51 protein-coding genes and 3 pseudogenes (1 of these 54 only partly in view) are annotated in these 56,583 nt (G+C 66.4%); 20 read left to right on the top strand and 34 right to left on the bottom strand.

All coding sequences use genetic code 11. From position 1 onward, the window contains the following. Window positions 1-465, bottom strand: the 5' portion of a protein-coding gene (locus tag ABFP37_RS16920) for a glycosyltransferase family 2 protein (RefSeq protein ID WP_260680999.1). Its footprint begins 330 nt before the window's first position; the window shows 465 of its 795 coding nt (coding positions 1-465); it begins with the start codon at window positions 463-465; its stop codon lies beyond the left edge, outside the window. 292 nt (window positions 466-757) lie between these two features. On the opposite strand from ABFP37_RS16920, the gene ABFP37_RS16915 reads away from it, so the two are divergent. Further along, on the top strand, window positions 758-1,822 hold the full coding sequence (locus ABFP37_RS16915) for a glycoside hydrolase family 16 protein (RefSeq protein ID WP_347034257.1): 1,065 nt from the start codon (window positions 758-760) through the stop codon (window positions 1,820-1,822). Window positions 1,823-1,861: 39 nt separating this feature from the next. Here the strand turns inward: ABFP37_RS16915 and ABFP37_RS16910 are convergent, their stop codons facing one another. Further along, window positions 1,862-2,749: a metallophosphoesterase gene (locus ABFP37_RS16910; RefSeq protein ID WP_347034256.1), complete on the bottom strand. Its 888-nt coding sequence runs from the start codon at window positions 2,747-2,749 to the stop codon at window positions 1,862-1,864. Window positions 2,750-3,220: 471 nt separating this feature from the next. Between ABFP37_RS16910 and ABFP37_RS16905 the strand changes: the two genes are divergently transcribed. Beyond that, window positions 3,221-3,973 carry a trypsin-like serine protease gene (locus ABFP37_RS16905; protein ID WP_347034255.1) on the top strand — a complete coding sequence of 251 codons (753 nt, stop codon included), beginning with the start codon at window positions 3,221-3,223 and terminating at the stop codon, window positions 3,971-3,973. An 85-nt stretch (window positions 3,974-4,058) separates the two neighbouring features. Here ABFP37_RS16905 and ABFP37_RS16900 read toward each other — a convergent pair whose 3' ends face one another. Then, on the bottom strand, window positions 4,059-4,394 hold the full coding sequence (locus ABFP37_RS16900) for a YciI family protein (protein WP_185982380.1): 336 nt from the start codon (window positions 4,392-4,394) through the stop codon (window positions 4,059-4,061). Between the two features lie 232 nt (window positions 4,395-4,626). Here ABFP37_RS16900 and clpB point away from each other — a divergent pair. Further along, window positions 4,627-7,218 (top strand): annotated as a pseudogene (gene clpB / locus ABFP37_RS16895) (ATP-dependent chaperone ClpB); the annotation flags it as partial. A 78-nt stretch (window positions 7,219-7,296) separates the two neighbouring features. Here clpB and ABFP37_RS16890 read toward each other — a convergent pair. Further along, window positions 7,297-7,914, bottom strand: coding sequence for a septum formation family protein (locus ABFP37_RS16890; RefSeq protein ID WP_347034254.1), 618 nt, complete (start codon window positions 7,912-7,914; stop codon window positions 7,297-7,299). Window positions 7,915-8,185: 271 nt separating this feature from the next. Between ABFP37_RS16890 and ABFP37_RS16885 the strand changes: the two genes are divergently transcribed. Next, window positions 8,186-8,419 (top strand): DUF3073 domain-containing protein, encoded by a 234-nt coding sequence (locus ABFP37_RS16885; RefSeq protein ID WP_056624544.1) that lies wholly within the window; start codon window positions 8,186-8,188, stop codon window positions 8,417-8,419. A gap of 297 nt (window positions 8,420-8,716) precedes the next feature. Beyond that, window positions 8,717-9,544, top strand: coding sequence for a VOC family protein (locus ABFP37_RS16880; protein WP_347034253.1), 828 nt, complete (start codon window positions 8,717-8,719; stop codon window positions 9,542-9,544). 23 nt (window positions 9,545-9,567) lie between these two features. On the opposite strand, the gene purM is transcribed toward ABFP37_RS16880, so the two are convergent. From purM to ABFP37_RS16845, 7 genes are all read right to left on the bottom strand, one after another. Further along, window positions 9,568-10,731 (bottom strand): phosphoribosylformylglycinamidine cyclo-ligase, encoded by a 1,164-nt coding sequence (purM, locus tag ABFP37_RS16875; protein WP_347034252.1) that lies wholly within the window; start codon window positions 10,729-10,731, stop codon window positions 9,568-9,570. After that, on the bottom strand, window positions 10,728-12,473 hold the full coding sequence (gene purF / locus ABFP37_RS16870) for an amidophosphoribosyltransferase (RefSeq protein WP_078027056.1): 1,746 nt from the start codon (window positions 12,471-12,473) through the stop codon (window positions 10,728-10,730). Before purF ends, purM begins: the two co-directional genes overlap by 4 nt. 47 nt (window positions 12,474-12,520) lie before the next feature. Further along, a complete protein-coding gene (locus ABFP37_RS16865) occupies window positions 12,521-12,895 on the bottom strand; it encodes a hypothetical protein (RefSeq protein ID WP_078027057.1) in 375 nt (124 codons plus the stop codon). Window positions 12,896-12,911: 16 nt separating this feature from the next. Next, window positions 12,912-13,760, bottom strand: a complete 849-nt coding sequence (locus ABFP37_RS16860; protein WP_078027058.1) for a fumarylacetoacetate hydrolase family protein — start codon at window positions 13,758-13,760, stop codon at window positions 12,912-12,914. Between the two features lie 11 nt (window positions 13,761-13,771). Next, a complete protein-coding gene (gene uraH / locus ABFP37_RS16855; protein ID WP_078027059.1) occupies window positions 13,772-14,110 on the bottom strand; it encodes a hydroxyisourate hydrolase in 339 nt (112 codons plus the stop codon). Continuing rightward, window positions 14,107-14,604 (bottom strand): 2-oxo-4-hydroxy-4-carboxy-5-ureidoimidazoline decarboxylase, encoded by a 498-nt coding sequence (uraD, locus tag ABFP37_RS16850; RefSeq protein ID WP_078027106.1) that lies wholly within the window; start codon window positions 14,602-14,604, stop codon window positions 14,107-14,109. Before uraD ends, uraH begins: the two co-directional genes overlap by 4 nt. Window positions 14,605-14,959: 355 nt before the next feature. Beyond that, complete coding sequence (locus ABFP37_RS16845) at window positions 14,960-15,394, bottom strand: hypothetical protein (protein WP_347034251.1); 435 nt, start codon at window positions 15,392-15,394, stop codon at window positions 14,960-14,962. 132 nt (window positions 15,395-15,526) lie between these two features. On the opposite strand from ABFP37_RS16845, the gene ABFP37_RS16840 reads away from it, so the two are divergent. Both ABFP37_RS16840 and ABFP37_RS16835 read left to right on the top strand, forming a co-directional pair. Then, on the top strand, window positions 15,527-16,210 hold the full coding sequence (locus ABFP37_RS16840) for a response regulator transcription factor (RefSeq protein ID WP_078027061.1): 684 nt from the start codon (window positions 15,527-15,529) through the stop codon (window positions 16,208-16,210). Beyond that, the gene (locus tag ABFP37_RS16835) at window positions 16,207-17,658 is read left to right on the top strand and encodes an ATP-binding protein (RefSeq protein ID WP_347034250.1); all 1,452 of its coding nucleotides are present in this window, start codon (window positions 16,207-16,209) and stop codon (window positions 17,656-17,658) included. Before ABFP37_RS16840 ends, ABFP37_RS16835 begins: the two co-directional genes overlap by 4 nt. A gap of 15 nt (window positions 17,659-17,673) precedes the next feature. Here ABFP37_RS16835 and ABFP37_RS16830 read toward each other — a convergent pair whose 3' ends face one another. The 3 genes from ABFP37_RS16830 to ABFP37_RS16820 form a co-directional block, all read right to left on the bottom strand. Beyond that, entirely contained in the window at window positions 17,674-18,474 is an 801-nt protein-coding gene (locus tag ABFP37_RS16830; protein WP_347034249.1) for an IclR family transcriptional regulator, read from the bottom strand. Window positions 18,475-18,563: 89 nt separating this feature from the next. Next, window positions 18,564-19,820: an aminopeptidase P family protein gene (locus ABFP37_RS16825; RefSeq protein WP_347034248.1), complete on the bottom strand. Its 1,257-nt coding sequence runs from the start codon at window positions 19,818-19,820 to the stop codon at window positions 18,564-18,566. 93 nt (window positions 19,821-19,913) lie between these two features. Then, complete coding sequence (locus ABFP37_RS16820) at window positions 19,914-21,257, bottom strand: MFS transporter (protein WP_347034247.1); 1,344 nt, start codon at window positions 21,255-21,257, stop codon at window positions 19,914-19,916. A gap of 513 nt (window positions 21,258-21,770) precedes the next feature. Between ABFP37_RS16820 and ABFP37_RS16815 the strand changes: the two genes are divergently transcribed. The 3 genes from ABFP37_RS16815 to ABFP37_RS16805 are packed head-to-tail and all read left to right on the top strand — an operon-like array spanning window position 21,771 to window position 23,810. Next, complete coding sequence (locus ABFP37_RS16815; RefSeq protein WP_347034246.1) at window positions 21,771-22,046, top strand: hypothetical protein; 276 nt, start codon at window positions 21,771-21,773, stop codon at window positions 22,044-22,046. 58 nt (window positions 22,047-22,104) lie between these two features. Further along, window positions 22,105-23,193, top strand: a complete 1,089-nt coding sequence (locus tag ABFP37_RS16810; RefSeq protein WP_078027065.1) for an S-(hydroxymethyl)mycothiol dehydrogenase — start codon at window positions 22,105-22,107, stop codon at window positions 23,191-23,193. Further along, window positions 23,190-23,810 (top strand): MBL fold metallo-hydrolase, encoded by a 621-nt coding sequence (locus ABFP37_RS16805; RefSeq protein ID WP_347034245.1) that lies wholly within the window; start codon window positions 23,190-23,192, stop codon window positions 23,808-23,810. The genes ABFP37_RS16810 and ABFP37_RS16805 overlap by 4 nt, the downstream gene beginning before the upstream one ends. A 293-nt stretch (window positions 23,811-24,103) precedes the next feature. Here ABFP37_RS16805 and ABFP37_RS16800 read toward each other — a convergent pair whose 3' ends face one another. The 12 genes from ABFP37_RS16800 to ABFP37_RS16745 form a co-directional block, all read right to left on the bottom strand. Next, window positions 24,104-25,594: an aldehyde dehydrogenase family protein gene (locus ABFP37_RS16800; protein ID WP_347034244.1), complete on the bottom strand. Its 1,491-nt coding sequence runs from the start codon at window positions 25,592-25,594 to the stop codon at window positions 24,104-24,106. Between the two features lie 39 nt (window positions 25,595-25,633). After that, complete coding sequence (locus tag ABFP37_RS16795) at window positions 25,634-27,085, bottom strand: FAD-dependent oxidoreductase (RefSeq protein WP_347034243.1); 1,452 nt, start codon at window positions 27,083-27,085, stop codon at window positions 25,634-25,636. Beyond that, window positions 27,082-27,393, bottom strand: coding sequence for a (2Fe-2S)-binding protein (locus ABFP37_RS16790; RefSeq protein WP_347034242.1), 312 nt, complete (start codon window positions 27,391-27,393; stop codon window positions 27,082-27,084). The genes ABFP37_RS16795 and ABFP37_RS16790 overlap by 4 nt, the downstream gene beginning before the upstream one ends. Then, the gene (locus tag ABFP37_RS16785) at window positions 27,390-28,574 is read right to left on the bottom strand and encodes an FAD-dependent oxidoreductase (RefSeq protein WP_347034241.1); all 1,185 of its coding nucleotides are present in this window, start codon (window positions 28,572-28,574) and stop codon (window positions 27,390-27,392) included. The genes ABFP37_RS16790 and ABFP37_RS16785 overlap by 4 nt, the downstream gene beginning before the upstream one ends. Beyond that, window positions 28,571-29,296, bottom strand: a complete 726-nt coding sequence (locus ABFP37_RS16780) for a GntR family transcriptional regulator (RefSeq protein WP_078027069.1) — start codon at window positions 29,294-29,296, stop codon at window positions 28,571-28,573. Before ABFP37_RS16780 ends, ABFP37_RS16785 begins: the two co-directional genes overlap by 4 nt. After that, window positions 29,293-30,255, bottom strand: coding sequence for a hypothetical protein (locus ABFP37_RS16775; protein ID WP_347034240.1), 963 nt, complete (start codon window positions 30,253-30,255; stop codon window positions 29,293-29,295). Before ABFP37_RS16775 ends, ABFP37_RS16780 begins: the two co-directional genes overlap by 4 nt. Beyond that, window positions 30,252-31,253 (bottom strand): proline racemase family protein, encoded by a 1,002-nt coding sequence (locus ABFP37_RS16770; protein ID WP_347034239.1) that lies wholly within the window; start codon window positions 31,251-31,253, stop codon window positions 30,252-30,254. Before ABFP37_RS16770 ends, ABFP37_RS16775 begins: the two co-directional genes overlap by 4 nt. A gap of 290 nt (window positions 31,254-31,543) precedes the next feature. Then, window positions 31,544-32,449, bottom strand: a complete 906-nt coding sequence (locus ABFP37_RS16765; RefSeq protein ID WP_078027072.1) for a dihydrodipicolinate synthase family protein — start codon at window positions 32,447-32,449, stop codon at window positions 31,544-31,546. A gap of 167 nt (window positions 32,450-32,616) precedes the next feature. Then, on the bottom strand, window positions 32,617-33,489 hold the full coding sequence (locus ABFP37_RS16760) for an ABC transporter substrate-binding protein (RefSeq protein ID WP_347034238.1): 873 nt from the start codon (window positions 33,487-33,489) through the stop codon (window positions 32,617-32,619). A 46-nt stretch (window positions 33,490-33,535) separates the two neighbouring features. After that, window positions 33,536-34,189 (bottom strand): amino acid ABC transporter permease, encoded by a 654-nt coding sequence (locus tag ABFP37_RS16755; RefSeq protein WP_078027074.1) that lies wholly within the window; start codon window positions 34,187-34,189, stop codon window positions 33,536-33,538. Beyond that, on the bottom strand, window positions 34,186-34,830 hold the full coding sequence (locus ABFP37_RS16750) for an amino acid ABC transporter permease (protein ID WP_078027075.1): 645 nt from the start codon (window positions 34,828-34,830) through the stop codon (window positions 34,186-34,188). The genes ABFP37_RS16755 and ABFP37_RS16750 overlap by 4 nt, the downstream gene beginning before the upstream one ends. A gap of 1 nt (window position 34,831) precedes the next feature. Further along, a complete protein-coding gene (locus ABFP37_RS16745) occupies window positions 34,832-35,617 on the bottom strand; it encodes an amino acid ABC transporter ATP-binding protein (RefSeq protein WP_347034237.1) in 786 nt (261 codons plus the stop codon). A gap of 313 nt (window positions 35,618-35,930) precedes the next feature. Here ABFP37_RS16745 and ABFP37_RS16740 point away from each other — a divergent pair, with 313 nt between their 5' ends. After that, window positions 35,931-36,251: a hypothetical protein gene (locus ABFP37_RS16740; RefSeq protein WP_347034236.1), complete on the top strand. Its 321-nt coding sequence runs from the start codon at window positions 35,931-35,933 to the stop codon at window positions 36,249-36,251. Between the two features lie 93 nt (window positions 36,252-36,344). Here ABFP37_RS16740 and ABFP37_RS16735 read toward each other — a convergent pair whose 3' ends face one another. From ABFP37_RS16735 to ABFP37_RS16720, 4 genes are all read right to left on the bottom strand, one after another. Beyond that, window positions 36,345-38,852 (bottom strand): FAD-dependent oxidoreductase, encoded by a 2,508-nt coding sequence (locus ABFP37_RS16735; protein WP_347034235.1) that lies wholly within the window; start codon window positions 38,850-38,852, stop codon window positions 36,345-36,347. Window positions 38,853-38,873: 21 nt separating this feature from the next. Next, window positions 38,874-39,770, bottom strand: a complete 897-nt coding sequence (gene purU / locus ABFP37_RS16730) for a formyltetrahydrofolate deformylase (RefSeq protein ID WP_347034294.1) — start codon at window positions 39,768-39,770, stop codon at window positions 38,874-38,876. Between the two features lie 116 nt (window positions 39,771-39,886). Then, window positions 39,887-41,833 (bottom strand): BCCT family transporter, encoded by a 1,947-nt coding sequence (locus ABFP37_RS16725; protein WP_347034234.1) that lies wholly within the window; start codon window positions 41,831-41,833, stop codon window positions 39,887-39,889. A 34-nt stretch (window positions 41,834-41,867) separates the two neighbouring features. Further along, on the bottom strand, window positions 41,868-42,218 hold the full coding sequence (locus ABFP37_RS16720) for a bifunctional 3-phenylpropionate/cinnamic acid dioxygenase ferredoxin subunit (protein ID WP_347034233.1): 351 nt from the start codon (window positions 42,216-42,218) through the stop codon (window positions 41,868-41,870). Window positions 42,219-42,460: 242 nt separating this feature from the next. Between ABFP37_RS16720 and ABFP37_RS16715 the strand changes: the two genes are divergently transcribed. From ABFP37_RS16715 to ABFP37_RS16690, 6 genes and pseudogenes are all read left to right on the top strand, one after another. Then, entirely contained in the window at window positions 42,461-43,696 is a 1,236-nt protein-coding gene (locus ABFP37_RS16715; RefSeq protein ID WP_347034232.1) for an FAD-dependent oxidoreductase, read from the top strand. 74 nt (window positions 43,697-43,770) lie between these two features. Next, on the top strand, window positions 43,771-44,907 hold the full coding sequence (locus tag ABFP37_RS16710; RefSeq protein ID WP_347034231.1) for an aromatic ring-hydroxylating dioxygenase subunit alpha: 1,137 nt from the start codon (window positions 43,771-43,773) through the stop codon (window positions 44,905-44,907). A gap of 220 nt (window positions 44,908-45,127) precedes the next feature. Next, window positions 45,128-45,598, top strand: a complete 471-nt coding sequence (locus tag ABFP37_RS16705; protein WP_347034230.1) for an MFS transporter — start codon at window positions 45,128-45,130, stop codon at window positions 45,596-45,598. Next, a complete protein-coding gene (locus ABFP37_RS16700) occupies window positions 45,595-46,035 on the top strand; it encodes a hypothetical protein (RefSeq protein WP_347034229.1) in 441 nt (146 codons plus the stop codon). Before ABFP37_RS16705 ends, ABFP37_RS16700 begins: the two co-directional genes overlap by 4 nt. Window positions 46,036-46,174: 139 nt before the next feature. After that, window positions 46,175-47,092: pseudogene (locus ABFP37_RS16695) on the top strand (IS481 family transposase); the annotation flags it as partial. 296 nt (window positions 47,093-47,388) lie between these two features. Next, a pseudogene (locus tag ABFP37_RS16690) lies at window positions 47,389-48,468 on the top strand (IS110 family transposase). A 399-nt stretch (window positions 48,469-48,867) separates the two neighbouring features. On the opposite strand, the gene ABFP37_RS16685 reads toward ABFP37_RS16690, so the two are convergent. The 3 genes from ABFP37_RS16685 to ABFP37_RS16675 all read right to left on the bottom strand — a co-directional run bounded on the left by ABFP37_RS16685 (window position 48,868) and on the right by ABFP37_RS16675 (window position 51,806). Beyond that, the gene (locus ABFP37_RS16685; RefSeq protein WP_347034228.1) at window positions 48,868-49,989 is read right to left on the bottom strand and encodes an IS110 family transposase; all 1,122 of its coding nucleotides are present in this window, start codon (window positions 49,987-49,989) and stop codon (window positions 48,868-48,870) included. 281 nt (window positions 49,990-50,270) lie between these two features. Further along, a complete protein-coding gene (locus ABFP37_RS16680; protein WP_078027081.1) occupies window positions 50,271-51,080 on the bottom strand; it encodes an IclR family transcriptional regulator in 810 nt (269 codons plus the stop codon). A gap of 153 nt (window positions 51,081-51,233) precedes the next feature. Beyond that, the gene (locus tag ABFP37_RS16675) at window positions 51,234-51,806 is read right to left on the bottom strand and encodes a GNAT family N-acetyltransferase (RefSeq protein WP_347034227.1); all 573 of its coding nucleotides are present in this window, start codon (window positions 51,804-51,806) and stop codon (window positions 51,234-51,236) included. A 126-nt stretch (window positions 51,807-51,932) separates the two neighbouring features. Between ABFP37_RS16675 and ABFP37_RS16670 the strand changes: the two genes are divergently transcribed. After that, window positions 51,933-53,726, top strand: a complete 1,794-nt coding sequence (locus ABFP37_RS16670) for a DUF222 domain-containing protein (protein ID WP_347034226.1) — start codon at window positions 51,933-51,935, stop codon at window positions 53,724-53,726. On the opposite strand, the gene ABFP37_RS16665 is transcribed toward ABFP37_RS16670, so the two are convergent. Beyond that, entirely contained in the window at window positions 53,620-55,005 is a 1,386-nt protein-coding gene (locus ABFP37_RS16665; RefSeq protein WP_347034225.1) for a LuxR C-terminal-related transcriptional regulator, read from the bottom strand. The genes ABFP37_RS16670 and ABFP37_RS16665 overlap by 107 nt on opposite strands. A gap of 133 nt (window positions 55,006-55,138) precedes the next feature. Here ABFP37_RS16665 and hxlB point away from each other — a divergent pair, with 133 nt between their 5' ends. Together hxlB and hxlA are read left to right on the top strand one after the other, a co-directional pair. Continuing rightward, window positions 55,139-55,741: a 6-phospho-3-hexuloisomerase gene (hxlB, locus tag ABFP37_RS16660; RefSeq protein WP_078027085.1), complete on the top strand. Its 603-nt coding sequence runs from the start codon at window positions 55,139-55,141 to the stop codon at window positions 55,739-55,741. A 79-nt stretch (window positions 55,742-55,820) separates the two neighbouring features. Further along, entirely contained in the window at window positions 55,821-56,444 is a 624-nt protein-coding gene (gene hxlA / locus ABFP37_RS16655; protein WP_347034224.1) for a 3-hexulose-6-phosphate synthase, read from the top strand. Window positions 56,445-56,583 lie beyond the last annotated feature (139 nt).

Genomic DNA, 56,583 nt, shown 5'->3' with positions numbered 1-56,583 from the left:
GCGCATTGCAATGTAGCCATAGCACAGGTCCGAGTAGTTGCTGTGGAGCACGAGGTTGGCCAGCCCGGTCAGTGCCCTGTTGCCGGCGCTGCGCAGCAGGGTGATGTCGTCCGAGCCTCCGCCCGTGACGTAGCGCGAGCCTTTGACGAAGTCGAACTCGTGCTGGAGCGGCGAGACAAACCAGCCGATCTCCTGGGGGTCCATGCTCCCGTCAGCGTCGAGCATGACGATGATGTCACCGGAAGCGGCTGCGAATCCGGCCCGGACAGCCACGCCCTTGCCGGCGTGGGGCTCCGAAACGACGACCACGTCGAGGCGGAGGGCGCGGGCAACGTCGACGGTGCTGTCAAGGGAACGCCCGTCAACAATGACTACTTCGTCCACATATGAGGGCATGCGGCGAAGGACCCAAGGGAGGTTCATGGCTTCGTTCAGGGTGGGGATCACCACGCTGACGGAGGCCACAGGGGGCGGCACCGAATCCGGTGCGCGCAGATTAGAAACAAGTATAGGGATGGTCACTAGCCTCACCACTCATGGAGTTGTTTGCTTTTGCCACCACAGCAGCCCTCCCGGCTATCAACCCGGAGGTAGACCAAAGCGCTCGCTGCTGCGGTAGTGGCAACTTGCTTGCACTCCCCCTCGTACATGTTCGATTCAGCAACTTGTAAAAAGCTTGTGGTTCCTTGAAGGCGCCCCAGTTTTGGGGGTCGACAGAACCTTGGTGACAGGTAGTCTCTGGTGTCACACTGTCCCCATGGGTTTCTCTGAGCGCGGGAGCCGTCCCGACATTCCCCGCCGCCGCCCGGGCCTCCGGCATATGGCAGTGCTCGCCACGGTGGCGATGCTGGCCGCCTGCGGACCTGTTGCCAAGGAAGCGCAGAGACTGCCGCTCGGAGAGCTGCCGCCCGTGGACCCGCCCACCACGACGGCCCCTTCCTCTGCCCCGCCGGCAACTACGGCGCCTTCTGCCAACCCGCTCCGCGCCCCTGCGGCCCCAGCGGAACCGGCCGCCAGCGCGGCGCCTCCCGCCGCCGCTCCTGCCGCCCCGCCCGCCCGCACTGTGCCCCCGATCAATCCGCTCACGGCCAAGCTGCCGGTGGGCGACCTGCCCGGATGGAAACAGGTCTTCCGGGAGGATTTCAACGCCGGCGATGTTCCCATCGGTGCTTTTCCCGGCCCGGCGTACGAGGCCAATTGGAGCGCGGGGTACAAGGACGGGATTCCGGACACGGCCGGTCAAACGGGGAAGAACTCCCGCTATTACCCGACCAAAGTGCTCAGCGTCAAAAACGGAATGCTGGACTGGTTCCTCCATACGGAGAAGGGCATCTCCATGGGCGCCGCGCCCACGCCCAAGATTCCGAACAACAGCTCCAATCCGCACCGTGCCAACAGCCTGCTCTACGGCAGGATCTCAGTCCGGTTCAAGGGGGATGCCCTTCCGGGTTTCAAAACGGCGTGGCTGTTGTGGCCGGACAGCGGCGTGTGGCCGAGGGACGGGGAGATCGACTACCCCGAGGGTGACCTCGCCACATCTTTCTACGGAGCCGTGCACCACCGCAGCAATAACCCGCATGAGTCCGACCTGATCAGGTCCTACGCCCTGTTCACCACGTGGCACGTCGCCACCATGGAGTGGAGCCCCGGGAAGGTCGAATTCTTCCTGGACGGTGTTTCGCTGGGAGCCGGATCCAGCAAGGTTCCGAACACGCCCATGCACTACATCCTGCAGACCGAATCGTGCCTGCCGGTCTGCCCGGCGCCGACGACGGCCGGGCACGTCTACCTCGACTGGATCGCCATCTGGACGAAGGGCTGACCCGTCCGGACCAGGCGGACCTACCTGCCGCTGACGGGGCTACTTCCGTTCGATGCTGAAGGCGTCGGTGAACGTGTAACCCTCTGCGGGGACAAATCTGGCCGAAAGCCGGTCTGCGGTGGCCTTCACGTCCAGGGTGCCCAGGGCAGGGTCACGGTTCCGGCCGGACCAGGCGGCGAAGTATCTGGCTTCGGAATCGTCATCACGCACGTCGTAGAGCCCCACTCCGCCTGTTCCCGCGGTCGCAAAAACGGTTCCCGCGCCCTGGACCATGCTGGCGTCGGAATCGGTGATGCAGCCACTGGAGAAGGTGTCGGGCACCAGGGCGGGACACCCGACGCCGCCGCCCAGCTGGTGGCTGCGCTGGTACATGTGGTCATGACCCGTCAGCACCAGGTCCGCCTTCTTCTCCATCAGCATGTTGGTAAAGTCCTGCCCGGCCTGGCAGTCGTATTTGCCCACGCTGAGGCAGGGGGTGTGCATTCCCACCACCGTCCAGGGAATGTTCCGCGACTTCGCACCGTCGAGGGCGTCAGCGGTCCATTTCCAGCGCTCGCTGTTCCGCGAGTAATCCAAAGGGTTTCCGTCATGGAAGTCGATGCCAGGAGACACCATGATGAACCGCACCAAGGGTTTTTGCTCCGGATAATCCAGGTACCACTGCGTTCCATACTCGCCCTGGAGGCCGGGCAGCCTGTTCGGCAGGCACCTGGCGATGTTGGCGATGTCGCCGTCGTGGCCGTCGCTTTCATGGTTTCCGGTGACCACCTGATAGGGGAAATCGGTGCCCAGTTTGCCGGTGACCATGTCGCAGAATTCCTGCTCGATCCCGGCCTCGTAGGAGTAGTCCCCGAGCCCCAGGTTCAGCTGCGGCCGGAGTCCGGCGATGGTGTCCAGGACTTTCCTGGCGCCGGTGCTGACTCCCACGTCGCCCTGTGCCGTGAAGTGGGCCGTGGCTGCCGCCGGGTCGGAGGACGTGGCCGTTGCCGAAGGACTGGAGGTTGCCGGGGGACTGGACGTGCCGGGCGAAGCGGACGACACCGGCGGGCTCGACGGCGGCGGCTGAGGCGGTCCGGGTTGGCAACCGGCCAGCAGCAGAGCCGCGGCCACAAGGGCTGCCGGAACAACGCCGGACCACCTCCGGGGTCTCGACGGTCCAGTCATGATCCCTCACATCACAGAACGGAACCTGATGCCGCGGGCCAGGCGCCGGGCAAGGCAGGCTTACTCCTAGGCCCTCAGACTAATGCCAGTTCGGAGGGCAAGACCATAGCCCCAACACCGGCGTGACGTCCTCGAATTTGTGACATCTTTAGTCACTAAATATGACAACTACTGTAACTGCACCGTAGTGTCTCAGGTGAACCGTTTGCGCCGTGGAACGAAGGAGTCGCCGCAATGAAGATCGCCAAACTGCTCGCCGCTGCGGCCGCCGCCGCGCTGCTGCTGATGCCCGCTAACAGCGCCACCGCCGCCCCGGCAGAGGACGGTACAGTCCACAAGAACATCGCCGGAGGCAGCACCACATCCGTCTCTGCAGCGCCCTTCGCGGCCCAGGTTTCGTTCGATGCCGCCGGCACCAGGGTGGGCTGTGCCGGCAGCCAGATCTCGGCCAGCTGGGTCATCACCGCCAAGCACTGCAACTCCACGAGCCTGCGGTCCGTGCGCCTCGGTTCCACGTATCTGCAAAGCGGCGGGACGGTGCGGACGGTGGCCGGGCGCTACGCCTCGCCAATGGGAGACGTTCTGCTGCTGAAGCTGTCCGCCCCGCACTACGGGACCTATGTGGGCCTGTCCGGTTCCTTCCCCGCGAGCGGAGAGGCCGCCAAGGTCTATGGCTGGGGCTACCAGTCCGAAGGTTCCGGCGCCATGTCCTACTTCCTGAAAGCCGCCGACGTCACCGTCACGGGGCAGGGTTCCGACCCTTCCGGCGGTCCGACCGTCATGACGCGGTCCCGAACCGGCCACACCCTCAACGGTGATTCGGGAGGCCCGCTGATCGTCAACGGCAAGCTCACGGGCGTGCTGTCCACGTCCAGCATCCTGCCGGCGAAGAACCCCTCCGACTACACGGGCTATACCAACGACCACGCGTCCGTTGCGCGGAACCTGAGCTGGATCACCAGCGTTTCCGGGGTCCCGGGCTCCTAGTGCACCCGGGACGCAGGCAACCGGCGGGCGGCGCCTTGGGGGAGCCGCCCGCCGGTTTATTTTTGCTTTCCGCGGCTGCGTGGCCTTACATGCCGGGGATGTCGAGTGCCTCGTAGACCTGGATGCTCGCGCCCGGCATCATCAGGTGGGGGTGGCCCTCCAGCAGCGCCAGGGCGCCGTCCATGTCGTCGGCCTGGAGGATTCCGTACCCGCCAACCTGGGTGTTGGTGTCACTGGTTCCGGCGGCCGTGACCTCCTTGCCTGCGCCGAGCGGGTTCCCCATGTCCACGATGCCGTCGCCGGCCCTGGCTGCCCACTCCATCCAGGCCTTCATGCCCTCCTGGGCGGCTTCGGGGGAGCTCTCCGCCATCTGCGACTGTGCGGACTGCGGTGCGTTGTAAAGGACTACGAACTTCGTCATTTCGGGTGCTCCTTTTGAACGTGCCGTTGGAACCATCGGTCCCGGTCACAGGTCCGATCCTAGGGGGATTCGGATGCTGGGGATACAGTTCAGAGGCAGTGGTTCGCCGGAAGTTCACTTGCTCCTGGCAGCCTGTTTTCGCTGTGGGCAAACTCGGGCAGAGAGCGCCTAGAGCCAAAGTTGAGCGTTGTAGACTCAACCTAAGTATTTCACCTTCCGGAAGGAGCTCGCTTTGGACGTCAAATTCACCACCAAGAGCCAGGAGGCTCTTTCGGCTGCAGCCATGAATGCCTCCACGGCCGGCAATCCGCAAGTGGAGCCGGCCCATCTGCTCAAGGCGCTGATGGATCAGCGGGAGGGGGTCGCCGTCGCTCTTCTCCGTGCCACCGGCGCGGATCCGGATGCCGTCAGCGTGCAGGCGAGCACCGCCATCAAGGCACTCCCGGCCAGTTCGGGGAGCTCCGTGCAGCAGGCGCAGCTGTCCCGCACCGCCCTCCAGGCCATCCAGAACGCCCAGAACGAGGCGGACAAGCTTGGTGATTCCTTCGTCTCCACGGAGCACCTGCTGCTTGGCCTCTCGGCCGGCAGCGGCGGGGCGGGAAAGCTGATGCGCGACGCCGGTGCCTCCCATGAGGCGCTGCTCGCCGCCCTGCCGGGTGTCCGCGGCGACCGCAAGGTGACGAGCGCGGATCCGGAAAACACTTTCCAGGCGCTCGAAAAGTTCGGCACGGACCTGACGTCCATGGCCCGTGCCGGCAAGCTGGACCCCGTCATCGGCCGGGACACCGAGATCCGGCGGATCATCCAGGTGCTGAGCCGCCGTACCAAGAACAACCCGGTGATCATCGGCGAGCCCGGCGTGGGCAAGACAGCCGTCGTCGAAGGCCTGGCGCAGCGGATCGTGGCCGGCGACGTGCCCGAAAGCCTGCGCGGCAAGACCCTGATCGCGCTGGACCTGGCCTCCATGGTGGCGGGTGCCAAGTACCGCGGTGAGTTCGAGGAGCGGCTCAAGGCGGTACTGGAGGAAATCAAGAACTCGGACGGCCAGATCGTCACGTTCATCGACGAGATCCACACCGTGGTGGGGGCGGGCGCCACGGGGGAGAGCTCCATGGATGCCGGCAACATGCTCAAGCCCATGCTGGCCCGCGGCGAGCTCCGCCTGATCGGTGCCACCACCCTGGATGAGTACCGCGAGAACATCGAGAAGGACCCCGCCCTGGAGCGCCGCTTCCAGCAGGTCTACGTCGGCGAGCCCAGCGTGGACGACACCATCGGCATCCTCCGCGGCCTCAAGGAGCGCTACGAAGCGCACCACAAGGTGGCCATAGCCGACTCCGCCCTCGTCGCCGCCGCCACGCTGTCCAACCGCTACATTTCCGGAAGGCAGCTGCCGGACAAAGCGATCGACCTCGTGGACGAGGCCGCCTCCCGGCTGCGCATGGAGATCGACTCGGCGCCGGAGGAAATCGACCAGCTGCGCCGGGCCGTGGACCGCCTCACCATGGAGGAACTGGCCCTGGACGGAGAGACGGACGCCGCCTCGGTGGAGCGCCTGGCCGTGCTGCGCGCGGACATGGCTGACAAGAAGGAAGCCCTCGCCGCCCTCAACGCCCGCTGGGAGGCGGAGAAGGCCGGCCTCAACCGCGTGGGTGAGCTGAAGGCCCGGCTGGACGAACTGCGCTCAGCGGCGGACAAGTACCAGCGCGAAGGCGACCTCGAAGCGGCATCGCGGATCCTGTACGGCGAGCTGCCGGCGCTGGAGCGCGAGCTCAACGCCGCCGCGGAAGAGGAATCGGCCCGCGAAGCCAGCGGAGCCGCAAAGCCCGAGCTCATGGTGGCTGAGGAAGTCACGGCGGATGACATTGCCGAGGTCATCTCGGCCTGGACGGGCATTCCCGCCGGGCGGATGCTGCAGGGTGAAAGCCAGAAGCTGCTGCACATGGAGGAGGAACTCGGCAAGCGGCTGATCGGCCAGTCCAAGGCCGTGACCGCCGTGTCCGACGCCGTTCGCCGGGCCCGCGCCGGAATCAGCGATCCCAACCGGCCCACCGGATCGTTCCTGTTCCTCGGACCCACGGGCGTCGGCAAGACAGAGCTCGCCAAGGCCCTGGCTGATTTCCTCTTCGACGACGAACACGCCATGGTCAGGATCGACATGTCCGAGTACGGCGAGAAGCACTCCGTCGCGCGGCTGGTGGGGGCGCCTCCGGGCTACGTCGGCTACGAGGAAGGCGGCCAGCTGACTGAGGCCGTCCGCCGCAGGCCCTACTCGGTGGTGCTGCTCGACGAGGTGGAGAAGGCCCACCCGGAAGTTTTCGATATCCTCCTGCAGGTGCTCGACGACGGCCGCCTCACCGACGGCCAGGGCCGCACCGTGGACTTCCGCAACGCCATTCTGGTGCTCACATCCAACCTGGGAAGCCAGTTCCTGGTGGACCCCACCCTGGACCCGGAGGCCAAGCGGAATGCGGTGATGGCCACCGTGCAGGCGTCCTTCAAGCCGGAGTTCCTGAACCGGCTTGACGAGGTGGTGCTGTTCGACGCCCTCACGGTGGACGAGCTCGCCAGGATCGTGGAGCTCCAGGTGGCAGAGCTGTCCCGGCGGCTGCGCGAACGGCGGCTCTCGCTCGAGGTGACCGACGGCGCCCGCGCCTGGCTGGCGATGTCCGGCTTTGACCCGGCCTACGGCGCCCGGCCGCTGCGCCGCCTGGTGCAGCGCGAAATCGGCGACCGGCTGGCCAAGGCCATCCTGGCCGGCGAAATCGCCGACGGCGACACCGTGCTTGTGGACACCGCGGCCGACGTCGACGAGCTCACCATTGAGGGGCTCGAGGCCCTCGTGGGGCCCGACGGCGGCACTCCCGCCGGGAGCGGACTCTCGATCCGCCGGAAGGGCTAGCTACGGGAGCAGGCTGGACTTGATGATGTTGCCGGCCGCCGAGGTGACGTAGCAGTCCACGCGGCGGTCGCCCTGGCCCCAGCTCGCGGTGCTGGGGTAGGCAAGCCGGTAGGTCAGGTCGTAGGCGTTGGATTTGTCGGTCAGCGCCGCCGACTGGCAGGCCTCCCGAGCCTTGGCTTTCATGGCTTCGCCGCCGGGGTAGCTGTCCGCGGCCTCGTAACGGTGGGCAGCCACGAGTTGGGCGGAATGATCCGTGCCGCACGCCACCACCGTGGACTCGATCGCCTCGGGATCGAAGTCCTTGAAGCAGTCACCCACGCGGAAATCCAGCGGACTCACTCCCTTCACGGGAAGGCTGGGCCGGGGGGTCGCGGACGGCGCGGCAGGGGAAGCCGTTTCCTGGGGCGTCCCGGGCTGGTTCGCGGACTGCAGCGTGGCCGTAGCCAGCAGCGAGGTCAGCAGCCAGATGAGCAGGCCGCCCACGGCCAGCAACACGGCCACGAACCCGGCTTTGACCAGGGACTGCCTGACGTTCGCCGTGAGAAGGCGCGCCGTCCGGGATGTGACCCGTGGCGGCTTTGAAGGAGGGGATGGAATGGTCTGATGGTTTTCAATCAATGGGGGCGGCACCCCTTCCTGGCGTTCTCGGCATTGAGTAGTCGGTTTGCGGGAGGTACTGATCAGGAGACTCTACCGAAGAAAAAATTCCATGCGACCCCCTGATTGCCGCGGTTGTGGCCGCGACACCGGCCCGGCCGGCGCCCGGCTGGCGAGCAGTTGCCGCCGAAAGCATGTAATCTAGGGTTACGACAAATTGACCAAACATTCCGGGGCCTCACCGATAGCCAAGGTGACCACCTCCGGTCCAAGTACAAAAGGGGGTCACGCCATGGGGCGCGGCCGTCAAAAGGCAAAAGCTACCAAGCAGGCTCGGGACATCAAGTACTACTCCCCGAACACTGACTATTCGGCCCTTCAGCGTGAGCTGACGGGTCCGGGAAGTCGTGCAACGAGCCATTTCGCGAATGAACCGGTCGAACCGGACTATTCAGCCTACGTGGATAAGTACGCGGACGATTTGGACGAAGACGACGACGAAGTAGACACCCGTCGGATCGGTTAGTCGTTCCAGCCTGAACGTGCCGTAAGGCACTCGGCTGAATGCCGCCGTCGCACCTGTGTGCGTCGTTCTTTTCAGGCACCCGTTTTTTCTTGCTCCCTGAATTCCGGAGGCTAGCCTCCCGACCGGGGTGCCGCACAACTATTACGCCCGCCGGGCATGCCAGCCATTGGCATGCCCGGCGGGTTTTTTAGTGCCCTGGTGTCTTCGAGCAGCCCGGAGCGGCTCGTGGCCTTCACCGGACGGCCTGTGCACGTCTAGCCTGTTAGGGATGTCTGTCCAACGGAAGGAATGAGCGGCATGGTCCAGCGCAACGGGTACAACCACGGGGAGGTGTGCTGGACAGACGTTCAGACCCCCGATGTGGCGGCCGCGAAGTCCTTCTATGCCGCGGTGTTCGGCTGGCGCTACGAGGACCTCCCGACGCCGGACGGGCGCAGCTACGCGAAGGCCTTCCTGGACGATGACCTCGTGGCGGTCATCGCGCCGCAGCCCCCCGACCAGGAAGCGGCCTCCGCACCCGCCCAGTGGAACGTCTACCTCGCCGCCGACGACGCCCGCGCCATCGCCGAAGAGGCGCCGCACGCCGGCGGCACGCTGCAGTTCGGGCCGGAGGAAGTCGCGGACACCGGAACCATGGTGTTCGTGGAGCCACCCGGCGGCGGCGCCACCGGCGTCTGGCAGGCCGGAACCCATCCGGGCAGCGGGCGGTACGGCGAGCCCGGCGCGTTCTCCTGGGCCGAGCTCGTGACGCCCGAGCCGGCGGCCGCCGTCGGATTTTTCCAGCGGCTGTTCGGCCACGGCGTGACCGAATACCCGCAGGACGACGGCGGCACGTACACCACGCTGATGGTGGACGGCGCCGAAGTGGCCGGGGTCGCCCCGGCTCCGTCGCGGGATGAGGAGCCGTCGCCGGATGACGAGGCAGGACCCGATGAGGACTCAGGCCCGGAGGAGGAGCTGGGGTGGCAGGTCTATTTCGGCGTGTCCAGCGTGTCCGAGGCCGTGCTCGCCGCCGTCGCAGCCGGCGCCGAAGTGCTGATCGAGCCCGAGTTCGTCGACGACGGCGGAACCATCGCCACGCTGAAGGACCCGCAGGGCGGCGTCTTCAGCGTCCTGGAGGTCTAGTTCCGGAGCGCTCGACGACGAACTTAGGCGTAGGTGTTGACCATCTGAACGGCGCCGCCGTCCACGCCCTTGGCGCCCTGGACGTAGTCCGGCCCGGTCTTGAGGACGGAGTCGGAGTCGGCGCTGACGGCGCCCATGATCCAGGACGGCAGGCCACGATCGTTCAGGCGTGCCACGGCGGCGTCCGCCGCGTCCGCGGAGACGATGGCCACCATGCCCACGCCGAGGTTGAGCGTGCGCTCGAGGTCTGCCAGCGGGACGCGGCCGAGCTCCGAGACCAGCTTGAAGATGGCCGGCAGCTCCCAGGTGGAGCGGTCAACCGTCGCCACGAGGCCCTGCGGCAGGACGCGGGCCAGGTTGGCGGCCAGCCCGCCGCCGGTGACGTGGCTGAAGCCGTGGACGGCCCGGTCACCCGATACGGGGAACGCGCGGGCTAGGTCGAGGCAGTCAGCGGCGTAGACGCGGGTGGGTTCCAGCAGTTCCTCGCCCAGCGTGCGGCCGAGTTCGGAGACCTGGCGGTCCAGGGCCCAGCCGGCGTGGTTGATGACGCGGCGGACCAGCGAGTAGCCGTTGGAGTGCAGGCCGGAGGAAGTCATGCCGATCACCACATCGCCGGCACGGACACGGTCCGGTCCCAGCAGGGCGTCGGCTTCAACAACGCCGGTGGCAGCGCCGGCGACGTCGTATTCGTGCTCGCCCAGCAGGCCGGGGTGTTCCGCGGTTTCCCCGCCCACGAGCGCGGTGCCGGCCACGGAGCACGCGGCCGCGATGCCGCGGACGATGTCCGCGATGCGCTCGGGAACCACCTTGCCGCAGGCGATGTAGTCGGTCATGAACAGCGGCTCGGCGCCCACCACCACGATGTCGTCCACCACCATGCCCACGAGGTCGAAGCCGATGGTGTCGTGGATGTCCATGGCCTGGGCGATGGCAACCTTGGTGCCCACGCCGTCCGTGGAGGTGGCCAGCAGGGGCCGCTTGTAGGTCAGGAGCTTCGAGACGTCGTACAGGCCGGCGAACCCGCCGACACCCCCGATCACCGATGCGTTGTGGGTCGCCTTGACGGCGCCCTTCATGAGCTCGACGGCGCGGTCGCCCGCTTCGACGTCGACACCCGCGGACGCGTAGGTGATGCCGGCGTTGTTCTGGGCGGCATTCATGTCAGCAGTGGGGGATGCGGAAGTCATACGGACTCTTTCTTATCAGCGCCGACGGTGGCAGCGTCGTGGTGGACGTCGGGAACGCGGTCGGCGTCGGTGAGCAGGTTCTCGAACTCGGAATCCGGCCCCGGATCGCAGCCGGTGGCGCCGGGCTTCTCCGCCGGGTCCTCGGTGACGGGGATGTCTTCCGGGTTCCCGGGTGAGACGTGCGCAGGTTCCGCGGAGGCGAGACCGGCGCCGGCCGCAGCAGGGGCGGACGCGGCAGGGGCGGACGCGGCCGGCGCCGACGCCGGGAGGCCGCCGAGGTCCGTGCGTTCCAGCAGGTTCTTGCCGAGCTTGTCCGAGCCGGGGAGCTCGATGGGGTACTTGCCCGTGAAGCAGGCGGTGCAGAGCCGTTCGCGGGGCTGCCGGGTGGCCTCGATCATGCCGTCCTCGGAGATGTACGCCAGCGAATCGGCGCCGATGGCCTGGGTGATCTCATCGATGGTGGCGCCGTTGGCGATCAGTTCCGCGCGGGAGGCGAAGTCGATGCCGTAGAAGCAGGGCCATTTGACCGGCGGGGAGGAAATCTTGATGTGGACGCTTGCGGCGCCCGCTTCGCGGAGCATCCGGACGATGGCGCGCTGGGTGTTGCCGCGCACGATCGAGTCGTCCACCACCACCACGCGCTTGCCGCGGATGACGGATTCCAAGGCGTTCAGCTTGAGCCGGATGCCCAGCTGGCGGAGCGTCTGCGAGGGCTGGATGAACGTGCGGCCCACGTAGGAGTTCTTGACGAAGCCGTGCGCGAACGGGATGCCGGATTCCTCGGCGTAGCCCACCGCAGCCGGGGTGCCGGACTCGGGGACAGGGATGACGATGTCGGCTTCCTGGGTGTTTTCGCGGGCCAGCTGGCGGCCCATCTCCACGCGGGATTCGTACACGGACCGCCCGGCGATCGCGGCGTCGGGACGCGCGAGGTAGACGTACTCGAAAACGCAACCGGCCGGCGTCGGCTCCGCGAAGCGCTGGGACCGCACGCCCTGCTCATCGATCGCGATGAATTCGCCGGGTTCGATCTCCCGGATGAAGCTGGCGCCCACGGTGGCCAGTGCGGACTGTTCGGAGGCCACCACCCAGCCGCGCTCCAGCCGGCCGAGGACCAGCGGGCGGATACCGAAGGTGTCGCGGGCCGCGTAGAGCGTGCCTTCGTCCATGAACACGAAGCAGAAGCCGCCGCGGATCTTGGGCAGCAGCTCGATGGCGGTCTGTTCGAGGGTCTTGCCCTCTTCGCCCTCGAGCAGGGCCGTGACGAGGGCGGTGTCAGAGGTGTTGCCCTGTTTCATCTCGCCGCTGAGCTGGCCGCCGTTGCGCTCCGTGATCATGGCGTTGAGCTCGGCAGTGTTGGTCAGGTTGCCGTTGTGCGCCAGGGCCACGGTGCCGGTGGCGGTGGCTCCAAGCGTGGGCTGGGCGTTGGCCCAATGGCTTGCTCCGGTGGTGGAGTAGCGGCAGTGGCCCACAGCCAGGTGCCCGGTCAGGGTGTTCAGCGTGGTCTCGTCGAAGACCTGGGATACGAGGCCCATGTCCTTGTAGACGTTGATCCGCTGGCCGTCGCTGGTGGCAATACCAGCCGACTCCTGACCGCGGTGCTGCAGTGCATACAGCCCGTAATAGGTGAGTTTTGCTACTTCTTCACCTGGTGCCCAGACCCCGAAGACGCCGCAAGCGTCCTGAGGGCCTTTTTCGCCAGGGAGAAGATCATGAGAAAGTTTTCCATCGCCGCGTGCCACTGGTCGATTATCTCACGTGATCGGGTATGGAACTTCCGGCCGCCGGTTTATGACCGGAGGCCGGGTTCGCCGCCGTCATCCGCCGCCCGCTCCCGGGAAGTGTCCGGTTCCGCGGCAGGCAGGGCCTGTTCCGGCTCGGGAGCGGCCTCGACGACGGCCTGCCGCGCCCGCTTGACGCTCAGCCGGTCCAGGGCCAGCGCCGCAATTGCGCCGAGGATCACACCGCCGGCGCCGCACAGCACCATGAAGAAGCCGAAAACGGCGCCGGGGTCGTAGCTGGCGTCGCCGGGAAGCGCGTACGCAATGACCGCCGCCACGGCAATGCCCACAATCCCGCCCAGGATCAGGAACGGAACATACTTGGGTGCCCGGCGCACGGTGATTTCGCGCCGTTCAGGCGTGGGGTGATCGTCAGAAGCCATGGCATCTAGCCTACTGTCATCCTGCGGCCACGAGCCGCTGCCGCTGCTCGCCGAGGAGCTCGCCGCCGGACATCCGCATGACGTCGCCGGCCTTGAGGTACGGGAAGCGGCCGGACAGCGCCACCCCTTCGGGCGTGCCGGTGGTGATGAGGTCGCCGGGTTCCAGCACCATGTACTGCGAGAGGCGGCGGACCAGATCGGCGGGACCGAACACCATGTCCGCCGTCGAGCTGTCCTGCCGGGTTTCGTCGTTGACCCACGACGCCAGCCGGATGTTGCCGGCATCAACGTCCTCGGCGGGCACGAGCCACGGGCCCACCGGGTTGAACGTGGGGCAGGATTTCCCCAGTGACCACTGCGGCCCGGAGTGTTCGAGCTGGTATTCGCGCTCGGAGACATCGTTGGAAAGCACGAAACCCGCGATGCAGGCGGCGGCATCGGCGTCGGACGCCAGATAGCTGGCCCGCCGGCCGATCACCACGCCAAGCTCCACCTCCCAGTCCACCCGCTGCGCTCCGGGCGGGATCACGACGTCGTCGTCCGGTCCCACCACCGTGTTGGGGTGCTTGAAGAAAATGATGGGCCGCTCCGGCACGGGAAGGCCGGATTCGGCGGCGTGCGCCGCGTAGTTCAGTCCGACGCCGATCACGGCACCCGGCCGGGCGATCGGGGCGCCGATGCGCCTGCCCTCGGTGGTCAGCCGGGGAAGTCCGGACAGGTCCAGTTCGCCGAGCTGGCCGGCCCACGTCTCGAGGAAACCGCCGTCGATGTCCGCGGTGACCGGCCGGAGGTCATACGCCTGGCCTTCGTCGTCCAGGATCACGGGGATCTCGGTGCCTGCCGGGCCTATACGCATCAGCCTCATGGTTGTTCCTTTCAGCTTCCGCGGTAGGTGGAGTAAGCGAAGGGGCTCAACAGCAGCGGCACGTGATAGTGCTCGGCGCCGGTCACTTCGAAGACCAGGTCCACTTCCGGAAAGAACGTGGCAGTGCCCCGCTGCGCGTAGTACGCGCCGGTGGCGAAGTTCAGGCGGTATTTGCCGGGCGCCAGCTGCTCGGGACCGAGGTCCTTCGCGCGGCCGTCGGCATCGGTGGTGCCGTCCGCCAGCTGTGTCCAGTTGCCGCCGTCGTTCGCGTAAAGCACGACGGCGACCCCCGCCGCCGGGAGGCCGGCGCCGGTGTCCAGGACGTGGGTGGTGACATGGGAAACGCTCATTCGCTGATCACTCCTTCAAGCCGCAGCAGGGCGATTTCACGCAGCTGCTGGGCAACAATGGCGTCTTCCTGCGCCGCGGTGTGGGCCAGGCGCTCGTTGAGCGCGGCCAGGATTTCTGGGGCGGTGCGGCCGGCGGCGCGGATCAGGAAGACCCGGCCGAACTTTTCTTCATAGGCGCGGTTTCCGCTGGCCAGGGCGTCGGCCACGGCGGTGTCCGCGGGGTCGACGCCCGACTGTTCCGAGCGAGACATTGACGCCTCGGCGGTTTGTGCGGCGGGACGTTCGCCGATGCGCGGGTGGTGCGCCAGTGCCGCCTCGATTTCGTCGGCGGTGAACGGTGCGGCGGCCTCGCGGGCGCCGTCAAGGAGTTCCCCGACGGAGGCGAACGGGCGCGCGTCGGCGATCTGGTCCACCCAGCGCTGGACGTCTATGCACGGCCGGAGCACCGCGCTGGCGGCGGCGCGGTCAGCGTCATTGAATTCTGCAAGCTTCACTTGGTGATCCCTCAGGCAGGTGCTGGCATCCACGGTGACGGCTATGCGGAGAGCCGGGCCTTTTCCCGACGAATCAACATGCATACGGCATCCTGATTTCCGCATCATGGAACTGTTATTTCAGCATACGTAATAGTGAAGCTGACGGAGCGCTTCGGTGTCAAGAGACTACAGCAGCCTCCGGCGGCGGCAGATAAGCTCGGCGGCCGCGAGCGGCCCTCCGGGTGAGCCAACAAGGGGCCGCCCGGTCACCGGGCAGCCCCCTTTTCCAGTGTCCGGCACGTCGACGGCTCCGCGACGGGAATCCGGCGCAGGATCAGCGAAGGATTGCCACAGCGTATGACCGCGGGGCAGCTCAGTCGTCGCTGCCGTGCCCGCCATGGTTGTCGCCCGGCTCCGAGGACCCGCGGCCGCCGTGGTCGTCTCCGGGTTCCGGGGTGGCCCGGACTCCGCCGTTGTCGTCTCCGGGTTCCGGGGTTTCGCGGGCCCCGCCGTTGTCGTCTCCGGGTTCCTCCGACGGCGAAGGCGCCGCTGTGGAGGTGGAGGACGGGGACGCCGTGCGGCTGTCATCAGGTGTGGCAGACACCGTCGACGTCGGGCCCGGGCTGGGACTCGTGGCCGCATCGGTTGCCGGCGACGTTGCCGAATCCTGGGGGAGCAGGAACTGATTCGCGTTGCCGGTGGAGCCCGCAGGGGAGTTGTTGAGGGTCTGCGTATTCACGGCGAGGGCGGCGGATCCGGTAACAAGGATCCCTGCAACGGATAGTGCGAGGGCTGATCTTGTTCTCATGGTTTAACTGTAGGAAGCAGACGGTAAGGACGGGCCCCGCGGAAATCCAAGGATTGTCAAAGATTGGGGAAGTAATCCGCGTGGCCCGTGGAAATCCCTGCCGGTTCCGTCCCTGCAGGAACATAATCGGGTATGCAGATCCTGGTTGTTGAAGACGATGAATCAGTGGCCGCCGGCGTGCTGGAGGGCCTGACCCGGGCCGGGTTCCAAGCTAGCCACGTTGGCGACGGCGCGGCAGCCTTGGCTGAAGTCCGCTCGTCCAGCCCGGATTTTGTGCTCCTGGACCTCGGACTGCCGGACATGGACGGCACAGACGTCTGCCGGGCCATCCGGGCCCTGACGCTGATTCCGATCATCGTTGTCAGCGCCCGCGACGAGGAAATCGACCGGGTGCTGGCCCTGGAGCTGGGAGCGGACGACTATCTCGTCAAGCCCTTCGGGATGCGGGAGCTCATCGCCAGGATCCGGGCAGTCGCGCGGCGCACGGCTGATCCGGCGGCTGACGGCCATCCTCCGGCTGAAGGCGCCAGAGTCATCGGACCGCTGAGCATCGACCAGCGGTCCCGGCGAGTGCTCGTGGACGGCTCGGAAATCCACCTGACCGTCAAGGAATTCGACCTCCTCTACTACCTGGCGGAAGACCCGGGCGCGGTGTGCCAGCGCAGCGATATCCTGCGCGCGGTGTGGGACGGCACCTGGTACGGAACCACCAAGACCCTGGATGCCCACGTGGCCGCGATCCGCAAGAAGCTCGGGAATCCGCGCTGGATCGAGGCGGTGCGCGGCGTCGGATTCAGACTGGACGTTCCCGGATGAGATGGCGCCTGATCGCCGCCTTCATGGTGGTCACCCTGCTGGTGGTGCTGGTGCAGGACATCCCGCTGGGCAACTACCTTGCCCGGGTTGAACGTGACAGGCTCACCACGTCCTTGGAACGGGACGCCTTCCTGCTGGGCGGAAGAACAGGGCAAATCCTTGAGGCGGGCAATCGATTGCCCCCCGACGTGGCAGGCGCCGTCCGCGACTACGGCCACGCCAGCGGGGCCAGGGTGGTGATCGTTGATCCCGCCGGCACCGCCGTGGCAACCTCCGACGATGATCAATCCTCCACCGGCGCCTCCTACATCTCCCGCCCGGAAATTTCCGCCGCGCTGAACGGGCAGATCACCTCCGGGCAGCGGCACTCGGACACCCTGGGCTTTGATCTCGTGTACGTCACCGTTCCGGTCCTCAGCGGCGAGAAGATCACCGGCGCCGTCCGACTGACCTACCCGGCGTCCGTGGTGGACGACAGGGTGGCCGGCCAACTGCAGGTGATGTGGGCCGTCGCGGCGACAACCGTGGTGCTCGCCGGCTTGCTGGCCTATCTGATGGCCGGCGCCGTCACGCGGAGGATCGAGCGGCTGCAGAAGGCCACGGAACTGCTGGCCGAAGGCAACCTGGCCGCGCGCACCGAGGAGGACGAGGGCGCTCCGGAGCTGCGCGCCCTCGCCGGATCCTTCAACCGCATGGCCGACAGGCTGGAACACCTGCTCCATCTGCAGAGGGGCTTCGCCAGCGATGCGTCCCACCAGCTCCGCACCCCGCTGACCGGGCTGAGGCTGCGGCTCGAGAACGCCGTCGACGCCATTGGCAACGATCCGGACGGTGCGCGCGTCATGGTGGCCGACTCCCTGGAGGAGACGTACCGGCTGCAGCGGATCATTGACGGACTGCTCCTCCTCAGCCGGGCGGACAGCCGCGAGGTGGAGCTGGCGCAGGTTGACCTCAGCGGGGTTGCCCGGAGCCGGGTGGAGCAGTGGGAAGCGCTCGCCGAAGAGACCGGAGTGCGCATCGCGCTGGAGGCCGTGGCCGAGGCCAACATCACGGCGATGCCGGGGGCAGCCGAACAGATCATCGACAACCTCATCGACAATGCCCTGGCCGTGGTGCCGCCGGACTCGGTGATCCGCGTGGCTGTCAGGCCGGACGGGGCGTCCGCCGGGTTTGAACTGCATGTCATCGACCAGGGTCCGGGGCTCTCGGCGGAAGACCGCCAGCGGGCCTTCAACCGCTTTTGGCGCGGACCGGGGACATCGCCGGGAAGCGGCCTGGGGCTGGCTATCGTCCAGCAGCTTGCCGCCGCCAGCGGAGCAGTTGCATCGCTGGAGCCGCGGGCCGACGCCGCACCGGGGGCCGGTAACGCACAGGGCGCCGAAGGCCGGGCCGGCGGAGGCCCCGGGCTCGACGCAGTGGTGAAGTTCAAGGCGGCGGCCCGTGCGTGACCTTTGCCGGTCATATTACGGAGTGTCGCCGCCCAACCGCGTGGTCACCCGGCGGGCCGCCGCACGGCAGGATTCACCGAGGCTCTGCAGTGTGTCCGGTGAGACCCGGAACCGGGGTGCCGGGATGAGGACCGCCGCCGCAATGTCGCCGCGGTGGTCATAGACGGGCGCGGCAACTCCCACTTCATCGAGTGAGGACTCGCCGTAGTTGATGGCCCAGCCGCGCTCGCGGACGTCGCCCAGCCGGTCCAGGTAAGCCTCGAGGCTGGTCTCATCCAGGCCCGGATAGCTGATGGCGCCGCTGCGCAGCAGGACGCGGACGCGCTCGGCTGGCTCGGCGGCGAGAAAGACCTGCACGGAGGCGCTCAAGGCGTCGTGATAGCGGGCGCCCAGCGGGGTGGTGTGTTTGATCTGATGGTGGCTGGGTATCTGTTCCACACACATGGACTCGGAGCCGTTCCACACCATGAGGGCGCTGGTTTCGCCCGTCTGTTCGGCCAGTTCACGCAGCACGGGATAGGCGACGCGCCGCTCTTCCAGTTCCGCCAGCAGCGGCCCGGCCACCGCGATCAGGCCGAGGCCAAGGCGGAACCGGCGGGTTTCCGTGTCACGTTCCACCAGGTGCTCCTGTTCGAATGTGGCCAGGATCCGGGAGACGGTGCTCTTATGCAGGCCCACCCGGTTGGCGATCTCCGTGACTCCGAGCAGCGGCTCGTCCGCGGTGAAACTTCGCAGGACGGCGATGGCGTTGACTATGACGGACGTGCCTTTGGCATCGCCGTTGCCGCTGGTGTCGGGAGCTTCTGCTGAGGTCATGGTGTTCACCATCATTCCGCATGAGGGCAGGAAAGCGGCGCCACGGCTGACGTGGCACCGCTTTCCGGCAGAGGCAAACGGGGGTGCCGCTATGCCCCGATGATGTTGTATTCCGGACCGAACGGGAACTTGGTGATGTTCTCCGCGCCGTCGTCGCCGACCACCAGGATGTCGTGCTCGCGGTAGCCGCCGGCACCGGGCTGCCCGTCCAGGACCGTGATCATCGGTTCCATCGAAACCACCATGCCGGGCTCAAGGACGGTGTCGATGTCCTCGCGGAGCTCCAGCCCGGCTTCGCGGCCGTAGTAGTGGCTGAGGACGCCGAAGGAGTGGCCGTAGCCGAAGGTGCGGTTGGCCAGGAGGCCGTGGGACACGTAGATCTCGTTCAGTTCGGCCGCGATGTCCTTGCAGACGGCGCCGGGCTTGATGAGTTCGAGGCCGCGCTTGTGGACTTCCACGTTGATGTTCCACAGTTCCAGCGAGCGGGCATCCGGTTCGCCGTAGAACAGGGTGCGTTCCAGGGCGGTGTAGTAGCCGGAGGTCATGGGGAAGCAGTTCAGCGACAGGATGTCGTGTTCCTGGATCTTGCGGGTGGTGGCCCAGTTGTGTGCGCCGTCCGTGTTGATGCCGGACTGGAACCAGACCCAGGTGTCGCGGATCTCCGAGTCCGGGAAGGTGCGGGCGATCTCGTGCACCATCGCCTCCGTCCCGATCAGCGCCACCTCGTACTCGGTGATGCCGGCAGTGATGGCGTTGCGGATGGCCTCGCCGCCGAGGTCGCCGATCCGGGCGCCGTGCTTGATCACTTCGATCTCCTCGGCGGACTTGACCATCCGCTGGCGCATCGCGGCCTGGGCCACGTCCACCAGGGTCGCCGACTCGAAGGCGGCCTGGATCTTGTTGCGGTTGTCCAGCGGCAGGGAGTCGTCCTCGACACCAAGCCGGCGGACGCTGATGCCGCGGGTGCGCAGCACTTCCTGGATGGCGTGGATGTAGTTGTCCCGGCGCCAGTCCGTGTACACCAGGTTGTCGCCGAAGCTGCGGCGCCAGGGCATCCCGGCGTCGATGTTTGCGGTGACGGTGACCGTGTCCTCCTTGGTGACCACCATGGCGTAGGAGCGGCCGAAGTAGGTGAACAGGAAGTCGGAGTAGTACTTGATCGAGTGGTAGCTGGTCAGCACGACGGCGTCGAGTTCCTTCTCGGCCATGATGCGGCGCAGGCCGGCCAGCCGGCGTTCGAACTCCGTGTCGGAGAATGTCAGCCGGACTTTTTCGCCGTTGTTGAGGACCTTCAGGCGGTCCAGCTTGGCGACATCGTTGACGGCCTCGGTTTCGATGGTGGTCATGGGTTTGTACCTTTCTTTGGTGCTGAATTGAGTGAGGAAAGTGTGTGGTGTACCCGCGGAGGCGGGCTGAGGGGCGGCGTCCCGGACGTGCGGTCATTCCTGCCGGAGTGGCTTCTTGGAGGTCTCGGTGGCGAACAGGACTGCGACCAGCGAGACGACGGAGGCCGCTACCAGGTACCAGCCCGGGGCCACCTTGCTCTGGGTAAGGCCGATGAGCAGCGTGGCCATGAACGGGGCCGTGCCGCCGAAGAGCGCATTGGAGAGGTTGAAGCTCACGGCGAACCCGGTGTAGCGGACACGGGTGGGGAAGAGCTCCGCGAGGAAGCTCGGGAGGGTGCCGTCGTTGAGCGTCAGCATGCCGCCGAGCAAGATCTGGACCAGGACGATGACCAGGAAATTGCCGGTATCCAGCAGCATGAAGGCCGGGACCGTCAGCACGATGAAGAGCAGCGAGGCGGTGATCAGCATGCGCCTGCGGCCGAACCTGTCCGAAGCGATGCCTGTCAGGAAGATGAAGCCGATGTAGCTGGCCAGGGCGATGGTGGTGGCCAGGAAGGACTCCGCCGCGCCGAAGCCGAGTTCCTCCGAGAGGTACGTCGGCATGTAGCTGAGGATCACGTAGAACCCGACCGCGTTGAGGAGGACCGCACCGGTGGCAATGATCAGCTGCTTGCGGTAGGTCCGGAACATGGCGAAGACCGGCGTCTTCACGGTGTGGTCTTCGGCAGCGAGGGCCTGGAACGCAGGAGTGTCCTCGAGCTTGGTGCGGATGTAGCGGCCGATCAGGCCCATGGGCGCCGCCAGCAGGAAGGGCAGACGCCAGCCCCACTCATGCAGCTGCTCAGTGGTGAGGACGGTGCTGAGGAGCGCCGCAATCAGGGAGCCAAGCAGTAGGCCCGCCGCGGTGCTGGCGGGCACGACGGCGGCATAGAGGCCGCGCTTGTTGGCAGGTGCGTACTCCACCAGGAAGGCGGATGCGCCGGCGTATTCCCCGGCGGCGGAGAAGCCCTGGACGATCCTGACCAGGAGGAGAAGGACCGGCGCCATCACTCCGATGCTGGTGTATCCCGGGATCAGTGCGATGCAGAACGTCGATAGGGACATGATGACGATGGAGAGCGACAGGGCCTTCCGCCGGCCCAGCCGATCACCGATGTGGCCCCAGACGAATCCGCCGAGGGGGCGGACAAAGAATGACACCGCGAAGACGCCGAACGTGGCCAGCAGGGCTGCCTGCCGATCGGCCTCCGGGAAGAACACCGACGAGATGGTCGCGGCGAGATAGCCGTAGACGGCGTAGTCGAACCATTCGACGAAATTGCCGATGAAGCTGGCGGTGACCACCCTGCGTCGGGTTTCCCGGCTGACGCCGCTGCCCGCCTCGGGGCTGACCCCTCCCGCAAACGCGGCGGGGGGGGAGGAAGTTTCGTTACTCATGTATCCACCAAAGTGTCTGGGGTTGCATTCAATGCAACGCTGTTGCACCAGATTAGGCGTGACATGCGCCACAGTCAATACTTTTGGGACGATAGCCCGTGATTTTGGCGCGAAAGGGTCGGGGCGGCGCGCTCGATCGCGGGTCAGGGCTGACCGACGAATTCGTTGCATCCAGTGGAGTGTCGTTGCGGTAACACTGCCCCGACCGTGCGCCGGGGGCGGGCTGCAGGCGCCGCATCCTGGCGGTCTATTGACACCACTTTGTGACGGCTGTCATATTTCCAGTACGCACTATGTGCACCGTGTTGTGTAATACGCAATTGACGGGAACGTCAATTGCCCAAGGTGCACCCGCCAGCTTCTCGATCAAGGCACGGTCGGGCGCTCCCGCGCCGGATCCGCACGACGTACAAGGAGACTTCGCACCATGACAGAGACCAACTACGACTACGTCATCGTCGGCGGGGGAAGCGCCGGTTCGGTGCTTGCCACCCGGGCCGGAAGACGCCCACCGTGGCGGGCATCGTCATCGCCGTCATTCCGCTGATCGTCAACGTTTCACAGCCGGCGATCTTCACCATCCTCTCCAGCATCAGCATCGTGCTGATCTACCTGTCCTACCTCCAGTGGGGCGGAGTTATCTTTGTCGGCACGGTGGTGATCGGCGGGGCGCTGCTCTACCGCCTGCGGATCAGGCACCGGACCGGGGTCCTGGCCGAACACGCAGCCGCGGCGGTTGTGCCGCAGGAGGTCCCCGTCGGGGATTTCGAACCTCAACGGGTCAGCTAGATTGGCAACGGGTGCCGTTGCATCGAGTCCGAAGGACTGACGAAAGGAACACCAGCTCATGGTTCACAAAGTAAAAGCGGTCATTGCCAGGGAAAAGAACGCCCCGGTCTCGGTGGAGACCATTCTGGTGCCGGATCCGGGCCCGGGCGAGGCACTGGTGGACATCCTCACCTGCGGCGTCTGCCACACGGACCTGCACTACAAGCAGGGCGGCATCACCGACGATTTCCCCATCCTGCTCGGCCATGAGGCCACCGGCGTGGTCAGCGCCGTCGGCCCCGACGTCACCGACGTGGCTCCCGGCGACCGCGTCATCCTGAACTGGCGCGCGGTCTGCGGCCAGTGCCGGGCCTGCGCCAAGGGCAAGCCGCAGTACTGCTTCAACACCCACAACGCCACCCAGAAGATGACCCTGGAGGACGGCACGGAACTGTCGCCCGCACTGGGGATCGGCGCCTTCGCCGAGAAGACGCTCGTTGCCGCCGGGCAGTGCACCAAGGTGGACGAGGACGCCGACGCGGCCGCCGTCGGGCTCCTGGGCTGCGGCGTGATGGCCGGAATCGGGGCCGCCATCAACACGGGCGAGGTCCAGCGCGGCGAATCCGTGGCCGTCATCGGCTGCGGCGGCGTGGGCATTGCCGCCATTGCGGGCGCCAAGCTGGCCGGAGCCACCACGATCATCGCCGTGGACATCGATGACAACAAGATCGAGATGGCCAAGTCACTCGGCGCCACCCACGGCGTGAACTCCCGCGCCACGGATCCGGTCGATGCCATCCGCGAACTCACCAACGGCTTCGGCGCCGACCTCGTCATCGACGCGGTGGGACGTCCCGAGACGTACAAGCAGGCGTTCTACGCGAGGGACCTCGCCGGCCGCGTGGTGCTGGTGGGCGTGCCCACCCCCGAGATGCAGCTCGAACTGCCCCTGCTGGATGTCTTTGGCCGCGGCGGCTCGCTGAAGTCCTCCTGGTACGGGGACTGCCTGCCCTCCCGGGACTTCCCGATGCTGGTCCAGCATTACAAGCAGGGCAACCTCAACCTCGACGCCTTCGTGTCCGAACGCATCACCATCGACCAGGTGGAAGAAGCCTTCGCCAAGATGCACGAGGGCAAGGTCCTCCGTTCGGTGGTTGAAATCGCATGAGCATCACCATCGAGAACCTCGTCACCTCCGGCACCTTTTCCCTCGACGGCGGCACCTGGGATGTGGACAACAACGTCTGGATCGTGGGCAACGACGACGAATGCGTGATCATCGATTCCCCGCACGACGCCGCAGCGATCATCAGCCAGGTCCGCGGCCGGAAGGTCCTGGCCATCCTGCTCACGCACGCGCACAACGATCACATCGGCGCGGCCCGCGCCGTGGCGGACGCCGTGAACGCCCCCATCCACCTCCACCCGGAGGACCTGGTGCTGTGGGAACAGGTCTACCCGGACATCAAACCCGATAAGTACCTTGCTGACGGGGACGTGTTCCAGGTGGGCGGGGCGACCCTCAAGGCCATCCACACCCCCGGCCACTCGCCGGGCTCCATCTGCTTCCTCCTGGCGGAGGAAGGAACGGTGTTCACCGGAGACACGCTCTTCAACGGCGGCCCGGGCGCCACCGGACGGTCCTACAGCGATTACCCCACCATCGTGGCCTCGATCCGGGAACGGCTGCTGACGCTTCCCGCCGAGACGGTGGTCCGCACCGGGCACGGCGACAACACCACCATCGGCGCGGAACGGGAGACACTGGCCCGCGTTGAGCAATGAGCGCCGGCCGGTGACCGCACCGCCCTGCTGACCCTGTTTGACCACAGAACGACGGCGACACTCCGGCAAGTCCGGAGTGTCGCCGTCGTTTTTTGGCAAAAAGGGTCAGGACGGCCGAATTGGGCAAATCCTCCGGCCAGCGAGAATCCACCAGTAGGGGTCGTCCGTTCCTAGACGTCGGGTGAGTATCTGTTGATCGGACTCTTGGACGGGAAACCGGCGGCTCACCTGAGTGCGGCCCTCCGGAGCGGATCGCACGCCACCGCCAAGCCAGGAGATTCCCTGCACCCACATCAGCGGCCACCCTCGGGCCGGCCGTTCATGAGGCGCGGAACTGCCAGGGGATTGTCGTCGCGGAGTGCCTCCGGCAGCAGGTGCTGCGGGAAGCCCTGGTAGGCGACCGGGCGCAGGAAGCGTGCAATAGCCGTCGTGCCCACCGAGGTGCTTCCCACAGCGGTGGTCGCCGGGTAGGGTCCGCCGTGCTGTTGTGCGTACGTCACGGCGACACCCGTTGGCCACTGGTTCCAGACCACCCGCCCGGCCTTGCGGGCAAGCACCTCCACCAGCGCCTCTACCTGGCAGGAGTCCGTTCCGTGGATCGTGGCGGTCAGCTGCCCCTCGAAAGTCTCGGCAAGCTCGGGAAGCTGGGACTCGTCGTCGTACGTCACCACGACGGCGGTGGGCCCGAAGCATTCGGTTTGGAGGGCATGCGGCTCGGCGAGCATGTCGGCCGCGGTGGTGAGCAGGAGTGTGGGACCTGGCGGATCGGCCAAGGGGCCTGCTCCCTGTGCCAGTACCTCAAGGCGGTGATTGGACTGCAGGCCCTGCAGCACCTCGGTATATCCGGACTGGATCCGCTCGTTGAGCAGCGGCGCGGCTGGCGGCAGAGCGGCGTCGCGCAGGGCCTCCACCAGCCCGGACCGGGCTGGGACGAACAATGTACCGGGCTTCGTGCAGAATTGTCCGGCCCCGAGCGTGAAGGAGTTGACGAAGCCCTCGGCTATCTCCGCGCAGCGTTCAGCGGCCGCGGCCTCGGTGACGAAGGCCGGGTTGTTGCTGCCCAGTTCACCGAAGAAGGGGATCGGTTCGGGCCGGGAACTGGCGATGTCGAAGAGGGCGCGTCCGCCGGGGATGGAACCCGTGAATGCGCCGGCTTTGACCCTTGGGTCGCGCAGGGCCGCAGCTCCGGCGGCGGTCCCCGCAATGAGCGCGAACGTGCCGTCGGGAGCGCCTGCCTCGCCGAGTGCCGAGACGACGACCTCCGCCGTCAGCCGGGACAGCCCGGGATGGCCGGAGTGGGCTTTGAGTAGTACGGGGCTGCCCGCGGCAAGCGCCGACGCGGTGTCTCCGCCGGCCACGGAGAACGCGAAAGGGAAGTTGCTGGCGGCGAACACCACCACAGGCCCCACGGGCACGAGCACGCGCCGCAGCTCTGGCCGCGGGGCGCCCATCGGCCAGTCGGCGTCGGCATGGTCGATGCGGGCGTCAAGGTAGCCGCCGTCGCGCAGTGCTTCGCCGAAGAGGCGCAGCTGGAAGGTGGTGCGCTTCAGCTCGCCGCGGAGCCGCACCTCGGGCAGGTGGGTCTCCCGTCCGGCCACGGGAACGAGCTGGTCGGCGGCAGCATCCAAAGCGTCGGCGACGGCGTCGAGCAGCTCGGCGCGCTCGGCGGGACGGAGGGCGGCCAGTGCTGCCGCAGCCGTCTGGGCCGCTGCCAGCAGTTGTTCCAATTCGGCGTCGGTAGTCGGCGGCAGTACTACGGCGGTGGTCTGGGCGATCGCGGTCATGCGCGGTCTCCTTTCGGGAGGCAGTTCAGATGGGTAAGTTCAGTTGTCCGTAGTTTCAATCGCGGCAAGTTCGCCGATGCCCACTGGCGCGGCCAAAGGTCGCTTTGCAGAGCCGGACAGGCTTTCAGCGGTGGGCGTAGCGCCCGGGCCGGCCCCAATGCAGGCGGCGGCGAAGCCGCACACCCGGCCTTGGCACCAGCCCATTCCAGCGCGGGTGAACGACTTGAGTGTCCGGACGTCGCGGGCTCCCAGGCTCTCCCGGGCGTCGGTGATCTGGCAGGCTGTGACTTCCTCGCAGCGGCACACGATCGTCTCGGGGACGAGCCAGTCCTGCCAGGCTGCAGGCACGGGGTGCGCCCGGTGCATGGCCTCGGCGAAACGCCGGTGCCGCGTGGCGGTTTTCTCCGGCAAAACGGTCCCGCCCGCCGCAGCAGTGCCCGCCGCGAGGCCCTCAAGCACGGCCAATGTTGCCCCGCCGACGCCGGTGACCTCACCCGCAAGAAACAGGCCCGGGACACTGGACTGCTGGCGCTCATCGACGACGCCGACCAGCGACCCGTCCGCATCGAGCCGAGTCTGGATGCCGAAGGACAGAGGCAGTTCCATCTGCGGCGTGAAGCCCCAACCGAAGCCGACCACGTCCACGTCCTCGTACACACGCTCGGTGCCGGGCAGCACCCGCCCGTCGGCGTCGACTCTGGCCGTCCTTACGCCGGAAACGTGATCCGTTCCGAGGACCTCGGTGACGATGCTGCGCGTGCGGTACGGAATCCGGTGCCGGGCGAAGACAGCCGCATACTCCGCGCCCTCAAGGACTTTCTCCGGCACTCCCGCCGCGGCACGCAGATGCGGCAGCCAGGCGGTCGGGGAGGAGGACTCAAGCACCGCGAGGACCTTGCCGCCGGCCTCGGCGATATTCGCGGCAACGGGGAGCAGGAAAGGACCGGTCCCAGCAATCACGAAGCGTTTCCCGGGAAGCATTCCGTTGGCCTTGATGAAGGCCTGGATGCCGCCGGCAGCCATCCCACCGGGAAGGTCCCAGCCGGGAACCGGAAGCTGGCGGTCGTAGCCGCCGGGACACAGGACAAGACGGCGCGCGACGACGATTTTGGTACCCACGCTTGCCTCTAAAGCAGCCGCTGCGACGGTAGGCGTCGTGCGCAAGGTGAAGCCGGCGTCGTCCCCTTGAGCTGGATGGATTTGCTGCGACATCCAGACCTGGAGCCCGGGAAGGTAGGTGATCCGCCCGCGGCCGCGCGCGGCGTCGAACCTCGCACGGAGGTCGAGGTAGCTCTTCCATCCGTGGTGCCCACGGCCATCCTGTTCCGGCACCACGGTCTCGGGCCGGTGTCGCCAGAACTGGCCGCCCGGTTGGGCGCCCGCGTCCACGAGCACGACGGCGGCTCCGGACTCGGCGGCTGCGACTGCCGCGGCCAGCCCCGCCGGCCCGGCGCCCACGACGGCGACGTCTGCGCTGACGATGGGCGTCATGCTCGTCCTCCCTGATCCGCGCAAGAACCCTCGATCTCCATGCCCTCCTGCACCTCGACGAGGCAGGCACGCTGATTCGCTTCGCCGTCGACCGTTACGAGGCAGTCGAAGCAGACGCCGATGCCGCAGAAAAGTCCGCGGGGACGCGCGTTCTTGCGCGTGCTGCGCCAGGCGGTGATGCCGTTGGAGACCAGGGCAGCGCCGACGTTTTGTCCTGGTACCGCGGCCAGTGGACGGCCGTCGAAGCTCACGTTGACCGCACCCGGCGTGTTGAACGGCCAGGTCTCTCCTGATGAATGGGTGCTCATGCTGTGGCCTCCTCTCGGTGAGTTGTGCTGTTTTCCTTTCGCTCGCCGAAGCGGGCCGGCGCGAAGGGGGAAAGGTCAAGGTCCGGGGCCTGGCCGGAGAGCGCCTGGGCAAGGAGCTTGCCGGTCCCGGCGGAGAGGCCGATTCCGGCGCCCTCATGGCCGGCGGCATGCCACAGCCCGGGGGCGCGATCGTCGTGGCCTATCACCGGAAGGTGGTCCGGGCAGTACGGGCGGAATCCGTGGTAGTGGCGGATGGCCTTGACGTGCTCAAGGAAGGGGAACAGTGCGACGGCGTTGCCCGCCAGGAGCCTAAGGGCGTTGGTGCTCACGGTGCGGTCGAAACCGACGCGTTCGCGCGTTGAGCCGATGAGAACAGTGCCGCTGGGAGTGCCCTCGACGACCGGCGAGGCCTGGAGTCCGGCGTCGGAACTGCCGACGTTATCGATGTATTCGGCTGCATAGACCTTGTGGTGAACCATGGGCGGTAGTGGTTCCGTGACCATGACGAAGCCGCGGCGGGGGAGGACCGGGACGTTGACCCCGGCCAGCGCGGCGAGTTCGCCGGCCCACGTACCAGTGCAGTTCACCACAGAACCGGCGGAGAAGTCACCGCGAGGTGTCCTCACACCCGTGATGCGGTCTCCGCTCCGGACGAAGCCAGTGACGGGGGTGTCGGCGACGAAACGGGCCCCTGCGTCGGTTGCCAGCCGAACCAGATGTGCGGCGACCAGCATTGGTTGGACCTGGCAGTCTTCGGGGTAGCTCGCCCCGCCCAAGGCGTCAGGGGTGATGTTCGGTTCGGCGTTCCGCAGGGCGTCCGGGTCCAGCTTCTCCACCGCAACGCCGTAACTGGCTTGCGCAGCCATCACACGGTTGAGGGATGCCAGGCTGCTTTCCCGGGAGGCGACGATAATGCCGCCCTTGGACTCGAATTCCCAAAGCCGCTTATGCTCAGCGAGGTCGCCGTGCCAGACGCCAAGGGAGTAGCGGGTTAGTTCGAGTTCGGGACCGAGTTCCTTGTCCGAGACAAGGATGTTTCCTTCGCAGGCGGAAGACGTGCCGCTGGCGGGGAGCCCCTTGTCCAGGACAGTGACGGTGAGACCCTGCTGAGTTGCGAAATAAGCAGTGGCGGCGCCGATAACCCCGGCGCCAATGACGAGCACATCGCTCGCTGGGTTCATGTCTGTTGCTCCTGTGGTTTCTCGTTCTCGCCCGTGGCCCAGAGACCGCGGGCGTGGCCAATGTGGCGGCGCATGAATTCCTGAGCCGCTGGCCCATCACCGGCTTCGATGAGGTCGAGCAATTCGTGGTGTTCCTGGGCGGAATCGGCCAAGCGGTTGCTGTCGCTCAGGATCTTAAGGCCGTACATCCGGGTACGGGAACGAAGGCTGGTAGCCAACTCAACGAGCTGGTTGTTGCCGGCGTACCGCAAAAGCTCGGCGTGGAATATGCGGTCCGAGGCAAGGTAGGCAGTGAGGTCGCCTTCCCGCGCGGCGTCCACGATGTCGTCCGCCATGGAGCGCAGCACCTTGATACCCGACGGCGGGACCGCCCCGGCCACGTCGCCAACAACAGGCGGCTCGAGGAGCAGGCGGATTTCCGTGAGCTCGTCCAGTTCGCGGTCGCTCATGGCGGTGATGCGGAAGCCTTTGTTCTTCAGTGTTTCCACCAGGCCTTCACGGGCCAGATCCATCATGGCCTCGCGGACCGGTGTGGCCGAGACGCCAAAAGCCGCGGCAAGTGCGGGGGCGGAATACAGGGTGCCTTCCGTTAACGTGCCGGCGATGATCGCTGCGCGCAGGGACTCGGTGACGGACTCGCGGAGGCTGTGCTGGCGGCCGAGCGGCGCGATCGGTAGCTGGTTGTTGGTTGGCACGTTAAGCACTCCTTGTGCGGATTTCATGTTCGGGTGCCTCCTTCATACACCACGGCAGCGGTGGCGAGGTCTTCCCATGCCATGCCCACCCCTGCGTACAGGCAGGGCTTGCCTGGGGAGCGCTCAAACTCTCCTTTGACCAGGTCCAGGAGGTTGGCGGGACGGATCGCTTCCCATTCCTCCGCGCTGCGTGCGGGTATCAGGTCCCCGGCCTCGCGTAGTGCCGAGGCGCGTCCCTCCACCACGACGTCGCTGCGCAGCACAAGGCCGGCGTCGACTTCACGGGCGTCCAAGCCGTGCTGGCCTACAGCGGCCACCACGGCACCAGGGGCAACCAAACCGCCGTCGAACAGGGGCGTACGGGAGGAGGTTGCGCAGATCACCACATCGGCGTCGGGCACCTCGCTTTGATTGCCCGGGCGGACTTCGATGCCCTCGTCGGCCAGCTGCCCGATCAGCGCTGCCACCCGCTCGGGGCGCCGGCCGACGACGGCGAAGCCCGCCTCCGGGAGCACGGCGTGCGCCGCGCGGAGGTGGTTGAGCGCTTGGACGCCAGTGCCGAACACGAGCACGCGGCTTCTTTCGGTGCTTTCGTGCCTTCGGGGAGCGCCCTCGGGGGCCGAAGCCAGGATGTGTTTGACGGCCAGTAGCGTGGTGGCCGGCGTTCGGATGGCCGTGAGTTCGTTGCCGTCCATTGTGGCCAGCGGCGCCAACGTGTCCGAATCGAAGAGGATGTAAACCCCTTGGATCTTTTCGAGCCCCCGTACCGGGTTGGCAGGGGCTACGGTGAGCGCCTTGAGACCGCTGTAGCGCTGGCCTGATGCGGGCATGAGCAGGAACTCGCCGTTCGGTGCGGGGCTGAACAACCGTGGACTGTCGTCCTCCGGGTCTACGCCGTTCAGGAGCGCGCGCTCAAGGGCCGCGATCGCCGTCGTCCAAGGGGCGGCGGCTCGCACCGCCGTCGAATCGAAGTAGTGAAGGCTCACAGCAGGAACCCCGCGGGGAACGGGTCGGTGGGATCCAGGAAATATTGCGCGGTGCCGGTAAGCCAGGCCCGGCCGGTGACGGTAGGGACGACAGCTGGACGGCCGGCCACCTCCGTTTCCTCAACCAAGCGGCCGATGAAACGGGAACCGATGTAGGACTCGTTGACGAAGTCGGTGCCCAGGGCCAGTTCGCCGCGCCCGTGCAACTGCGCCATCCGGGCGCTCGTGCCAGTACCGCACGGGGAGCGGTCGAACCAGCCCGGGTGGATGGCCATCGCGTGCCGGGAGTGCTCGGCCGTCGAGCCGGGCGCCTTGAGATAGACGTGGTGGCAGCCACGGATATCGTCGCGCTCGGGGTGGACGGGCTCATCCGTGGCATTGATCGCCTCCATGATCGCCAATCCGGCCTTGAGCAGGTCGTCCTTGCGCTCGCGCTCGAACGGCAAATCAAGGCTGTCCAGGTCCACGATCGCGTAGAAGTTCCCGCCGAATGCCAGATCGTACGGAACGGCACCGAACCCAGGAACTTCCACCTTGGCATCGAGGCGGTCCACGAAGGAGGGGACGTTGCGGATGGTCACGGACTCGGCATGACCGTCCTTGACGGCGACCTGCGCGACCACCAGGCCGGCGGGGGTGTCGAGCCGCACGGTGGTAACCGGTTCAACAACCTCCACCATGCCGGTCTCCACCAGGACGGTTGCGACGCCGATGGCGCCGTGGCCGCACATCGGCAGGAGACCGGACACCTCGATGAAGAGCACCCCGAAGTCCGCGTCCGGCCGCGTCGATGGCTGGAGGATCGCCCCGCTCATCGACGCGTGGCCGCGCGGTTCGGTCATGAGTAAGGTGCGGATCCAGTCGCTGTTCTCCATGAACCACAGGCGGCGCTCGGCCATGGTGGCGCCGGGGATCGTCCCGATGCCGCCGGTGATGACTCGCGTGGGCATGCCTTCGGTATGCGAGTCCACGGCGTGGAAGATGCGGCTGGTTCTCATGCTTTCCTTCTCCTCTTGTTGGGGCTGGTTTGGCGGGATTTCGGCGGCTCCGCTGGGCTTCGCCGGGCAACGGCCCTTCGGCGTCGCTTAGACACAGCCGACAGGCGTCACTTCGGTCGCTGGGCGACCTTCGTGACGCGGTCGGCCGCGATGCGCTCCTTTCCGAAGGTCCGCGGCCCGGCTTGTGCGTCTGTCACCGGCCGCTTAGGTCCGCGGCCCGTCTAGTGGGTCTGTCACCGGACGCTTAGGTCCAGATTCGGATCCGGCCTGCCCGTAACCAACCCTTTTGTTTACTTGTAGCCCTTGGCGAGGGCTGCTTCGGTGTCGCGGACGACGGCGTTCCGCACGTCTGGGGCGAGCGGTCCGCGCGGCGGGCGGCAGGCGCCGCCACGGAGGCCAACGACGTCCATGGACAGCTTGATGGACTGGACGAATTCCGTCTTGCTGTCCCAGCGAAGCAAGGAGTGCAGGTCGCGGTAGATTTCCCGGGCCCGCTCAAGGTCTGCGACGTCGCCGGAGGTGGAGAGCCGGTAGAGCTCGAGGGTGGATTCAGGAATTGCGTTCGGGTAGCCCGCCACCCAGCCGACGGCACCTGCCAGGCCCATTTCGACGACGGTATCGTCCGTTCCGATGAGGAGGTCCACCTCCGGAGCGAGTTCTTTGATCTCGTAGGCCCGGCGGACGTCACCAGTGAACTCCTTGACGCCGACAATGAGGCCTTCACCGTGGAGGCGGGCGATGAGCTGCGGAGTCAGGTCCACTTTGGTGTCGATGGGGTTGTTGTAGGCCACGATCGGCAGCCCGACGGCGGCCGCGCGGCGAAAGTGGTCCACCACCTCGTCGTCGTTGGCGCGGTAGGCGTTCGGGGGAAGCAGCATGAGCGCCTTGGCGCCGGCCTCGGCGGCCTGCTCTGCCCACTTCTGCGTCTGCAGCCCGCCGTAGGCGCCCACGCCGGCCATGACGGTGAAGCCCTCAGGCGCGGCCTCGACCGCAGTCGTGATCACGCGGGCGCGCTCTTCTTCGCTCAGCGTCTGGTACTCGCCCAGCGAGCCGTTGGGGGCTACGCCGTCGCAGCCTGCGTTGGCCAGGAAACGGACATGCTCAGCGTAGGCGTCGTAGTCGATGCTGAGATCGTCCTTGAACGGCAGCGCTGTGGCGACGAGTACGCCGTGCCAGGCCTTGCGGGTTTCAGTCATTGTGGGTCCTTTCGGTGGGGCACACGCGGCGCCGTCATTGTGCTGCCGTGAGCTACCTCACAGCCTAATCTACCATGTGACATTGCACAGGTGGTTGGAATGGGTGCCGGGCCGCAGCCCGGCACCCGGGGTTGCTGACTTGCGTCAGCTGGAAGGAGCAGGGCGGGCTAGCTTGCGGGAACTACGTACTGCTTTTCGGCGACCTTCCCGAGTCCTTCGGACAGCCCGGCGCCGGTCAGGAGCTTGGTGATGGTGCCATCCGCGCGCTGTGCGGTGATGCCGGCGTCGAGTGCCTCCTGCAGGCTCTTGTTGCCCTTGGTCATCGGGAACGCGGCTTCGGGTGCGTGGGCGATTGCCCCGACGCGCGCGTCCGGCTTCTCGTTCGCGAGCGAAACCTTGACGCCGGCGGCGCCCTTGAACTGAAGCACCTGCACGCCGTAAGCGTCGACGTCGGCGTCCAGGCGGCCGGCGTCGAAATCCGCCTTGAGCTCGACGCTGCTGGGATAGGTGACGAGCCTGTCGCCCAGGATCTTCTTGAGGTCCTCAACCCACAGGTAGCCGTCGATCGTGCCGACCTTGTTCATCTTTTCAAGATCCGAAACGGTGGTGGCGCCCGACTTGGAAACGATGCCCATGCCGTCGAGGTAGGTGGAGGCGGAGAAGTCGACAGCCTTGAGGCGCTTCTCGGTTGCGTCGATGGTGCCCACCGCGAGGTCGATGTTGCCGCCCGAGATCGACTGCACGGCATCTGCGTAGGTGGCTTGCTGGTAGGCGGGTTCGAGGCACTCGTCCTTCGCAATATTGCTGACGATCGCGATGTCTATGCCGTTGGGCTTGCCGCTGTTGAAGCTGCTGAACGGCGGGATGTCGATGACGCCCACCGTGAGCTTGCCCGGTGCGACGGTCTGGATGCCGGGGTGCTTCGGAGTGCATGAGGCGGTGCTTGCGTCCGAGGATCCGCCGCAGGCTGTCAGGGCGAGGCTGAGGGCGATCGCGCTGGTAGTCAGGATGCCGGCGCCTTTGAGTCGGTGGGTATTCATGGTTCCTCCTGTGTTGTTGGGGGTGCTGCAGGATGTGGTGGAGCGGTCAGGTGTGGCGGGCCATGCGCTTCTCGAAGAAGACGGTGATCCACGTGGCCGGCATCGAAATGACGGCGTAGCAGAGGCCTGCGAGGGTGAAGATCTGCAGATAGTTGAAGTCCTGGCTGCCGATGTTGTACGCCGTCTTCATCAGCTCGGGGACGGCGATTCCGTATGCCAGGGACGTGCCTTGGAACATCTGGATCGCGACTCCCATGAGCCCGGGGATCGCCGACCTCATGCCTTGCGGCATGACGACCCGGAAGAAGGTGTCGCGCTGCGACAAGCCAAGGGCATTGGAAGCCTCAAGCTGTCCGCGGGCCACCGATTGGAGCCCTGCCCGCATGATCTCGCTCGAGTACGCCGCTGAGTTCCACGTGAGGGCGAGGCAGGCGGCAGTGATGCTCTCGAACGCGATCCCGAACTTCGGCAAGCCATAGTAGAAGAGGTAGAGGATCACCAGGGCCGGTGCGCCGCGGCCAATTTCGACGACGGCGAGTCCCAGCGTGCGGACGGCCAGGTTCTTCGCGGTGACCATGAGGCTGAGTACCAGGCCCAACGGATAGCCGAAGAAGATCGAGATGCCGGCGATCAGGAGGCTGACACCGAGGCCGGCCATCATCTGCGGGAGGTAGCCCGCCCATTCTGTTAGCCAGGTCATGCGTAGATGGCCTTCCTCATGCGGGAGTCGAGTCGACGGGACAAGTACGCGATCGGCAAGCTGAGCACGATGTAAAGGACGCCCACGATGATGTAGGGCAGGATCCCCTCCACCGTGGGGTGTTGCCGGGCGAAGGCCTGGGACTGGAAGACCATCTCGGTGACGATGATCGTCGACGCGATCGAGGAGTCCTTGAGCAGGCCGGTCAGATAGGTGGCGATCGAGGGGGAGATGATGCGGAAGGCCTGCGGGACCATCACGCCGTAGAACGTGGTCCCGCGGGTCAGTCCGAGGGCATGCGCTGCCTCGCCTTGGCCGCGCGGAACGGACTGTAGCCCGCCGCGGTAGATTTCGGCGAGATAGGCGATGGAGACAACGCCCAGGCCGACTATTGCGGCGCCGACGGGGTTGAACTTGAACGTGCCGATCTGGATGCCGAACTTGAGCAGGAAAAGCCAAACGATGATCGGGACTCCGCGGACCAGGTCCACGAAGAGCCGCGACACCAGCCGCGCAAGAAGGTTCGACGACGACAAGCCCACTGCCAGGGGAACGGCGCCCACGATGCCGATGGCGAACGCTGATAGCGTCAGCATGATCGTCATAGGCAGTCCCTGAAGTACTGCTGAAAGGGCGTCCATATCAGCGCTCCAGCACGGCCCGGAGGAAGCGGCGGGTGCGGGCTTCCTTGGGGTCGCTCATGATGGCGCGCGGATCGCCCTGCTCGATGATCTTGCAATCGGCCATGACGACGAGCGTGTCCGAGACGTCCCGGGCGAACTGCATTTCATGGGTGACCACGATCATCGTCATACCGTCCGCGGCCAGTTCGCGCATCACGGCCAGGACTTCGAGCCCCACCTCGGGGTCCAGGGCCGATGTCGGCTCGTCGAAGAGCATGATGGCCGGATCGAGGGCAAGGGCCCGGGCGATGGCGATGCGCTGCTGCTGGCCGCCGGAGCACTTCCCCGGATGCTGGTCCGCCTTCTCCTTGAGGCCCACCCTCTCCAGCAGCTGCCTCGACCGTGCGTCGGCCTCTTCCTTGGTGCGTCCCAGGACCTTCTGCTGGGGGAAGCTGATGTTCTTCAAGGCGGACATGTGCGGAAACAGGTTGAAGGACTGGAACACCATGCCCACTGTGCGCCGCAGGGCCGCAAGGTCGCGGCTGTTGACATCCTTGCCGGGCTCGATGGTGTGCTGGTCTACCTGGATGGTGCCGGAATCGGGGCGCTCCAGCAGGTTGATGCATCTTAGGAATGTGCTTTTACCGGCACCTGAGGGTCCGATGAGAGCCGTGACCGTCCCCGGTTCAACGTGCAGGGATACGTCGTCGAGGACGGTGTGTTCGCCGTAGCGCTTCGAAATGTTGTCTAGCTTGATACCCAGACGAGGTGCGAGCTTACCGTCTGCGATTTCTGAAAGGGTCATAGCGATCTTCCATGTGGGGGCCAAGAGCCGTCGATCGATGTGGGCTATGTCACGTGATATGTGAAATGGTACATGGCACACTCAGCCAAGGGAAGACCTAAATTTCGGCAGCCGCAGCCCTGCTGACCCTGTTTGACCACAGAACGACGGCGACACCCCAGCAAGTCCGGAGTGTCGCCGTCGTTTTTTTGGCAAAAAGGGTCAGGACGGCGGAATTGGGCAAATCCTTGGACCGCCTTGACCGGAAGTTGAGGCATCCCCGCAACACTCGAACAAACGGTTCCGAAATTGGTGTGTTGGGGGATGTGCACGCATGAGAAGAATTCAAGCCGGGCGGACGCTGCTGGCAGTGGTGTCGGGCAGCCGCGAGCTCCTGGTCCAAGGCCCGGAACTCAAACGGCGGGCAGTTCACTGCGTGCGGCACTCGTGGAAGGTTCATGCCCTCTCCAAGGCATTGACCGCGGCCCTGGCCGACTCCCGTGAGGCATCCGCCTGGCCCGGCCAGCGTCTCCCGGTCAGCCTCCAGATCTCCGAACAGGTCGAGGTGCTCACGCAGCGGATTCAGGCCGAGACAGAGGCGGCCGCGGCCAGCTATGCCGCCCTCCGAAACCTCTGCCGCCCGCTCCCAGTGTGACTGAGCCTGCTGACCCCTGTTGGACCCCACGACGACGGCGACACCCCGGTAAGTCCGGAGTGTCGCCGTCGATGTGTGGCAGAGAGGAGCGCGTCAGCCGCGCAGCCGCTCCATGCCGGGATCAAAGAGGGGCTCGGCCGTGACGGTCGCCGCGATGCGCTCGCCGAAGTACTCGATCTCCACGGAGTCGCCGATCCCGACGCAGGCCGGCAGCCAGACGTAGGCGATCGGTTTGCGCACCGAATAGCCGTAGGCGGCGCTCGTGACGTAACCAGCCGCCTGGCCGTTGACGTACACGGGTTCCTTGCCGAGGACCATGGAGGTGCCGTTATCGACAGTCAGGCACCGCAGGGCCCGGCTGGCGGGCTGCTCCTTGCGGACGGCCAGTGCCTCGCAGCCCACGAAGCCTTCCTTGTCCTTGGCGATGGAGAACCCCAGCCCTGACTCGTAGGGGTGGTGCTGGGAGGTCATGTCCGTCCCCCACAGCCGGTAGCCCTTCTCGAGCCGCATGCTGTTGAACGCGCCGCGGCCGACAGCGATGATGCCGTGTTCCTGCCCGGCCTCAAACAACAGGTCCCAGAGCTTCAGCCCGTACTCCGCCGTGGTGTAGAGCTCCCAGCCGAGCTCGCCCACGTAGGAGAGCCGCATGGCCGTGACGGGGATGCCGCCCACTGAAATCTCCTTGGTGCGGAAGTATTTCAGGCCGTCATTGCTGAGGTCGTCCCCGCTGACCTTGCCGATCACTTCACGGGCCAGCGGCCCCCACAGCCCGATGCAGCACGTGCTGCCGGTGATGTCCGTGACGTGCACCCACTGGGCGGGGTCCGCGGCCGACTGCTTCCCGGCCTCGACGCGCAGGTAGTCGAAGTCCACGTTGCTGTTCACGCCCAGCTGGAACTGTTCCTCCGCGAGGCGGGCGACGGTCACGTCGCTGCGGATGCCGCCGTCGTGTTCCAGCAGGAGGCAGTACGTCACCGCGCCCGGCTTCTTGGCGATGTTGCCGGTGCTGAGCCGGTGCAGCAGGCCCTGGGCGCCGGGGCCGTTGACGGCAAGCCGCTTCAGCGGCGTCATGTCGTAAAGCCCGACGGCGGTGCGCGTCCTCCACGCCTCGGCCGCCGAGATGGGGGAGGAGAACATCGCGGACCACGCGTCCCGCTCCGGCGCCTGCCATTCCGCGGGCAGCTCTTCGAGCAGGCCGGCGTTGGCCTCGAACCAGTGCGGGCGCTCCCAGCCAGCTGACTCCAGGAAGAACGCGCCGAGCTCCTTCTGCCGGACGTTGAAGGGGCTGACGCGCAGGTCCCGCGGGGATTCCTTCGGCTGGAGCGGGTGCAGGACGTCGTAGATCTCCACGAAGTTCTGCTGGGAAGTTTCGCTGACGTACTGGTCGCTGGTCTGGACCTTCTCGAAGCGCGTCAGCTCGCAGCCGTGCAGGTCGGTGCGGGACCGGCCCTCGATGATCAGTTCGGCCATGGCCCGGGCGACGCCTGCGGAGTGGGTGACCCAGACGGCCTCGGCGACAAAGAAGCCCTCGACGTCGGGGGACTCGCCCATGAGCGGGCCGCCGTCCGGGGTGAACGAGAAGATGCCGTTGAAGCCGTCCTCGATCTGCGCCCCGCGAAGTGCCGGGAGCAGGTCCTTGCTGTCCTCCCAGGAGGGCAGGAAATCGTCCAGGGTGAAGTCCAGCCGGGAGGGCATGTGGTGATCGGTCATCTCGTCGGCGCCGACGCGGGGGAGCTCCGCCATGTCCACCGGCATGGGGCGGTGCGCGTAGCTGCCGATGCCGATGCGGTCGCCGTGCTCGCGGTAGTACAGGTCCTTGTCCTGGTAGCGCAGGATTGGAAGGCGGGCGCCGTTGGGAAGCTCGTTGCGGCCCTTCAGCTCCGCCAGCGCCGTGGTCTTCACATACTGGTGGGCCAGCGGCAACAGCGGCACCTTCATGCCCACCATCTTGCCGAGCTCGCGGCCCCAGAACCCGGCGCAGGACACCACGATGTCGGCCGGGATCACGCCGTCGGCCGTTTCGACTCCGGTGACCTTTCCGCCGGTCTGCTCGATGCCTGTCACGGTGGTGGAGCCGAGGTAGGTCACACCTGCTTCGCGGGTGCGGCTGATCAGCAGCTGGACGGCGCGGGCGGCGGAGGCCAGGCCGTCGGTGGGGACGTAGAGGCCGCCGAGGACTTCGCGGCCGTCTCCGAGGGCGCCGGAGTTGAGCAGCGGGTAGTGCTTTTCACACTCGTCGGGGTCGATGATGCGGCCTTCGATGCCCCAGGACGTGGCGTAGCCCAGCTTGCGCTTGAGGTCCTGCAGCCGCGTCTCGGTGGTGGCCAGCTCGAGCCCGCCCAGCTGGTTGAAGCAGGACACTCCGTCGGCGCTGAGGGAGAGCAGCTTGTCCACCGTGTAGCTGGCGAACTCGGTCATGGTCTTGGACGGGTTGGTTTGGAAGACCAGGCCGGGCGCGTGCGACGTGGACCCGCCGGCGAGCTCGAGCGGGCCCTGCTCGACGACGGTGATGTTGTCCCAGCCGCGGCTGGAAAGTTCGTCCGCGAGGTTGGTGCCGACGATGCCGGCGCCGATGATGACGACGCGTGGTGATGCGCTCATAAATGGTTCTCCTGGTTCGCGTTAGCGGAATACGACGGTGCGGGTGTTGTTGAGCAGGACGCGGTGCTGGCAATGCCACTTCACGGCCCGGGACAGGGCCTGCGATTCGGCATCGCGGCCGACCGTCACCAGGGCGTCCGCATCAAGGCTGTGGTCCACCCGGAAGACTTCCTGCTCGATGATGGGGCCCTCGTCCAGCTCCGGGGTGACGTAGTGCGCCGTGGCCCCGACGAGTTTCACGCCGCGGTCGTATGCCTGGTGGTACGGCTTGGCGCCCTTGAAGCCGGGCAGGAAGGAATGGTGGATGTTGATGGCCCGGCCGCGCAGGCTGGTGCACAGATCGTTGGAGAGCACCTGCATGTAGCGGGCCAGGACCACGAGGTCGGCATCGTATTCGGCGATGAGCTCCAGCAGACGGGCCTCCGCCTCGGGCTTGGTGGCGGCCGTGACGGGCACGTGGATGAAGGGCAGCCCGGCACCTTCGGCCATCGCGCGCAGCTCCTCGTGGTTGGAAACCACGACGGCGATCTCCGCACCCAGGCTGCCGGCGCGCCAGCGGAAAATCAGGTCGTTCAGGCAATGGCCGAACTTCGAGACCATGACCAGCAGCCGCTGGGGCCGACCGTCATGGAAGGTGAAATTCATGCCGAACTCCCCGGCCGTCGCCGCGAATTCGGCGGTGAGGCTTTCTGCCGTGACGGCTGCCCGGTGGTTGAGCTCGTCGAAACCGGGTTCGGCGCCTCCTCCCGTGAAGGCCGTCCGCAGGTAGAGGTTGCCGCTGACGTGGTCGTCGAACTGCTGGTGCTCCACGATGTCGAAGCCGCGGTCGGCCAGGAAGGCGGTGACAGCCCGGACGATGCCCGGCCGCTCGGGGCAGGCCAGGGTCAGGACGAATTCCGCCGTCCGGGCCTCGGACACCGAACGCGCGGCCGCGCCAGGGGCCTCGGCCCTTGCGGTTGCAGCGGCCGTAGTTGCAGCGCCGGCGGGGCGGCTTTCAAGAACTGTGGTCACGGTTGTCTCCTTGGTGGTGGCGACTAGTTGGTGGCGAGGGCGTCGGTGGCGTCGCTGGTCTTGGTGTCTCTGGACGTGGTGTCACCCGGGCAGCGCGTGCCCTCGGCACAGCGTCCGTCGCATTCATGCCTGGTCACGAGATCGAACTGGACGCCGCCGTGCTGTTCCACTCCGGTGCGGATGGCGCGTTCGACCACCGTGGTGGCGAGCCGCTGCCGCAGCGCCAGCGGATCGCGGCGCAGGTCGCGGGCCAGAGCGAGGCAGAGCAGGAGCATCACCACCACGAAGGGCAGGGCGGCCACGATCGTGATCCGCTGCAGGCCGGACAACGCTTCGGACGGTTCGTCTCCGCCGGCAAGGAGCATAACGGCTGCCACTCCGCCGGTCAGCAGGCCCCAGAAGATCACCAGCCCGCGGCGGGGTTCGCTGGCTCCGTTGGAACTCAGGGAGGCCATGATGATGGAGGCTGAGTCTGCTCCGGTGATGAAGAAGATTGCCACCAGGACCATGGCCAGGACGATGACCGCGGCGGTGGCCCAGGCAGGCATGTTCAGGTTCTTGATCAGGTCGAAAAGGGCGCCGTCGAACGAGATGGAGGGTGCGCCGTCGACCATTTTGACGAGGCCGTCGGCGGGGTTCTCCGTCTTGTCGGCCTGCTGCTGGATGCCGAAGGCAGTGCCGCCGAAGATGCCGAACCAGATCACGCTGACAAGGCTGGGAACCAGCAGGACTCCGGTGACGAACTGCCGGATGGTACGGCCCCGGCTGATACGGGCGATGAACATCCCAACGAACGGTGTCCAGGACAGCCACCAGGCCCAGTAGAAGATGGTCCAGCTGGACATCCAGCTCCGCAGCGCCTCGTCTCCCACGGCCTCGGTCCGGGAAGACATTTCCGCCAGGTCCCTGGCATAGTCCCCCACGGCGGCCGGGATCAGGTTCAGGATGAAGAGCGTGGGCCCGGCCACGAACACGATGAGGGCCAGGACAACGGCCAGGACCATGTTGATGTTGGACAGCCACTGGATGCCGCGGCTGATGCCGGAGACCGCGGAGGCCACGAAACAGGACGTCAGGATTGCGACGATGACCACGAGCACGGGTGTGCCGATTTCCCCCACCCAGCCGTTGGACGTCAGGCCGCTGCCGATCTGGAGGGCGCCCAGGCCCAGCGAGGCAGCGGTGCCGAACAGCGTGGCGAAAATAGCCAGGATATTAATGAACTTGCCCACCGGGCCTTCAACCATCCTGATGCCAAAGAGCGAGGTGAAGGCCGCGGAGATGAGCTGCTTGCGGCCCAGTCGGTAGGTGCCGTAGGCCATGGCGATGCCAACCACTGCATACATGGCCCAGGGGTGCAGGGTCCAGTGGAAGATAGAGGTGGCCATGGCGGTCTGGATGGCCGCGGGGGTCCGTCCGTCCACGGTTCCGGGCGGCGGCGAGACGTAGTGGTAGAGGGGTTCGGCCACGCCGTAGAACATGAGCCCGATGCCCATGCCGGCGGCAAACATCATGGCTACCCAGGAGATGGTGCGGAATTCGGGCTTTTCGCCGTCTTTGCCCAGCGGGATGTTGCCGAACTTGCCGAGGGCCAGCCACAGGACAAAGACAACGAAGAGCGACGCCAGGACCATGAAGAGCCAGCCGGTGTACTCCATGACCCAGTCGAGGACGCTTTGCGATGTGGCAGCGAGGCTGTCCCGTCCGAAGAAGCCCCACAAGACGAAGGCGACGGCGCATGCGCCCGTGATCCCGAAGGTGGCCTTGTCGAGTGTGAGTTTGCGGTTCCGGCGTTCCGTTACGGCCCGCTCGGTCTTGGTCTGGCGCAGCTCCTGCAGGAGCTGCTCACAGTCCTCCGTGTCCAGGACTGCTGCGGGCGGGAGGGGTGCGGGCGGGGTGGGATCGAGGGCAGCAATGTCACTGTCCGAGTCGGTGTCGCTGTCTATGCCGATGTCACTGTTCAATGCCATGAGGGAGTCCTTTGTTCGGATTCATGGGCTGGTGCTAGACGTGGCCGTCCACTGTCAGGCCAGGGGGGAGGTTGGGAACCTCGTCGGATTCGGTGATCATGATGTCGCCGTCGATCACTGAGACTTCGTGGGAGCGGACCGGCAGCTTGGCCGGCGGGGCGTCAACGCTTCCCGTGCGCAGGTTGAACCGGGAGGCGTGCAGCGGGCATTCGACCCAGCAGTCCTCCACCCAGCCGTCGGCCAGGGAGGCGTCCTGGTGCGTGCATGTGTCGTCGATGGCAAAGAGTTCGCCCTCTTCGGTGTGGAAGACGGCGATGGGCGGCGACGTATTCAGCCGCAGCGCTTCCCCGGGTGCCAGTTCGCTGAGCGGGCATGCCTTGTGCATGGAGGGACCTCTTCTTCGTTCGGGGATCCTGCGCAACTGCCGGGCGTTGTTCCGCAGGGATCAACAGCAATCGCAATAAGCAACAGAGTGGGGTAGCTCACAGGGGATGTCAAGACTTTTCTGCTCTATTGCGCGGCCCGGCCCTGCCGGCAGGAAGACCCTTGACACTGCCCGTGGCATAGATCACTCTGTTGCATATAGCGATTGTTGTTGCGTAAGAAGCAATTGAAAGGGGGCGTCGAGTGCAGACGCTTGCGATTGTGGGAGCCTCCCTGGCCGGTCTTTCGGCCGCACGGGCTGCCCGCGCCCAAGGCTTCACCGGACGGCTGGTCATCATTGGCGATGAGCCGCACCGTCCGTACGACCGGCCGCCGCTGTCGAAGGACTTCCTGCTCGGGGCGATCACCGCCGAGGACCTCTTCCTGGAGGCCGACGCCGACGAGCTGCAGGCGGAGTGGGTGCTCAGTGCCGAGGCCGTCTTCCTGGATGCGTCCTCGCGGACGGTCCGTTTAAAGGATGGCCGCACTGTCCAGGCCGACGGCATCGTCATCGCCACCGGGGCCCGGGCCCGGCAACTGCCCACCCTGGCCGGGCTGAGCAACGTGTTCACACTGCGCACGCTCGCCGACGCGCAGAGCCTCGCCCCCGAGCTGGTGCCCGGAAGCAGGATGGCCGTCATCGGCGCCGGCTTCATCGGTGCCGAGGTCGCCTCGGCCGCGGCGTCCCGCGGCATGGAGGTCACCATGATCGACACCAAACCGGTGCCCTTTGCCGCCCAGCTGGGAGCGGAGATGGGTGCGGCCGTGGCAGGGCTGCACGCCGCCAACGGCGTGGAACTTGTCTCTTCCGCAACAATTTCGGATTTCTACAGCGGCGAAGGCAATGTCACGGGGCTACGGCTGGGCTGCGGACGCTACGTGCCTGCCGACGTCGTGGTGGTGGGCATCGGCGCCGAGCCCAACACCGGCTGGCTGGCCGGATCGGGAATTGAGCTCGACGGCGGAGTCCTGTGCGACGCCATGGGCCGCACCAATATTCCGGGCATCGTCGCCGTGGGGGACTGCGCGGCATGGTTCGACGACGCCGTGGGGACCCACCGCCGGATCGAACACTGGACCGGGGCCCTCGAGCGCGCCGCCGTCGCCGTCCAGGCACTGCTCGACGAGGACGCCCCGCAGCAGCCGGTGAAGCCGCCCTATTTCTGGTCCGACCAGCACGGCGTCAAGCTGCAGTTCGCCGGGCACTCTGCAGGCTACGACCGCCTGGAGATCGAGGCCGGTGACCCCCTGACGCACAGCTTCCTGGCCGTGTATTACCGCGAAGGCGCGCCGGTGGCCGTGCTGGGAATGAACCAGCCGCGGGTGTTCACCAAATGGCGTCGCGGCCTGGCTGCGCCCGGCCGGCCGCCCGGGCCGCCCGGCGGGCAGGCTGCCTGCTCGGACGCATCGGCACTGGTGGGCGCCGCCGTCGTGTCCTGAAGGCCTGTACCTGAAAACCCGTCCCTACAATTCTGGCTTTGTTGTTTTGATCTGTTGTTCGTTAGGAGGACAAATTGTCTGTTGAGGTTAGTGCCCCGAGTCTGATTCCCACCCTGCCCGGTTACACCTATGTGGATGAGGCCGTGTTCCGGGCCGAGCAGGAGCGGATCTTCGAGCAGATGTGGTTCTGCGCCGTGCGGTCCGCGGACCTGGACAAGGCGGGCGCCTGGCAGACCGTCCAGATCGGGCGGGAGAGCGTGCTGATCAGCCGCACCCGCAAGGGCCAAATCCGCGCCTTCTACAATGTCTGCCGGCACCGCGGCGTCAAGCTGTGCATGGAAGAGAAGGGCGAAGCTGCCCGCTCCTTCCAGTGCCCGTACCACGCCTGGACGTACGACTTCGAGGGCAAGCTCATCGCGGCGCCCAACCTGACCAAAATGCCGGACATCGACCGGGACGAGTACGGCCTGGTGAAGGTCCACATCCGCGAGTACCTCGGGTACGTGTGGGTGTGCCTGGCCGACGAGCCGCCGTCGTTCGAAGAGGAAGTCATGGGAGCCATCGAGGAGCGGCTCGGCGACCTGCGCGCGATCGAAGGCTACGACGTCGCCAACCTCAGCCTGGGCCGCCGGATCCGGTATGACGTGAAGGCGAACTGGAAGCTCATCATCGAGAACTTCATGGAGTGCTACCACTGCGCCACCATCCACCCCGAGCTCACCGAGGTCCTTCCCGAGTTTGCCGACGGCCTGGCCGCACAGTACTTCGTGGGACACGGCGCGGAGTTCGGCGAGGACATCAAGGGCTTCACCGTCGACGGCTCGGAGGGGCTCGACCTGATCCCCGGCGTGGGCGAGGACCAGGACCGCCGCTACTACGCCATCACCATCAAGCCCACGGTGTTCGTGAACCTGGTTCCGGACCACGTCATCATCCACCGCATGTTCCCCATGGCCGCGGACCACACGATCGTTGAGTGCGACTGGCTGTACCTGCCCTCCGTGGTGGAGTCCGGCAAGGACGTCACCGCCTCCGTCGAGCTGTTCCACCGCGTGAACCAGCAGGACTTCGACGCGTGCGAGCGATGCCAGCCGGCCATGGGCTCGAAGGTCTACGCCAAGGGCGGCGTGCTGGTGCCGAGCGAGCACCACATCGGCGCCTTCCACGACTGGGTCCAGGAGAAGGTGGGGGACATCAAGCCGGTTGGTTAAGGTCCAGTGGCGGCTTCGCCGGGCAACGGCCCTTCGCCGTCGCTTAGACACAACCGAAAGGCGTCACTGCGGTCGCTGCGCGACCTCGGCGACGCGTTCGGTCGCGATGCGCTCCTACGCGAAGGACCGCAGCCCGGCTTGAGGGCCAGTTTCCGTTGAGCACCACTGATTGAGCCTGTCGAAATCCCGGTTTCGGCGGGCTCGATCCCTTTTAAGAAGAGTGGACGTCGGCATCGGCGGCGCCTTGGTGGCTGTCTCCTTCGGACCGAGCGTGATTGCGGCGCCGATCGCGGGTGCCGCCCTGGACCGTTCCCGCCGACCCGGAGTCCTGATTGCGACCGCCGGCCTTCTGACCGCCGTCGCCTTCGCCATTGCCTCCTTCCTCGGCCAGGTTCCGCTGCCGGTGGTCTTCGCTTTCCTAGCCACTGCCGGTGCGGCTTCTCCGTTCTATATGGGCGGACTCGCAAGCTTCGTGGCGGACGAGATCCCGGACCCGCGGCGGGCGTTTGCGTACGATGCGCTCTCATACAACATCTCGGCCGTCGCGGGACCCGCGCTCGTCGCCCTCATGGTGACTTTCCTGCCGGCAGGGACTGCGCTTTGGCTGCTGTCTGCTGCCGCGCTCCTGGGCGCCCAGTTGCACTCCCGATCGAGCGGATCGGTTCGCCCAGCCAAGGGGCCCTCCTGGTGACGGCGTTCGCTGTGGGCAGCCTGCTCGGTGCCCTGTGCGAGACGGCCCGGCCCACACGCGCCCGACGGCACGCCGTCATGATGCTGGGCTTCCTGGCCACCGGACTGCTGACCATCGTGGCCGCTTTCGACTTCGGCACTGCCTGGACGGTGGCGGCTATCGGTCTGTCCGGGGTGTTCACTGCCTCCACCTCGGCGGCAATGCTCTTCCTCCGCAACCATCTGAGCCCGCCCCACCTCAGATCGCAGATCTTCACCGTGGGCGCGGGCTTCCGGGCAAGCGCGTTCGCAATCGGTGCGGCATTGGCCGGTTCCGTGACCGGTCTCGGCGGAGGACTGGCCGTGGCAGGGATAGGCCTGATCTGGGTCCTCTCGGGCGTGCTGATGACCGGCTACCCGGCACCAAGACCGAAGCCGGGACCGAAGGATGCCCGCTAGGCCGGTACTAGCTGTACTGCCCAGGGACGTTGGTTGGGTGAATGTGATGACTCGCTGGAGTCGTTGACTCATGGGTGAGGACCTCCGGTTGCACAGTGGAGTTGCTTAGACAACCGCTGAGGCGACCAGGAGGTCCTCAATGTCCCACGCTAATGCCGCTTTGACTCCACGCCAACGGTTACGCCTCGCGCGTCTCGTCGTTGATCACGCCTGGCCGGTGTCCCGGGCTGCCGAACAGTTCAATTACTCCTGGCCCACGGCCAAACGGTGGGCTGAACGGTATGCCGCGATGGGCGAAGCGGGCATGCCTGACAGATCCTCGCGCCCGCACCGGGTGGTGAACCGGACCCCGCCGCAACTGGTCCGCAAGGTCGTGCACCTGCGGTGGAAGCAGCGGCTGGGGCCGGTCGCGATCGGCGCGAAGCTGTCCATGCCCGCCTCCACGGTCCACGCGGTTCTGGTGCGGTGCCGGCTGAACCGGTTGCATCACGTGGACAAACGCACCGGGGAAGTCATCCGACGCTACGAACACGACACACCTGGGGCGATGATCCATGTCGACGTGAAAAAACTCGGCAACATCCCCGACGGCGGCGGCTGGCGCTACGTCGGACGGCAGGACGGCAAGCGGAACCGGATAGGGACCTCTGACAAGCCGCGCAACAGGCATCACAATCCTTTGATCGGCACCGCCTACGTGCACACGGTCATCGATGACCATTCCCGGGTCGCCTACGCCGAGATTCACGGCGACGAAACAGCGGTCACCGCTGTGGGAGTGCTGCGACGGGCCGTGTCCTGGTTCGCCGCCCGCGGCGTCACCGTCGAGCGGGTCCTGTCTGATAACGGCTCAGCCTACAAATCCCATCTCTGGCGGGACACCTGCCGGGAGCTGAACGTCAAGGCCAAGAAGACCCGCCCCTACCGTCCGCAGACCAACGGCAAGATCGAAGGGTTCCACCGCACTCTGGCCGACGGCTGGGCATTCCAGCACTTTTACGCCACAGAATCAGCCCGCAGAAACGCCCTCCCGGCATGGCTGCACCATTACAATCACTGTGAGTCTTGATCATGGCTGGTCCGGGACCGGCTGGCAGGATGGCTACTGGCCCGCCCGCCCCGAAGATGTGGCTCATACAATCATTGACATTGCTTGTCTTGCTGTGGACTTGTCCGTCTTTGGGGTAGGTGGCCGGCACCATTCCGGCCCACCTCGGTAGCTTGATCAGAAGATTGTCCGCCCCCTAGGCGGGGCGTGACTCATCACAGTGCTGTTCCGATGTGACTCCTACCCGGGCTGGTACCGGCCGTTGACGGCCGTTGACCCATGTCCATCACTCTTGGAGAGGTGTCATGACCGCTATGTCAATCGTCGCTCATACCCACCCGTTTGTCGTGGGTGTCGACACACACGCCCGCAACCATGTCTGCGCGATCCTCGCAGCCACCACCGGCGCGCTACTGGAAAGCCCGTACATTTCCTACTAATGCGGCCGGTATCAACCGTGCAATCAATTGGGTAGCCCACAGCACCGGCGCGGATGCTGACACCCTCTGGATCATCGAAGGTGCCGCAACTTACGGGGCCATCCTGGCCGGCGCAGTAGCTTCCCATGGTTATCCGGTCGCTGAGGCACCACGCATGGATGCCAAGAACCGCCGCGGGGTGGGTAAAACCGACGTCCTGGACGCCCACCAGATCGCGGCCGCAACATTGCCATTACCCGTGCAGAAGCTGCGCCGCCCCCGGCTCAATGAGGGAATCCGCCAAGCAGTGCGGATCTTGACCACCGCCCGTGGGGCCATGAGCGCCGACCGCACAAGGTCGATCAACGCACTCAACGCCCTAGTCCGCAGCAACAAACTTGGGATCGACGCCCGCAGATCCCTTACCGCCTCCCAGATCTCGGACATCTCTCGGTGGCGGCCCCGGGAGGAAGAACTCTCCCTCTCCCTCGCTCGGGCCGAGGCCATTCGCTTGGCTAAACACATCCTCGAGTTGGACGAGCAGCTCATAGCCAATGAGAAACAGGTGGACGAGCTGGTCAGGTCAGCGAGGCCGCGCCGCTGCTGGACGAGAAAGGGTTCGGGGCGATCAGCGCCGCGAAGTGTCTGACCGCGTCGTCACACGAAGGAAGGGTTCGTAACGAGGCGGCTTTCGCCTCATTGGCTGGCGTCAATCCCATACCGGCCTCGTCCGGTAACACCGTCAGGTATCGGCTGAACCGGGGTGGCGATAGGGCGCTGAACAGTGCACTTCACATGGTCGCGGTGACGAGGATGACCTATGACGCCCAAACGCGTGAGTATGTGAGCAAACGTCGCGCTGAAGGTCGTACGGATAAGGAAATCCGCCGCTGCATCAAGCGCTACCTGGCCCGGCGAATCTATCGGACGCTCAATGCCTCATCCGCAGCGAAGAACACGGCTTGACAGACTGTGAGTCCACAGGCCCCACACCGCAATCGGAGTCCACCCGCCCATCAGCCGCTTAACCAACCTGCCTGGGCAGTACAACTGATATGTAGGTCTCGTTTGTCAAGGGCATGAGGAAGCGGTCCTCGGGCTGGGTTGCCTGGGACCGCTTCCTTTTTTGTGGCCCGGGAAGAGGCGTTGGTGTGTGGCCAGCGTGTCGTTGGCGACACCGCGGTCAGACTGATATGCGCGGGTTGGTTACCGCAGGACGAAGTGTTCGGCTGGAGGTTACCGCTGGTCTAGCAATGACGGGCGTGGCCGGGTTCTGGTTGCCCATAGGTGTATCGCGGGTTTACTCCACGCGCTGCAAGGAACCACTTCCAACTGGGTTTCCCCGGGGGGGCTTTCTGGCTCTGATCAGTGCACGGTAGCTATCGATCTTGGGGAGCGGGCTGCCGGAGGTGTGCCGGCGGCCAGGGACCAGCACCAGCCGGAGAGTTCGCGGGCGATGGCGACATTGGCGATGACGGGACGCTTGCGGCGTTCGAGGTAGCCGATCCAGCGTTCGTGCAGGCGCCGGTTCCCGGCATGACCCCGGGTTCTGGCCTCCGAGGTCGCTTCTTCCCAGCGGGATCGCATCAGCCGGGACGGGTTGTTGTAGGGTCTGCGGTGGTGCCATGCGGCCTCGACCAGCAGCCGGCGGGCGTGGCTGTTGCCGGTTTTGGTGATGGAGCCCAGGGACCGGGATGCCCCCGAGGAATGTTCTGTCGGGACCAGGCCCAGGTAAGCGCCGATCGTGGAGCCGGTGAACCGCTCCCAGTCGCCGATCTCCACGGCCAGTCCAAATGCGGTCAGCGTCGAGATGCCGCGCAGGCACTGCAATGCCCGGACAACCGGGGTGTATTCGCTTCCATATGCCATCGCGGTGATCGCTTGATCGAGGCGGTCACGGCGGTCCGAGATCTCATGCATCGCCTCCAGAGAGGACTCGTAGGTCAGCTGCCGGGCCGGAGCGTCGAAACGCTGGCGGGCCAGCCAGAGTTCATGGGTGCCGGTCCAGGCCTGCCCGCCCGAATACACGATGCCTTGGCGCAACAGGAGTTTGGAGATCCGGTGCCGGGAACGCATGAGGTCTCCCCGGACGTCTTCGCGTGAGCGGACCAGATCCCGCGCTGCTTCCTGGTCCGCTGAGGGAATTCTTACTCCGGTGACCTCACCCAGCTTCAGCAGCCGGGCCAAATGCAGCGCATCCTTCGCATCGGTCTTTACCCGGTCCCCAGACGGGCGCTGGAGCTTCGACGGCGCTGCGACGACCGTGCCGATCCCGGCGGCGAGCAGGAACCTGGCCAGGCCGAAACCCGTCGGACCCGCCTCGTAAACGACTCGAACCGGCGATGGCAGGGAGAGGATCCAGGCAAGAATCTCACCATGATCCGGAGTCATCCGGTGCAGGATGATCTCACCGGTCTGCGCATCCAATGCGCATGCGACAACGGTGCGGGCATGGACATCCAAGCCGACGCTTGTACGCTCGAACATAGCTGGAACCTCCAAATTTCAAATGTGGCTCTACCTGTCCGCCAAGTGTGGCAGGCAACCCACGCCTTGCTTTGAAGAGGAGGTTCCAGCCCCCTGGACCACACTTCCTGGTCCTTCTGACAGAGGCCATCAGCGCCGGGGATAGAATCCGGAGCGCCCCCTGTCCCCGGGACATTACAAGCTCCATTAAGCTGGGCGGTCCGGATCCGCCCCGGCGACAATGGGCCTTCAGAAGGACCAGGAGCCCCTTCGGACGCCAGCCTCCTCCTGCCTCATATCGTCTAGCGCCGGGTGTAGCCCATGTTCGCGCTGATCCGGAGGCCTGCCTGTTTGAGCGCCTCGAGGAGTCCCGGCGCCGCCTCGGGATCAAAGCGGAAGGCCGGGCCGGAAATGCTGACCGCGCCGATCACCGCCCCAACATGGTTGTACACCGGCACTGACATCGAGTTGAGCCCGATTTCGAACTCTTCCCGGACCACGCCGTAGCCGTTGCGGGCGACGTCGAGAAGCTGGTTTTCGAGCTTGGCCCGGTTGGTGATGGTCCGGGGAGTCCGGGCCGGGAGCCCCGTCTCCTTCAGGATGCGGTCGCGGTCGTCCGCGGACAAGGCTGCGAGCAGGACTTTTCCGCTGGACGTGGCGTGAAGCGGCGTCAGGCTGCCCACCCAGTCGTAGGTGGCCAGCGTTGACGGTCCCATGGCCTGGTCCACATTAACGGCGTAATTGGAGCGCAGAACGGCGAGGTTGACGGTCTCCTTGAATTCCTCGGCCAGGCTTTCCAGCACGGGCCGGGCCTCGCGGACCAGGCTGAGTCGGCCGGGGATGGAGCTTGCCAGCCGCAGGATGCCGAACCCCAGTTGGTATTTTCCCCGTTCGCTGTTCTGGTGGACCATTTCCCGGCTGACCAGGGAGCCCAGCAGGCGGGAAACCGTGGACTTGTGGATGCCCATCTCCTCGGCAATTTCGCTCACGCCCGCATGGCCGTCCCGGGCAAGTATTTCCAGGACTGCGAGCGCCCGGTCTACGGACTGGACACCTCCGTGCTGCCCACCCTCAGCATCGATATCAGATTCAGGGTCACTGTTCGAAGCCATGATCCATACTCTCAAGTAGTTTCTGCGGCTTTTGCTTACCCGCCACAAGGCCGCCTGTAGCGTCCTCTCGGTTAGTTCGACCATTCCGATCCTAGTCCCGGAGGTGTGACGGAGCTGACATTGCGTTAAGCGGGTTAACGCAGCGCCTGCGAATCAGCGCAGGTCACGGCGCATGAGCACGCGGGGGAAGCCATTGATCACTGAGTCAGTGTCGGCAGCCCAGGCGAACCCGGCCTGTTCGAAGAGTTTGCGGGTGCCAACGTAGGCCATGGTGAGGTCAACGCGTTGGCCGCGGTTGTCCACGGGGTAGCCTTCGATGGCGGGCGCACCGTGCTGCCGGGCGAAATCGATGGCACCCTGCAGCAGCTGATGGGAGATTCCCTCGCGGCGATGTCCAGGCCGCACCCGAATGCACCACACGGACCACACGTCGAGGTCGTCCACGTGCGGAATCCTGCGGTTGCGGGCAAAGCTGGTGTCGGCGCGCGGATGGACGGCCGCCCAGCCCACCACTTCATCCTCGTCGTATGCGAGCACCCCCGGCGGCGGCGCCTGCCCCACGAGTTGCTCCACCAGTTCCCCTCGCTCCGGGCCGTGTAGCTGCACGTTCTGATTGGAGGGGATGCGGTAGCTCAGGCACCAGCACACGGTCGCATCGGGCCGCTTGGGTCCGAGCATCGTTTTCACGTCCTCGAACTGCGTCGCCGGACGAATCTCGATCGCCATGCCGCCACCCTGTCACCGGCCTGCCGGTCCTGCAAGGGGCAGTTCGCGGGCAGCGGTTGAAACCGCACTACGCCCGCTGTGTCGCGACGGCCCTAGAATGTCAGACCCCCTTGGAAGACTGTGTCTATGAACAACATTCGGGAGTCGGAGTTGAGACTGGTAGCCCCGCCACCAGGCGGCGCTCTTCCCGGTGCCGCTTTTCCGGACGACGGGTTTTCATTCGACGCGTTCCCGGATGACAGCTATCCATATGACTCTGACCCGAACATCGTGTTTTCAGACCCCACCTTTCCAGAGGACCCTTTCCCCGACGCCGCATTTTCGGGCCCTGCGTTTCCCGAGGCCGCGTTTGCCGATGACGCCGCCTCGAACACCTATGCGTCCAGCTCCGCTGGGTCCTGTGCCAGTGTTCAAGACCTGATTGCTGCGGCGGGTTCGCTGCAGCTCAGCCCGGACAGCGCCGGGCTGATCGAGCAGCTGGCTGGCTTGGAGGTCCTGAAGTGCGTGGGCGCCGGCCTGCAGGCAAGGATTGCCGTGGCCTTTGATGCCGCCCAGCGGCGGGAGCAGGCCACGGCCGGGGTCCCCGTCGCGGAACGGGGCCAGGGCGTGGCCGCGCAGATCGCCCTCGCCCGCCGGGAATCGCCCAGCCGCGGCAGCCGCCTGCTTGGCCTCGCCAAGGCCCTCGTGACCGAGATGCCGCACACCCTGGCCGCCCTGGACAGCGGGCAGCTCAACGAATGGCGTGCCACCGTGATCGTCAAGGAGACAGCATGCCTGTCCGCGGCCGACCGGTGCGCCGTCGACGACGAACTCGCTCCCGACACAGGGACCTTCGCCGGGGTCGGGGACCGCGCCATCACCGCGGCGGTTAGGGCCGCGTCCTACCGCCGGGACCCCCGCTCCGTCACCCAACGGGCCGGTCGCGCCGCTGAGGAGCGGTGTGTCAGCCTTCGCCCGGCACCGGACACCATGACCTACCTGACAGCCCTGCTGCCCGTCGCGCAGGGCGTCGCCGTGCATGCCGCGCTCAGCCGGCACGCCGACACCCTTCGCTCCGAAGGGGATGACCGGACACGTGGACAGGTCATGGCCGACGCCCTGGTTGAACGTACTACGGGCACCCCCGGGGGAATCTCGGGCGTGGAGATCCAGCTCGTCATGACCGACCGCACCCTCTTCCAAGGCGATGGCGAGCCGGCCCGGCTACCCGGGTACGGCACCGTCCCGGCCGGCTGGGCCCGCCACCTGCTTACCCGGGCGCAGGGCCGGAAGGAGGACGATCACGAGCTCAGGACCTGGCTTCGCCGGCTGTACACCGCACCCGGGACCGGCGACCTCGTCGCCATGGATTCACGGGCACGACTGTTCCCAGCCGGGCTGCGGCGCTTCATCGAGGCCCGTGATGACACCTGCCGCACCCCGTACTGTGACGCACCCATCCGCCATCACGACCACGTCGTACCGTGGCACAAGGGCGGAACCACCAGTCTCGGAAACGCGGCCGGGCTGTGCGAGGCCTGCAATCACACCAAAGAACTCCCCGGATGGAAAGCCCAACCCGCGCCCGGCCCCCGGCACGCCATCGAACTCCGCACCCCGACCGGCCAAAACTACCGTTCCACGGCACCTCCCTTGCCCGGGTCCAGACAACCTGAACAGCCAGCCCCACCCGCGCAACCGACCAAGCCACAGCGGGGGTATCGCCGCCGCAGGAGCGGGTCGCCGGCGCGACGGAGCGTTGCGCCCCCAGAGCCAAAGCCGGAAAGCAAGCGTGAGCACAGTTCTTATCTGCCCACGCCAGCCAGGGGCACGCTTAGCGCAGGCCGTTGCTGTGGGCGAGCGCAATGGCCTCTGTCCGGGACGAGGCCCCGATCTTGCGGAAGATGTTCCGGAGATGGAACTTCACCGTGTTCTCGCTGATGTGCAGCTTCCCCGCTATGGCGCGGTTGCGCTGCCCGGCGGAGAGCAGCTGGAGCACCTCCAGTTCCCTCTCGCCGAGCTTCCACTCCGAGACATCGGCCAGCTGGCGCGCGGGCGGATCGAGGGGGAGGTCGACGGCGACATCGGCGCCCCAGCCCGGCATCACCTCGATCGAAATGCGGCCGTCCAGGGCTTCCACGCGCTGGACCAGGCGCGCGATATTGGGTGCTTCCGCGGACAGCTCGCCGAGGCCGTCGTCGCGGACGTTGATGAGGAGGTTCTCGCCGTCGCAGTCCCACTGGGTCCGGATGCGGCGGACCTTCGGCTGGTCCACCATGGCGAGCACCACGCCCCGGACGATGGCCCGCGCGGCGTGGGCCACCTCTCCGGGCAGGGCTCGGCCGTTGACGGGCGGTTCGATGAACTGGACGTCGATCCCGCTGAAATTCATGAGCGGCCGGAGGTCGTCCCGCAGGCGCTGGAAGGCCGTGCTGACCGGTTCTTCCACCAGGTCGGTGGTGCGGTCGTTGAGCGTGCGCAGGCCCACGAGTGCTTTGGCGGCAACGTCGGTGGCGGACTTCCGCGCCGCGTCGTCCTTCAAGGCCGGCGACCGCAGCGCGGCGAGGAGGGTCTCGAGCGTGGTGGAGTGGCGGTCGACGAGCTCGGCCGTCACCCGTACCCGCTCGGCCGACGCCGCGCGGGATTCAATGAGGTACGACGGCGGCGCATCGGCCACCTTTTCCCTGATGCGCTCCGCCGTGAGATGCCACAGGTAGCGGAGCACCCACTGCGCTTCCGCCTGGTCCGCGGGATCCGGCAGGGGCTGCGGATGGGCGAGGACCAGCAGCGCATTGCTGGGCGAGGACAACGCGAGGACCGGCCGTTCCTCGCCGCCCAGCACGGCCTCCCCCTCCCACAGTTCGACGCCGGAACCCTCGAAGCCGGAGCTGTTGCCGCCGGGCAGCGACGGGCCAGCCGGAGACGGGCCAACTAGCGATGCCCGGATGTGGTCCAGTTCGGCGATGGACACCCGGCTGATGATGGCTTCGGCGCCGGCTTTCTTCTGCGGCCGGCCGGTGCAGTCCTCGGTGAAGATCACCAGGGCGCTGCTGTCCAGGTAGGGGACGAGCGCCGCCCTCAGGCGCCGGGCGATGTCGGCCAGCGGTGCCGCGGACAGGGCGGCGACATCCTCCAGCAGAGGCCGGGCCGCCTGCATCAACTCGGGATGGGGCGGCCGCGGAGCGGAGGTTGCAGGCGCGGTTTCGACAGGTCGGGTCACCCGCCCAGTTTACGGAGTTCGAGCGGGTTGCCCACCCTTTCGGGTAGTACGAACCGTCCGATGATGGCGTATTGCCTGCCCTTCGGGCAGGTCAGGATGAAGAGGTAACCACTTCTGAAGGAGGTACGCGCCGATGAGCGTCATCGCAGAAACTGATCCGGCCGCCCTGGCCGGCACGTCCCGGGCCTTTAGCCGGAACCTACTTCTCATCCAGGACGAGATCGCAGAGGCCGCCGGCCGCGTGGATCCGGAACAGGTTGCTGGACTGGCGTCCGAACTCCGGCTGGCCGGCAGGATTTTCGTGACGGGCGCAGGCCGCAGCGGCCTGGTGCTGAAGATGGCGGCCATGCGGCTAATGCACCTTGGCCTGACGGTGCACGTGGTCGGGGAGACCACGGCCCCGGCCATCCGTTCCGGCGACCTGTTGCTCGCCGCCTCCGGATCCGGCACTACGGCAAGCGTGGTCAAGGCCGCGGAAACCGCGGCCGCCCAAGGCGCCCGGGTTGCCGCCTACACCACCAACGCCGGTTCCCCGCTCGCGGAGCTGGCCTCCGCCGTCGTACTGATTCCGGCGGCGCAGAAGACGGACCACCGTTCCGGAGTGTCCCGCCAATATTCGGGCAGCCTCTTCGAGCAGGCGCTGTTCGCCGTCACCGAGGCCGTCTTCCACGGCCTCTGGGACGAGGACGCCGCCGCCCCCGAGGAACTCTGGCTTCGCCACGCGAACCTCGAATAGCCCCCTCATTTCATCCCCGTCACCACCAAGAACCACGAACCAACCAACAAACCAAAAAACCCAGGAAAGAGACCCCCACATGAAACTGCAAGTCGCCATGGATGTCCTCACCGTCGAAGCCGCCCTCGATCTCGCCGGGAAGGTGGCCGAATACGTTGACATCATCGAACTCGGGACGCCGCTGGTGAAGAACGCAGGGTTGGCCGCCGTGACCGCCGTCAAGACCGCGCACCCGGACAAGATCGTGTTCGCCGACATGAAGACCATGGACGCCGGCGAGCTCGAGGCCGACATCGCCTTCAACGCCGGGGCGGACCTCGTGTCCGTCCTGGGCAGCGCCGACGACTCCACCATTGCCGGCGCAGTAAAGGCCGCCAGGGCCCACAACAAGGGCGTCGTGGTGGACCTGATCGGAGTCCGGGACAAGGTGGCCCGCGCCAAGGAAGCACGCGCCCTCGGCGCCAAGTTCATCGAATTCCACGCGGGCTTGGACGAGCAGGCCAAGCCCGGCTACAACCTCAACGTGCTCCTCAGCGCCGGCGAGGAAGCCCGGGTTCCCTTCTCGGTGGCCGGCGGAGTGAACATCTCCACCATTGAAGCGGTGCAGCGCGCCGGCGCGGACGTCGCCGTCGTCGGCGGCTCCATCTACAGCGCAGACGACCCCGCCGTTGCTGCGAAGGAGCTGCGCGCGGCAATCATCTAACAGGCGCTCCGGCGCCTGCGGGAACTCCCGGGAAACGCCGACGGCGGCCCGCCCCCACCCGGGGGGGGCGCCGGGGCCGGGCAGCCCCCCGCGGGCGCGCCGAGGCCGTGCCCGGGGGGCGGGGGGGGGGCCCACCTGG

Source organism: Burkholderia sp. RS01 (genome assembly GCF_039748055.1).
Lineage (GTDB): Bacteria > Actinomycetota > Actinomycetes > Actinomycetales > Micrococcaceae > Arthrobacter.
This window is presented reverse-complemented; position numbering and strand designations above follow the sequence as displayed.

Bases quoted from the DNA above. Each gene is read 5' to 3' on its own strand.
- ABFP37_RS16915 (WP_347034257.1), top strand. From the start codon at position 758: ATGGGTTTCTCTGAGCGCGGGAGCCGTCCCGACATTCCCCGCCGCCGC.
- ABFP37_RS16905 (WP_347034255.1), top strand. From the start codon at position 3,221: ATGAAGATCGCCAAACTGCTCGCCGCTGCGGCCGCCGCCGCGCTGCTG.
- ABFP37_RS16900 (WP_185982380.1), bottom strand. From the start codon at position 4,394: ATGACGAAGTTCGTAGTCCTTTACAACGCACCGCAGTCCGCACAGTCG.
- ABFP37_RS16885 (WP_056624544.1), top strand. From the start codon at position 8,186: ATGGGGCGCGGCCGTCAAAAGGCAAAAGCTACCAAGCAGGCTCGGGAC.
- ABFP37_RS16880 (WP_347034253.1), top strand. From the start codon at position 8,717: ATGGTCCAGCGCAACGGGTACAACCACGGGGAGGTGTGCTGGACAGAC.
- purM (WP_347034252.1), bottom strand. From the start codon at position 10,731: ATGACTTCCGCATCCCCCACTGCTGACATGAATGCCGCCCAGAACAAC.
- ABFP37_RS16865 (WP_078027057.1), bottom strand. From the start codon at position 12,895: ATGGCTTCTGACGATCACCCCACGCCTGAACGGCGCGAAATCACCGTG.
- ABFP37_RS16860 (WP_078027058.1), bottom strand. From the start codon at position 13,760: ATGAGGCTGATGCGTATAGGCCCGGCAGGCACCGAGATCCCCGTGATC.
- uraH (WP_078027059.1), bottom strand. From the start codon at position 14,110: ATGAGCGTTTCCCATGTCACCACCCACGTCCTGGACACCGGCGCCGGC.
- ABFP37_RS16845 (WP_347034251.1), bottom strand. From the start codon at position 15,394: ATGAGAACAAGATCAGCCCTCGCACTATCCGTTGCAGGGATCCTTGTT.
- ABFP37_RS16840 (WP_078027061.1), top strand. From the start codon at position 15,527: ATGCAGATCCTGGTTGTTGAAGACGATGAATCAGTGGCCGCCGGCGTG.
- ABFP37_RS16835 (WP_347034250.1), top strand. From the start codon at position 16,207: ATGAGATGGCGCCTGATCGCCGCCTTCATGGTGGTCACCCTGCTGGTG.
- ABFP37_RS16830 (WP_347034249.1), bottom strand. From the start codon at position 18,474: ATGACCTCAGCAGAAGCTCCCGACACCAGCGGCAACGGCGATGCCAAA.
- ABFP37_RS16825 (WP_347034248.1), bottom strand. From the start codon at position 19,820: ATGACCACCATCGAAACCGAGGCCGTCAACGATGTCGCCAAGCTGGAC.
- ABFP37_RS16820 (WP_347034247.1), bottom strand. From the start codon at position 21,257: ATGAGTAACGAAACTTCCTCCCCCCCCGCCGCGTTTGCGGGAGGGGTC.
- ABFP37_RS16810 (WP_078027065.1), top strand. From the start codon at position 22,105: ATGGTTCACAAAGTAAAAGCGGTCATTGCCAGGGAAAAGAACGCCCCG.
- ABFP37_RS16805 (WP_347034245.1), top strand. From the start codon at position 23,190: ATGAGCATCACCATCGAGAACCTCGTCACCTCCGGCACCTTTTCCCTC.
- ABFP37_RS16800 (WP_347034244.1), bottom strand. From the start codon at position 25,594: ATGACCGCGATCGCCCAGACCACCGCCGTAGTACTGCCGCCGACTACC.
- ABFP37_RS16795 (WP_347034243.1), bottom strand. From the start codon at position 27,085: ATGACGCCCATCGTCAGCGCAGACGTCGCCGTCGTGGGCGCCGGGCCG.
- ABFP37_RS16790 (WP_347034242.1), bottom strand. From the start codon at position 27,393: ATGAGCACCCATTCATCAGGAGAGACCTGGCCGTTCAACACGCCGGGT.
- ABFP37_RS16785 (WP_347034241.1), bottom strand. From the start codon at position 28,574: ATGAACCCAGCGAGCGATGTGCTCGTCATTGGCGCCGGGGTTATCGGC.
- ABFP37_RS16780 (WP_078027069.1), bottom strand. From the start codon at position 29,296: ATGAAATCCGCACAAGGAGTGCTTAACGTGCCAACCAACAACCAGCTA.
- ABFP37_RS16770 (WP_347034239.1), bottom strand. From the start codon at position 31,253: ATGAGAACCAGCCGCATCTTCCACGCCGTGGACTCGCATACCGAAGGC.
- ABFP37_RS16765 (WP_078027072.1), bottom strand. From the start codon at position 32,449: ATGACTGAAACCCGCAAGGCCTGGCACGGCGTACTCGTCGCCACAGCG.
- ABFP37_RS16760 (WP_347034238.1), bottom strand. From the start codon at position 33,489: ATGAATACCCACCGACTCAAAGGCGCCGGCATCCTGACTACCAGCGCG.
- ABFP37_RS16755 (WP_078027074.1), bottom strand. From the start codon at position 34,189: ATGACCTGGCTAACAGAATGGGCGGGCTACCTCCCGCAGATGATGGCC.
- ABFP37_RS16750 (WP_078027075.1), bottom strand. From the start codon at position 34,830: ATGGACGCCCTTTCAGCAGTACTTCAGGGACTGCCTATGACGATCATG.
- ABFP37_RS16745 (WP_347034237.1), bottom strand. From the start codon at position 35,617: ATGACCCTTTCAGAAATCGCAGACGGTAAGCTCGCACCTCGTCTGGGT.
- ABFP37_RS16740 (WP_347034236.1), top strand. From the start codon at position 35,931: ATGAGAAGAATTCAAGCCGGGCGGACGCTGCTGGCAGTGGTGTCGGGC.
- ABFP37_RS16735 (WP_347034235.1), bottom strand. From the start codon at position 38,852: ATGAGCGCATCACCACGCGTCGTCATCATCGGCGCCGGCATCGTCGGC.
- ABFP37_RS16725 (WP_347034234.1), bottom strand. From the start codon at position 41,833: ATGGCATTGAACAGTGACATCGGCATAGACAGCGACACCGACTCGGAC.
- ABFP37_RS16720 (WP_347034233.1), bottom strand. From the start codon at position 42,218: ATGCACAAGGCATGCCCGCTCAGCGAACTGGCACCCGGGGAAGCGCTG.
- ABFP37_RS16685 (WP_347034228.1), bottom strand. From the start codon at position 49,989: ATGTTCGAGCGTACAAGCGTCGGCTTGGATGTCCATGCCCGCACCGTT.
- ABFP37_RS16680 (WP_078027081.1), bottom strand. From the start codon at position 51,080: ATGGCTTCGAACAGTGACCCTGAATCTGATATCGATGCTGAGGGTGGG.
- ABFP37_RS16675 (WP_347034227.1), bottom strand. From the start codon at position 51,806: ATGGCGATCGAGATTCGTCCGGCGACGCAGTTCGAGGACGTGAAAACG.
- ABFP37_RS16670 (WP_347034226.1), top strand. From the start codon at position 51,933: ATGAACAACATTCGGGAGTCGGAGTTGAGACTGGTAGCCCCGCCACCA.
- hxlB (WP_078027085.1), top strand. From the start codon at position 55,139: ATGAGCGTCATCGCAGAAACTGATCCGGCCGCCCTGGCCGGCACGTCC.
- hxlA (WP_347034224.1), top strand. From the start codon at position 55,821: ATGAAACTGCAAGTCGCCATGGATGTCCTCACCGTCGAAGCCGCCCTC.